The 56,050-nt window shown below is 65.2% G+C and carries 52 protein-coding genes, 2 tRNA genes and 1 riboswitch (2 of these 55 only partly in view); of the genes, 21 read left to right on the top strand and 33 right to left on the bottom strand.

The genetic code is table 11. From position 1 onward, the window contains the following. Nucleotides 1–254, bottom strand: partial view of a glycosyltransferase family 4 protein gene (locus AC1DQR_RS03555; protein ID WP_416049395.1) — the 5' portion only. 904 nt of this gene lie to the left of the window's left edge; 254 of the gene's 1,158 nt are visible here — the first part of the coding sequence; its start codon is at nt 252–254; its stop codon lies beyond the left edge, outside the window. 336 nt (nt 255–590) lie between these two features. Here AC1DQR_RS03555 and AC1DQR_RS03550 point away from each other — a divergent pair, with 336 nt between their 5' ends. From AC1DQR_RS03550 to AC1DQR_RS03535, 4 genes are all read left to right on the top strand, one after another. Further along, nucleotides 591–1,976, top strand: a complete 1,386-nt coding sequence (locus AC1DQR_RS03550) for a phosphomannomutase/phosphoglucomutase (protein WP_477132531.1) — start codon at nt 591–593, stop codon at nt 1,974–1,976. Between the two features lie 4 nt (nt 1,977–1,980). Further along, the gene (gene waaC, locus AC1DQR_RS03545; RefSeq protein ID WP_477132530.1) at nt 1,981–3,048 is read left to right on the top strand and encodes a lipopolysaccharide heptosyltransferase I; all 1,068 of its coding nucleotides are present in this window, start codon (nt 1,981–1,983) and stop codon (nt 3,046–3,048) included. Further along, the gene (waaA, locus tag AC1DQR_RS03540) at nt 3,048–4,361 is read left to right on the top strand and encodes a lipid IV(A) 3-deoxy-D-manno-octulosonic acid transferase (RefSeq protein ID WP_416049393.1); all 1,314 of its coding nucleotides are present in this window, start codon (nt 3,048–3,050) and stop codon (nt 4,359–4,361) included. Before waaC ends, waaA begins: the two co-directional genes overlap by 1 nt. A gap of 198 nt (nt 4,362–4,559) precedes the next feature. After that, nucleotides 4,560–5,396 (top strand): DUF4377 domain-containing protein, encoded by an 837-nt coding sequence (locus tag AC1DQR_RS03535; RefSeq protein WP_477132529.1) that lies wholly within the window; start codon nt 4,560–4,562, stop codon nt 5,394–5,396. A gap of 97 nt (nt 5,397–5,493) precedes the next feature. Here the strand turns inward: AC1DQR_RS03535 and AC1DQR_RS03530 are convergent, their stop codons facing one another. The 6 genes from AC1DQR_RS03530 to AC1DQR_RS03505 form a co-directional block, all read right to left on the bottom strand. Continuing rightward, complete coding sequence (locus AC1DQR_RS03530) at nt 5,494–6,981, bottom strand: TolC family outer membrane protein (protein WP_477132528.1); 1,488 nt, start codon at nt 6,979–6,981, stop codon at nt 5,494–5,496. Nucleotides 6,982–7,103: 122 nt separating this feature from the next. Then, entirely contained in the window at nt 7,104–7,427 is a 324-nt protein-coding gene (locus AC1DQR_RS03525; protein ID WP_043348625.1) for a rhodanese-like domain-containing protein, read from the bottom strand. Between the two features lie 14 nt (nt 7,428–7,441). Beyond that, nucleotides 7,442–8,095: a protein-L-isoaspartate O-methyltransferase family protein gene (locus AC1DQR_RS03520; protein WP_416049390.1), complete on the bottom strand. Its 654-nt coding sequence runs from the start codon at nt 8,093–8,095 to the stop codon at nt 7,442–7,444. 189 nt (nt 8,096–8,284) lie between these two features. Next, a complete protein-coding gene (locus AC1DQR_RS03515; RefSeq protein ID WP_416049389.1) occupies nt 8,285–11,491 on the bottom strand; it encodes an efflux RND transporter permease subunit in 3,207 nt (1,068 codons plus the stop codon). A 12-nt stretch (nt 11,492–11,503) separates the two neighbouring features. Continuing rightward, the gene (locus AC1DQR_RS03510) at nt 11,504–12,637 is read right to left on the bottom strand and encodes an efflux RND transporter periplasmic adaptor subunit (RefSeq protein WP_416049388.1); all 1,134 of its coding nucleotides are present in this window, start codon (nt 12,635–12,637) and stop codon (nt 11,504–11,506) included. Next, the gene (locus tag AC1DQR_RS03505; RefSeq protein ID WP_416049387.1) at nt 12,634–13,425 is read right to left on the bottom strand and encodes a TetR/AcrR family transcriptional regulator; all 792 of its coding nucleotides are present in this window, start codon (nt 13,423–13,425) and stop codon (nt 12,634–12,636) included. The genes AC1DQR_RS03510 and AC1DQR_RS03505 overlap by 4 nt, the downstream gene beginning before the upstream one ends. Before the next feature lie 167 nt (nt 13,426–13,592). Here AC1DQR_RS03505 and AC1DQR_RS03500 point away from each other — a divergent pair, with 167 nt between their 5' ends. The 3 genes from AC1DQR_RS03500 (at nt 13,593) to AC1DQR_RS03490 (ending at nt 15,530) form a co-directional block, all read left to right on the top strand. Next, a complete protein-coding gene (locus tag AC1DQR_RS03500) occupies nt 13,593–13,877 on the top strand; it encodes a YkgJ family cysteine cluster protein (protein ID WP_253928656.1) in 285 nt (94 codons plus the stop codon). A gap of 19 nt (nt 13,878–13,896) precedes the next feature. After that, nucleotides 13,897–14,457 (top strand): DUF1439 domain-containing protein, encoded by a 561-nt coding sequence (locus tag AC1DQR_RS03495; RefSeq protein ID WP_477132527.1) that lies wholly within the window; start codon nt 13,897–13,899, stop codon nt 14,455–14,457. Nucleotides 14,458–14,648: 191 nt separating this feature from the next. Then, a complete protein-coding gene (locus AC1DQR_RS03490) occupies nt 14,649–15,530 on the top strand; it encodes an undecaprenyl-diphosphate phosphatase (protein ID WP_416049385.1) in 882 nt (293 codons plus the stop codon). Between the two features lie 108 nt (nt 15,531–15,638). Here AC1DQR_RS03490 and trmB read toward each other — a convergent pair whose 3' ends face one another. The 3 genes from trmB to AC1DQR_RS03475 all read right to left on the bottom strand — a co-directional run bounded on the left by trmB (nt 15,639) and on the right by AC1DQR_RS03475 (nt 17,743). Next, a complete protein-coding gene (gene trmB, locus AC1DQR_RS03485) occupies nt 15,639–16,406 on the bottom strand; it encodes a tRNA (guanosine(46)-N7)-methyltransferase TrmB (RefSeq protein WP_416049384.1) in 768 nt (255 codons plus the stop codon). A 75-nt stretch (nt 16,407–16,481) separates the two neighbouring features. Next, nucleotides 16,482–16,556, bottom strand: a tRNA-Gly gene (locus AC1DQR_RS03480). Nucleotides 16,557–16,825: 269 nt separating this feature from the next. Further along, nucleotides 16,826–17,743: an aldose epimerase family protein gene (locus AC1DQR_RS03475; RefSeq protein ID WP_416050369.1), complete on the bottom strand. Its 918-nt coding sequence runs from the start codon at nt 17,741–17,743 to the stop codon at nt 16,826–16,828. Nucleotides 17,744–18,016: 273 nt separating this feature from the next. Between AC1DQR_RS03475 and AC1DQR_RS03470 the strand changes: the two genes are divergently transcribed. Beyond that, nucleotides 18,017–18,502: a cupin domain-containing protein gene (locus AC1DQR_RS03470; RefSeq protein ID WP_477132526.1), complete on the top strand. Its 486-nt coding sequence runs from the start codon at nt 18,017–18,019 to the stop codon at nt 18,500–18,502. Between the two features lie 46 nt (nt 18,503–18,548). Here AC1DQR_RS03470 and AC1DQR_RS03465 read toward each other — a convergent pair whose 3' ends face one another. After that, complete coding sequence (locus AC1DQR_RS03465) at nt 18,549–19,763, bottom strand: polyhydroxyalkanoate depolymerase (RefSeq protein ID WP_477132525.1); 1,215 nt, start codon at nt 19,761–19,763, stop codon at nt 18,549–18,551. Between the two features lie 501 nt (nt 19,764–20,264). Between AC1DQR_RS03465 and AC1DQR_RS03460 the strand changes: the two genes are divergently transcribed. After that, entirely contained in the window at nt 20,265–20,921 is a 657-nt protein-coding gene (locus tag AC1DQR_RS03460; protein WP_416049381.1) for a glutathione S-transferase family protein, read from the top strand. A 76-nt stretch (nt 20,922–20,997) separates the two neighbouring features. Here AC1DQR_RS03460 and AC1DQR_RS03455 read toward each other — a convergent pair whose 3' ends face one another. Together AC1DQR_RS03455 and ubiD are read right to left on the bottom strand one after the other, a co-directional pair. Continuing rightward, nucleotides 20,998–23,034 (bottom strand): acetoacetate--CoA ligase, encoded by a 2,037-nt coding sequence (locus AC1DQR_RS03455; protein WP_416049380.1) that lies wholly within the window; start codon nt 23,032–23,034, stop codon nt 20,998–21,000. Nucleotides 23,035–23,116: 82 nt separating this feature from the next. Beyond that, entirely contained in the window at nt 23,117–24,646 is a 1,530-nt protein-coding gene (gene ubiD / locus AC1DQR_RS03450; RefSeq protein WP_477132524.1) for a 4-hydroxy-3-polyprenylbenzoate decarboxylase, read from the bottom strand. A 632-nt stretch (nt 24,647–25,278) separates the two neighbouring features. Between ubiD and AC1DQR_RS03445 the strand changes: the two genes are divergently transcribed. After that, nucleotides 25,279–26,346 (top strand): lytic transglycosylase domain-containing protein, encoded by a 1,068-nt coding sequence (locus tag AC1DQR_RS03445; protein WP_416049378.1) that lies wholly within the window; start codon nt 25,279–25,281, stop codon nt 26,344–26,346. Between the two features lie 88 nt (nt 26,347–26,434). Here the strand turns inward: AC1DQR_RS03445 and AC1DQR_RS03440 are convergent, their stop codons facing one another. The 19 genes from AC1DQR_RS03440 to glyA all read right to left on the bottom strand — a co-directional run bounded on the left by AC1DQR_RS03440 (nt 26,435) and on the right by glyA (nt 46,860). Beyond that, complete coding sequence (locus tag AC1DQR_RS03440) at nt 26,435–27,616, bottom strand: pyridoxal phosphate-dependent aminotransferase (RefSeq protein WP_477132523.1); 1,182 nt, start codon at nt 27,614–27,616, stop codon at nt 26,435–26,437. Nucleotides 27,617–27,778: 162 nt separating this feature from the next. Then, nucleotides 27,779–28,300, bottom strand: coding sequence for a transcription antitermination factor NusB (gene nusB / locus AC1DQR_RS03435; protein WP_150984095.1), 522 nt, complete (start codon nt 28,298–28,300; stop codon nt 27,779–27,781). Continuing rightward, complete coding sequence (gene ribH, locus AC1DQR_RS03430) at nt 28,293–28,796, bottom strand: 6,7-dimethyl-8-ribityllumazine synthase (protein ID WP_150984096.1); 504 nt, start codon at nt 28,794–28,796, stop codon at nt 28,293–28,295. Before ribH ends, nusB begins: the two co-directional genes overlap by 8 nt. A 66-nt stretch (nt 28,797–28,862) precedes the next feature. Next, nucleotides 28,863–29,975, bottom strand: coding sequence for a bifunctional 3,4-dihydroxy-2-butanone-4-phosphate synthase/GTP cyclohydrolase II (gene ribBA / locus AC1DQR_RS03425; RefSeq protein WP_043348572.1), 1,113 nt, complete (start codon nt 29,973–29,975; stop codon nt 28,863–28,865). A 258-nt stretch (nt 29,976–30,233) separates the two neighbouring features. Further along, nucleotides 30,234–30,863: a riboflavin synthase gene (locus tag AC1DQR_RS03420; protein ID WP_150984097.1), complete on the bottom strand. Its 630-nt coding sequence runs from the start codon at nt 30,861–30,863 to the stop codon at nt 30,234–30,236. Between the two features lie 84 nt (nt 30,864–30,947). Further along, the gene (ribD, locus tag AC1DQR_RS03415) at nt 30,948–32,066 is read right to left on the bottom strand and encodes a bifunctional diaminohydroxyphosphoribosylaminopyrimidine deaminase/5-amino-6-(5-phosphoribosylamino)uracil reductase RibD (RefSeq protein ID WP_416049376.1); all 1,119 of its coding nucleotides are present in this window, start codon (nt 32,064–32,066) and stop codon (nt 30,948–30,950) included. 60 nt (nt 32,067–32,126) lie between these two features. Beyond that, nucleotides 32,127–32,624, bottom strand: coding sequence for a GspH/FimT family pseudopilin (locus tag AC1DQR_RS03410; RefSeq protein WP_477132522.1), 498 nt, complete (start codon nt 32,622–32,624; stop codon nt 32,127–32,129). Nucleotides 32,625–32,706: 82 nt separating this feature from the next. Further along, complete coding sequence (locus AC1DQR_RS03405; RefSeq protein ID WP_477132521.1) at nt 32,707–33,156, bottom strand: type IV pilin protein; 450 nt, start codon at nt 33,154–33,156, stop codon at nt 32,707–32,709. A 65-nt stretch (nt 33,157–33,221) separates the two neighbouring features. Then, nucleotides 33,222–34,754: a pilus assembly protein gene (locus tag AC1DQR_RS03400; RefSeq protein ID WP_477132520.1), complete on the bottom strand. Its 1,533-nt coding sequence runs from the start codon at nt 34,752–34,754 to the stop codon at nt 33,222–33,224. Then, a complete protein-coding gene (locus AC1DQR_RS03395) occupies nt 34,751–35,236 on the bottom strand; it encodes a pilus assembly protein (RefSeq protein ID WP_416049372.1) in 486 nt (161 codons plus the stop codon). The genes AC1DQR_RS03400 and AC1DQR_RS03395 overlap by 4 nt, the downstream gene beginning before the upstream one ends. Before the next feature lie 137 nt (nt 35,237–35,373). Further along, entirely contained in the window at nt 35,374–36,306 is a 933-nt protein-coding gene (locus tag AC1DQR_RS03390) for a PilW family protein (RefSeq protein WP_477132519.1), read from the bottom strand. A gap of 621 nt (nt 36,307–36,927) precedes the next feature. Further along, nucleotides 36,928–37,374, bottom strand: coding sequence for a type IV pilin protein (locus tag AC1DQR_RS03385; protein ID WP_416049370.1), 447 nt, complete (start codon nt 37,372–37,374; stop codon nt 36,928–36,930). 23 nt (nt 37,375–37,397) lie between these two features. Continuing rightward, nucleotides 37,398–42,209, bottom strand: a complete 4,812-nt coding sequence (locus AC1DQR_RS03380; RefSeq protein ID WP_477132518.1) for a pilus assembly protein — start codon at nt 42,207–42,209, stop codon at nt 37,398–37,400. A 41-nt stretch (nt 42,210–42,250) separates the two neighbouring features. Then, a complete protein-coding gene (locus AC1DQR_RS03375) occupies nt 42,251–42,757 on the bottom strand; it encodes a pilus assembly PilX family protein (RefSeq protein ID WP_416049368.1) in 507 nt (168 codons plus the stop codon). A 70-nt stretch (nt 42,758–42,827) separates the two neighbouring features. Next, a complete protein-coding gene (locus tag AC1DQR_RS03370) occupies nt 42,828–43,649 on the bottom strand; it encodes a PilW family protein (protein WP_477132517.1) in 822 nt (273 codons plus the stop codon). Then, a complete protein-coding gene (gene pilV, locus AC1DQR_RS03365; protein ID WP_477132516.1) occupies nt 43,646–44,182 on the bottom strand; it encodes a type IV pilus modification protein PilV in 537 nt (178 codons plus the stop codon). Before pilV ends, AC1DQR_RS03370 begins: the two co-directional genes overlap by 4 nt. Before the next feature lie 4 nt (nt 44,183–44,186). Beyond that, nucleotides 44,187–44,870 (bottom strand): GspH/FimT family pseudopilin, encoded by a 684-nt coding sequence (locus AC1DQR_RS03360; protein WP_416049365.1) that lies wholly within the window; start codon nt 44,868–44,870, stop codon nt 44,187–44,189. A 128-nt stretch (nt 44,871–44,998) separates the two neighbouring features. After that, on the bottom strand, nt 44,999–45,466 hold the full coding sequence (gene nrdR / locus AC1DQR_RS03355; protein ID WP_043348539.1) for a transcriptional regulator NrdR: 468 nt from the start codon (nt 45,464–45,466) through the stop codon (nt 44,999–45,001). Nucleotides 45,467–45,612: 146 nt separating this feature from the next. Then, the gene (gene glyA, locus AC1DQR_RS03350) at nt 45,613–46,860 is read right to left on the bottom strand and encodes a serine hydroxymethyltransferase (protein ID WP_150984111.1); all 1,248 of its coding nucleotides are present in this window, start codon (nt 46,858–46,860) and stop codon (nt 45,613–45,615) included. 122 nt (nt 46,861–46,982) lie between these two features. Further along, a riboswitch (ZMP/ZTP riboswitch) is annotated at nt 46,983–47,085 on the bottom strand. A gap of 161 nt (nt 47,086–47,246) precedes the next feature. On the opposite strand from glyA, the gene ybgC reads away from it, so the two are divergent. The 11 genes from ybgC (at nt 47,247) to AC1DQR_RS03295 (ending at nt 55,636) form a co-directional block, all read left to right on the top strand. Next, the gene (ybgC, locus tag AC1DQR_RS03345; protein ID WP_253928679.1) at nt 47,247–47,651 is read left to right on the top strand and encodes a tol-pal system-associated acyl-CoA thioesterase; all 405 of its coding nucleotides are present in this window, start codon (nt 47,247–47,249) and stop codon (nt 47,649–47,651) included. Beyond that, complete coding sequence (tolQ, locus tag AC1DQR_RS03340) at nt 47,648–48,331, top strand: protein TolQ (protein WP_043348531.1); 684 nt, start codon at nt 47,648–47,650, stop codon at nt 48,329–48,331. The genes ybgC and tolQ overlap by 4 nt, the downstream gene beginning before the upstream one ends. A 42-nt stretch (nt 48,332–48,373) precedes the next feature. Then, nucleotides 48,374–48,811, top strand: a complete 438-nt coding sequence (tolR, locus tag AC1DQR_RS03335; protein WP_043348529.1) for a protein TolR — start codon at nt 48,374–48,376, stop codon at nt 48,809–48,811. 15 nt (nt 48,812–48,826) lie between these two features. Next, the gene (tolA, locus tag AC1DQR_RS03330; RefSeq protein WP_477132515.1) at nt 48,827–49,981 is read left to right on the top strand and encodes a cell envelope integrity protein TolA; all 1,155 of its coding nucleotides are present in this window, start codon (nt 48,827–48,829) and stop codon (nt 49,979–49,981) included. A gap of 229 nt (nt 49,982–50,210) precedes the next feature. Then, nucleotides 50,211–51,539 (top strand): Tol-Pal system beta propeller repeat protein TolB, encoded by a 1,329-nt coding sequence (gene tolB, locus AC1DQR_RS03325; RefSeq protein WP_416049363.1) that lies wholly within the window; start codon nt 50,211–50,213, stop codon nt 51,537–51,539. Nucleotides 51,540–51,556: 17 nt separating this feature from the next. Next, on the top strand, nt 51,557–52,072 hold the full coding sequence (gene pal / locus AC1DQR_RS03320) for a peptidoglycan-associated lipoprotein Pal (RefSeq protein WP_477132514.1): 516 nt from the start codon (nt 51,557–51,559) through the stop codon (nt 52,070–52,072). Nucleotides 52,073–52,090: 18 nt separating this feature from the next. Next, on the top strand, nt 52,091–52,849 hold the full coding sequence (ybgF, locus tag AC1DQR_RS03315; RefSeq protein ID WP_183036209.1) for a tol-pal system protein YbgF: 759 nt from the start codon (nt 52,091–52,093) through the stop codon (nt 52,847–52,849). Nucleotides 52,850–53,000: 151 nt separating this feature from the next. Beyond that, nucleotides 53,001–53,684, top strand: coding sequence for a 7-cyano-7-deazaguanine synthase QueC (gene queC, locus AC1DQR_RS03310; RefSeq protein ID WP_416049362.1), 684 nt, complete (start codon nt 53,001–53,003; stop codon nt 53,682–53,684). A gap of 65 nt (nt 53,685–53,749) precedes the next feature. Continuing rightward, nucleotides 53,750–54,865: a YeeE/YedE family protein gene (locus AC1DQR_RS03305; RefSeq protein ID WP_416049361.1), complete on the top strand. Its 1,116-nt coding sequence runs from the start codon at nt 53,750–53,752 to the stop codon at nt 54,863–54,865. 71 nt (nt 54,866–54,936) lie between these two features. Further along, nucleotides 54,937–55,012 (top strand) — tRNA-Lys (locus AC1DQR_RS03300). A gap of 195 nt (nt 55,013–55,207) precedes the next feature. After that, entirely contained in the window at nt 55,208–55,636 is a 429-nt protein-coding gene (locus AC1DQR_RS03295; protein WP_477132513.1) for a hypothetical protein, read from the top strand. Between the two features lie 18 nt (nt 55,637–55,654). Here AC1DQR_RS03295 and AC1DQR_RS03290 read toward each other — a convergent pair whose 3' ends face one another. Further along, on the bottom strand, nt 55,655–56,050 hold the 3' portion of the coding sequence (locus tag AC1DQR_RS03290) for a hypothetical protein (RefSeq protein ID WP_477132512.1). 459 nt of this gene lie beyond the right edge of the window; 396 of the gene's 855 nt are visible here — the last part of the coding sequence; the start codon falls outside the window, past its right edge; it ends in the stop codon at nt 55,655–55,657.

Here is a 56,050-nt window from a genome sequence, read left to right as displayed (position 1 = left end):
AGCAGTTCCCTGAGCGCGGCCAGCGCGCGCAGCGGCGAGAGGGCATTGTCGAGCAGGGCCAGGCGTATGGTGCGGGCGCCGGCGGCCCTGGCGGCGTCCAGCAGGGGCCCGTCGCCCCCGGCCAGCAGCACGGGCTCGATCCTGTCGCGCAGGGCGTGCAGCAGATCGGCGACGTGCGTCTGCGCCCCGCCGATCTCGGAGTTCGTGATCAGGAAGGCGATACGCGGGCGGTGGGAGGGCAGGGGCGAAGGCACTGGGCAAAAAGCGCGAGGGCGGGCAACAGGAACAGGCTACCAGGGCATTTCAGTATGGCCGATGAGCCAGGGGCCGGGACGGCGGCAAGGCTGTCCGGCAGGCCCGTCCTCCGATACTGGGCGGGCAGCCGTGGCACCCCGCTCAGGTGGGGATCGATCCACTTCCAGGCTGGCTTGCAGCGCCATTTTCCAGCAAAGCCGTTCGATTATAACTGGCGCGCCACTCGCAATCCGGCAAAATACGGTCTTTGACGCATTTGCCCGCCGACTCGGCCCTGGCTGGAATTCGTGGCTGGCAACGTCGACTGGTTCTACCGCCTACACACAGGATGACCCATGCAAGCTGATCCCTCCATTTTCAAGGCCTACGATATCCGTGGCATCGTCGACAAGACCCTGACGCGTGATGTGGCGCGTGCGATTGGCTTGTCGTTCGGTACGGCCGCCGCAGAGCAAGGCGAGCGCGCCGTGGTGGTCGGGCGCGACGGGCGCCTGTCGGGCCCGGACCTGCTGGGCGGACTGGTCGAGGGCCTGCGCGCCGCGGGCATGGACGTGATCGACCTCGGCATGGTGGCCACGCCCATGGTGTACTTCGGCACCAATGTCGAGCTGGGGGGGCGCCGCGCCACTTCCGGCATCATGGTGACCGGCAGCCACAATCCGCCCGACTACAACGGTTTCAAGATGGTGCTGGCCGGCAAGGCGATCTACGGCGAGCAGATCCAGTCGCTGCGCCAGCGCATCGACGCCGGCAAGTTCGCCAGCGGCGCGGGTGGCTACCAGCAGGTCGATATCCGCCAGCAGTACCTGGACCGCATCGTTGGCGACATCAAGCTGGAGCGCCCGATGAAGATCGCGCTGGATGCCGGCAATGGCGTGGCGGGTGCCTTCGTGGGCGACCTGTTCCGCGCGCTGGGCTGCGAGGTGACGGAGCTGTTTTGCGAGGTGGATGGCAATTTCCCCAACCACCATCCCGATCCGGCTCATGTGGAGAACCTGCAGGACCTGATGCAGTGCCTGCGCGACACGGATTGCGAACTGGGCCTGGCCTTTGACGGCGACGGCGATCGCCTGGGCGTGGTGACCAAGGACGGCCAGGTGATCTTTCCCGATCGTCAGCTGATGCTGTTCGCCGAGGAGATCCTGTCGCGCAATCCCGGCCAGCAGATCATCTACGACGTGAAGTGCACCGGCAAGCTGGCCCCATGGATCCGCGAGCACGGCGGCGAGCCGCTGATGTGGAAGACGGGCCATTCGCTGGTCAAGGCCAAGCTCAAGGAGACTGGCGCGCCCCTGGCCGGCGAGATGAGCGGCCACGTGTTCTTCAAGGATCGCTGGTACGGCTTCGACGATGGCCTGTACACCGGCGCGCGCCTGCTGGAGATCCTGTCCAAGCATGCCGACCCGAGCGCGGTGCTCAATGCCTTGCCTAACTCCAACTGCACGCCCGAACTGCAGCTCAAATGCGCGGAAGGCGAAGCCTTCACGCTGCTCGACAAGATCCGCGCCAATGCAAAGTTCGACGGCGCGCGTGAAGTCATCACCATCGACGGCGTGCGCGTGGAGTACCCCGACGGCTTTGGCCTGGCGCGTCCGTCCAACACCACGCCCGTGGTGGTGATGCGTTTCGAGGCCGACAACGACGCCGCGCTGGCGCGTATCCAGGCCGAATTCAAACGTGTGATCCTGGCGGAAAAGCCGGACGCGCAACTCCCGTTCTGAGCGGATGCCGTTGACTGAGCCCCTGACGGGAACAACGGGCAAATCCTTGACCCCGCATGCGCTGCCCGCGCGGCCGCGCATCCTGGTGGTCAAGGTCTCGTCGCTAGGCGACGTGGTGCATAACATGCCGCTGGTGCACGACCTGCGCGCGCGCTGGCCGGATTGCGAGATCGACTGGGTGGTCGAGGAGGGCTACGTCGATCTCGTGCGCTTGCTGCCCGAAGTGCGGCGGGTGATTCCGTTCGCGCTGCGGCGCTGGCGCAAGCGTTTCTACCAGGCTGCAACCTGGCAGGAGATCGGTGCGTTCAAGCGCGCCTTGCGAGAGGACGCCTACGACGCCGTGATCGAGACGCAGGGCCTGCTCAAGACTGCCGTCGTGGCACGCGTGGCCAACAGGCGCGAGGGCGCGCCCGTGATCGGGCTGGCCAATGCCACGCAAGGCTCCGGTTACGAGCCGGCCGCACGGCTGTTCTACACCGAACCCGTGACCGTACCCCGCCAGACGCATTCGGTGCGGCGTTCGCGCCTGCTGGGCGCGGCGCTGACTGGTGGCACGCCGCCGGAACCGCCTCAATTCTTCGGCCCCGCCGCGCGCACGCTGCATGTCGACGATGCGCTATGGGCCGGCCTGCCAACGCGCTACGCAGTGTGCTTTCACGCTACCGCGGGCGCGAAGAAGAAATGGCCACTGGCGAGCTGGCACGACCTCGGCCGCCGGCTGGTGGACGAGGGCCTGACCATGTTGCTGCCCTGGGGCAACGACGCGGAACGGCGCGCGGCGCAAGAGATCGCTGCCGGCGTGCCGCAGGCGCAGGTGCTGCCGCGCTTTACGGTCATGCAGGGGTTTGGCCTGATCAATCGCGCCGAGGTGGTGATCGGCGTCGATACGGGGTTGGTCCATATCGCCGCGGCGCTGTGCCGGCCCACGGTCGAGATCTACACCGCGACGTGGCGCTGGAAGACGGAAGGCTACTGGTCGGATCGCATCGCCAATGTGGGCGACGATGGCATCGTGCCGTCCGTCGATGAAGTCTACGCGGCCGCCCGGCGCGTGCGTGGGCAGGGGAACTGATGCTGCGCGTTCTGTATAACCTGCTATGGCTGCTGGCGCTGCCGGTCGCGCTGCTGCGCCTGGTGTGGCGTGCCCGTAAGGAACCCGGCTACGTGCAGCACGTGGGTGAGCGCCTTGGCGCTTATGGCGGCCTGCCGTCGGCGGGCCCCTGGTTGTGGGTCCATGCGGTGTCGGTGGGCGAAACCCGGGCAGCCCAGCCGCTGATCGACGCGCTGCTGGCGCAATATCCAACCCATCGCCTCCTGCTCACACATATGACGCCCACCGGGCGGCAAACCGGCGCCCAGTTGTACGGTGCCGAGCCGCGCGTGCTGCAGTGCTATCTGCCGTACGACCTGTCGTGGCTGGTGCGACGCTTCCTGCGCTACTTCCGTCCGGATGCCGGCATGCTGATGGAAACCGAGGTATGGCCCAACCTTGTGCGCGGTGCCCGCGTGGCCGGCGTGCCGTTGCTGCTGGTCAATGCCCGGCTGTCGCCGCGCAGCTTCCGCCGCACCGCGCGCTTTGGCCGCGCAGCCACCGCGATGTATCGCGACTTCACCGCGGTGCTGGCGCAGACCCAGGGCGACGCTGAGCGCTTCCGCGCGCTCGGGCTGCCGTCGGTGCAGGTGACCGGCAACCTCAAATTCGATATGCAACTGCCCGAGGCAGGCCTGCGGCGCGGCCGCTTGCTGCGCCAGGGGTTTGGCTCGCGCGCCGTGTTCGCCGCCACCAGCACGCGTGACGGCGAGGAAGCGTTGCTGCTGGAAGCGTTCGCGCGTTGGCAGGCGCTTGGCGCCGATGTGCCGCGCCCGGCTTTGCTGCTGGTGCCGCGCCATCCGCAGCGCTTCGATGAAGTCGCGGCGCTGGTCACGCGTGCCGGCTTCACGCTGCAGCGCCGTGGCACGCTTGGCGACTCCGCTGCGTGGGAGCAGGCGGGGCTGCCAGAGCCGGTCACGGCGGACGTGCTGTTGGGGGACTCCATGGGCGAGATGGCGATGTACTTCGCCGCCTCGGATATCGCCTTTATCGGCGGCAGCCTGCTGCCGCTGGGCGGGCAGAACCTGATCGAGTCCTGCGCCGCTGGCACGCCCGTCCTGATCGGGCCGCATACCTTCAACTTCGCGCAGGCCACGGAAGATGCCATCGCTGCCGGCGCCTGCCAGCGCGTGGCGGATGCCGATGCGCTGATGCGCGCGGCGGCAACGATATTGGGCGATGCGCCGGGGCTCGAAGCCATGCGCGGTAATGCGCGCGAGTTCGCGGTACTTCACCGGGGTGCCACGGCGCGCACGATGGCTGCGCTGGGGCAGGTGCTCGGCCACGCGAACTAGGCGGTTCTGTATGGCAGTGCCGCCACTTTCCGCATGCCGCATGCGGAAATTGTAGGCCGCCGCCCGATGTCCCTCGTCTCCTGACGGTTGTTAAACTATCCCGCACGAGGGCCAGACTCGCGGCCCCACCCGGGCCTGCGAGCTGCCGCCGAGCGGTGTGGGCCGATCAAGCCGCGCGCCCCCACCAGGAGCTTCCAGATGCAGAGAATACTCCGTCTTTCACCCGCCGCGTTCACCGCGCGTGCCGCCGCTGTTGTGCTGCTGGCTGCTGCCCTGGGTGCCTGTGCCACGTCGCCCGCACCGGATTCGCCGGGTGCCGGCACCAGCCTGAACCAGGCGCAGACCGGCGGCCCTAGCCGCTGGGAGCTGGTGCGCTGGCAGCTGGCCGATGGCACGCTGAAGTCCATTCCGCATGGCGACAACGGCGAGCCGATCATCTTTGAATTCAATGGCGGAATCGATTCCGCGCAGGGCACGGTGAGTGGATACAGCGGCTGCAATCGCTTCACCGGGGGCTATGGCAAGACGGCAACGGGCATGCGCTTCGATCGGCTGGCGGGAACCCGCATGGCTTGCGTGCCGCCGCGCGGCGAGCTGGAGGGCGCGCTGCTCAAGGCAATGCAGTCACCGTTCACCACCGTGGGCACGCAGCCGTCGGCCGGGTCAACGGGGCGCCAGATCATCTGGAAGACCGTTGACGGGGACCTGCTGCAGTTCGTCGAGCGCGAGGGCGTGGGCCGGCGCGGCGCAAAGATGGATGCACAGGCGGCCACCGGCGGCGTGGAGAAGACGGTGTACGTGGATTCGCAGCGGGTGGAGTGCTCAGGCGTGGGCCGGCAGACCTGCTACCGCGTGCGCGAGAACCCGGGCGCGCCCTGGACGCTTTGGTATGGGCCGATCGAGGGGCTGGATTTCGAGCCGGGCGTGGCCTACACCTTGCGGGTGCGCGAGACGCGGGTTGAGAACCCGCCGATGGATGCGTCCGCGATTCGCTGGCAGTTGTTGAACGTGGAGTCTCGCACCCGGGCGAACTGAGCAACGCTGCGCCAGCAAGCAAAACGCCGCGGTGCACAGCCGCGGCGTTTTTGTTTTGAGCGGATGCCGATTGCTGCCAGGCTTGCGGCATTCACACTCAGCTGCGTGGCGCGGGCGCTCCGGCAATCGCCTCCTTGCGCGTGGCAGGGCGCTTTGCCGGTGGCGTGCCTGCCGGCAATGCCGTGCCAAGCTTGACCTTCTCCGGCAGCTTGTACATCGAGCCCGGGGTTGAGGTCAGCAGGGTGTTGATCTGCACCACGTCGTCCTCGGTCAGCGCTCCGGTGGCGGCCTTCAGGCGCAGCCCGTTCATGATGGTGTCGTAGCGCGCCTTGGCCAGGTCGCGGCGGGTGGAGAACAACTGCGCTTCGGCGTTCAGCACGTCGATGTTGATGCGCACGCCGACTTCGTAGCCGAGCTGGTTGGATTCCACGGCGCTCTGCGCGGAATGCTCGGCGGCTTCCAGGGCCTTGACCTGGGCGAGTCCGTTGGACACGCCCGAGTAGGTTTGGCGCGCGCTCTGGGCGGCGGTGCGGCGGGCAAACTCGAGGTCACTGGCGGCCTTGTCGGCCAGCGCTGCGGTTTCACGCACGCGCGACTGGATCTGGCCACCGGTGTAGATCGGCACACTCAGCTGCACGCCGATCTGGGCGCTGTTGTAGCGGCTGGAGATATTGACCTGCTGCGCGGCGTTGCCGGTGGAGTTGACAAAGCCGTACGACGCGACCAGGTCGACCGAGGGCAGGTGGCCGGAACGTGCCTTGTTGTACTCGCGCTGGGCTGAGTCGAGGTTGTAGCGTGCCAGGCCCACCTGCGGGTTGGTGTTCTCGGCCTGGCTGGCCCAGGTGTTCACATCGGGCGGCTGCGGACCGGGCAGCGTGGCGGCGGTGCGCAATCCGAGCAGTTCGTCGACCGGCTTGCTGGTGATCTGCTGCAGGTTGGCGCGTCGGATTTCGAGGTCGCTCTGCRCCGCGATCTCGGTCGAGGTGGCGAGGTCGTAGCGGGCCTGCGCGTCGTTGGCGTCGGTGATGGTGGCGGTGCCGACCTCGAAGTTGCGCTTGGCCTGCGCCAGTTGCTCGCCGATGGCTTTCTTCTGCGCGCCGGCCAGGTAGAGGTTGTCCTGCGCGGCCAGCACGTCGAAGTAGGCCTGCGAGGTGCGGGTGATCAGGTCGAGCTGCGCCTGGCTGAAGGTCACCTCGCCAGCCAGCGCGGCCAGTTCGCCCTGCTTGTAGGTTTCCCAGCGATCCCAGCGAAACAGCGGCTGGATCAGCTGCAGCGACCAGTTATTGTTGTTGATGAAGCGGTCCGACACCAAGGGCACGGTCTGATCCACATTGGTGCGCGTGGCGTTTAGCGTGCCGCTGACCTGCGGCAGCAAGCCGGAGCGTCCCTGGGGCAGCTTTTCCTGGCTGGCCACCAGCTGCGCGCGCGCGCTGGCGAACTGCGCATCGTTGGCCTGTGCATCGCGGTAGACCTGGAGCAAGTCGGCGCCATGCGCGGCTGGCAGATGCAGTAGCGCAAGCAGGGAACCCGTCAGTGCCAGGCGCGTCTTGGGCACGCCCCGCGCAGGGAAAAGCGCAAACCTCATGACATCTCCAGTCTGCCGGGCATCGGGCGCGCGGCTAACGTTTCTAACGATCAGCGTTCAAGGGAGTTGGCGCCGCGGGAGGCCGGCGCCCTGGGGTGATGCTTGCTGTGCTCTTGCGGTGCTCAGTACTTCGGCATGGCCGGGTCGACCTGCTCGGCCCAGGCGTGGACGCCGCCGGTCAGGTTGTAGACCTTGGCAAAGCCCTGCCGCTCAAGGAAGCTTGCCACCTGCATGCTGCGCGCGCCGTGATGGCAGATGCAGACGATGTCTGCGTCTTCGTCAAGCTCGCCGGCACGTGCCGGGATCTGGCCCATCGGGATGTGCGTGATGCCGGGCATGGCGCAGGTCTGCACCTCCCAGCCTTCGCGTACGTCGAGCAGCACCGGCTGCGGCCGGCTGGCATCCGCCAGCCATTGCACTAGTTCGGGTGCGTTGATTACCTGCATGTCTTGTTTCCCGCTCAGAAATGGAAGCGCGACGGCTGCTCGGCGCCCATCAGCGGCGTGACGGCGGTCTCGAACAGATTGACAGTCTTGTACTCGTTCTCGCTGACGCGCGTGATGATCTGCGCTTCCATGGCCGGCAGCGCGCCGACGACGGCCGCGATGCGCCCGCCGACCTTGACTTGCGACAGGATGGACGCGGGCACCGAGGGCAACGCGCCGGAAATGCAGATCACGTCGTAGGGGGCGCTCGCGGCCCAGCCGGTGGCGGCATTGCCTTGGGCCACGTCGACATTGGTCACGCCGGCATCGGCCAGGTTCTTGCGGGCCAGCTCGGCCAGTTCCGGCAAGATGTCCACGGTCAGGACGTGGCGCGCACGGTGGGCGAGCAGGGCAGCCATGTAGCCAGAGCCGGCGCCGATTTCCAGCACTTGTTCATGCTTGCGCACGGCCAGGTCCTGCAGGATGCGGGCTTCCACGCGCGGGGCCAGCATGTTCTGGCCACCCGGCAGCGGGATTTCCATGTCGACGAAGGCCAGCGCGGCGTAGGCCTGCGGCACGAACTGTTCCCGCTTGACTACCGCCAGCAGGTCCAGGATTTCCTGATCCAGCACATCCCAGGGGCGGATTTGCTGTTCGATCATATTGAATCGGGCTTTCTCGAGGTCCATCTTGCCATTCCTTCCAATGCCAACCGCTAATCAGTTCAGAGTTCCGGCCGCGCGGTGCGAGGGGCCGGGGAAATCCGTCAAACCTGATATTTTAACCCCGCGCCAAGACACTTGCCCAAGCGCGTCGCCCAAGTTGTGGCCTCCATGCCGCAGTCCGGCCTTGGCTGAGGCATTCCGGGCTGGCTTGCCTCATTCCGCGCTTGCTGGCTTATGCGCCGCCGTGTCGTCGGCTGCCGGCGCGGTGGCGGAAGCCGCCTGAGCTTGCTTGCCGCGCCACTTGCGGCCCAGCCACGCGCTGAAGTCGTCGAGGTACGTATAGATCACCGGGACCACCACCAGGGTCAGGATCGACGAGGTGATGATGCCGCCGATCACCGTCTGGCCCATTGGTGCGCGTTGCTCGGCGCCTTCGCCCAGGCTGAAGGCCAGCGGCACCATGCCGAAGATCATGGCCAGCGTGGTCATCAGGATTGGCCGCAGCCGCACCCGGGCAGCGGCAACCAGCGCGGCCTCGCGCGACATCGGCGGCTGGCCGTCGGCGCCGCGCCGGGCCTGGTTGGCAAAATCCACCAGCAGGATGGCGTTCTTGGTCACCAGCCCCATCAGCATGATGAAGCCGATGATGGAGAACATGTTGAGCGTGGAGCGGAACAGCAGCAGCGCCGCGAACACGCCCACCAGCGTGAGCGGCAGCGAAGTCATGATGGCGATCGGCTGGAAGAAGCTGGCGAACTGCGAGGCCAGGATCATGTAGATGAAGATCACCGCCAGCGCCAGCGCCGACACCGCGAAGCCGAACGACTCGTTCATCGACTTGGTGGAGCCGCCGAAGCGGTACTTGTAGCCCGCCGGCCAGTTCATGCCATCCAGCGCGGCCTTGACCTCGCGTGCCACTTCGCCTTGCGAGCGCCCGGCGGTATTCGCGGTCAGCTCCACTTCGCGTGAGAGGTCGCGCCGGCTGATCTGGTTGGCGCCGGTGGTGGGCACCAGCTCGGCGATCTGGCGCAGGGGCACCATGCGCGGCGAGCCGTCGGTGTTGGTCTGGTTGCTGGCGATCATCAGCGCGCTGAGATCCGCCATGCCGGTGCGGGCGTCCTTGGGCAGGCGCACGCGCACGTCGTAGTTCTGGTCGTCGGGGGCGCGCCATGAGCTGATGGCGTCGCCGGCCAGCAGCGGGCGCAGCGCATTGCCGATCTGCACGATGCCCACGCCCAGGTCGGATGCAAGCTCGCGGCGGATGCGCACTTCCACGGTGGGGCGGTCGTCCTTCATGCTGGAGTCGAGGTCGGCCAGGCCGCGTACCGCAGCCATGCGCCGGCTGGCTTCCAGCGACAGGCGCCGCAGCGTTTCCAGGTCGTCGCCCTGGATCGACACCTGCAGTGCTTTCTGACCGCCGGCGCCATCCGGCATGCCGACCATGGTGAGCGTGATGCCGGCGATGCTGGCCATGCGCTCCCGGATCATCGGGTTAATCTCTTTGGTGGTGAGTTTGCGCGCGCGGCGCTCGGTCAGGCGCACCGACACCAGTGCGTTGTTGCGCCCGGAGGTATTGCCCGAGTTGATGGTGGCGTAGGTGTAGGCCACCTCGGGGAAGGCCTTGAGCGCGGCTTCCACCTGCCTGACCTTGGCTTCGGTAACGGCCAGGGAGGTGCCCACCGGCGTGGTGAAGCCCACCTGGGTTTCGCCCAGGTCGGCGGCCGGTACGAATTCCGTGCCGATCAGCGGCACCAGCGCGAAGCTGCCCAAGAACGTCACCGCCGCGATGATGGCGGTGGCCAGCCGGTGCTTGAGCGCCCAGCCCAGCATCGAGCCATAGCCGTGGCCGAGCGCATCCATGCGCGCGGAGAACCAGTCCAGCATGCGGCCCACGGTGCGGCCGTACAGGCTCTTCTTGTTGCCGGTGCCGTGCAGGTCGGGGTCGTGCCAGACCGAGGACAGCATCGGGTCCAGCGTGAACGAGACGAACATGGAGATCAGCACCGCCGCCACCACGGTCACACCGAACTGGTGGAAGAAGCGGCCGATGATGCCGCCCATGAAGCCCACCGGCAGGAACACCGCCACGATGGAGAAGGTGGTGGCCAGCACCGCCAGCCCGATCTCGTTGGTGCCGTCGAGCGCCGCCGTGCGATGGTTCTTGCCCATCAGGTTGTGCCGCACGATGTTCTCGCGCACCACGATGGCATCGTCGATCAACAGGCCCACGCACAGCGACAGCGCCATCAGCGTGATCACGTTGAGCGTGAAGCCAAACATATACATCACGCCGAACGTGCCGATCAGCGCGATCGGCAGGGTCAGCCCGGTGATGACCGTGCTGCGCCACGAGCCGAGGAACAGGAAGACGATGGCCACCGTCAGGAAGGCGCCTTCGAGCAGCGTCGAGCGGACTTCCTTGACGCTGCTGCGGATGCCGCGCGCGGCGTCGTTGACCACGGTGAGCTGCACGCCCGCAGGCACCAGCTTGCGCACCTCATCGGTCATCTTGATCAGGCCATCGACGGTGTCGACCGTGTTCTGGCCCTGTGCCTTCACCACTGCCAGGAACAGCGCGCGCTTGCCGTCCAGCATGGCCAGGCTCTCCTGCTCCTCCTCGCCGTCGCGCACGTCGGCGACCTGCTCCAGCGTAACCGGCTGGCCAGCCCGGCGCGCCACGATGATGTGGCGGAAGGCATCCGGCGTGATGACGCGGCCCTTGATCTGCACCACCGTCTCGGTCGAGGTGGAGCGCAGCTCGCCCGCGGGGAGTTCCTGGTTCTCGTTGCGGATGGCGTCCATCACCTGGTTCACGCCAATGCCGAGCGCCTCCAGCTGAGCGGGGCGGATACGGATCTCCACCTCGCGCTTGGTGCCGCCAACGAGGCTGATGGCGCCCACGCCGCGCACGGTCTCCAGCCGCTTGCGCACGATCTGGTCGGCGACGGTGGTCAGCTCGCGCTGCGTGCGCTCGGCCCCAGGCGCGTTCGACACGGACAGGTAGAAGACCGGTGCGTCCGACGGGTCGTAGCGCAGCACGCGCGGGTCTTTCACCTCGTCGCGGAACTGCGGGCGGATCAGCGCGATCTTGTCGCGCACGTCCTGCGCGGCCTGGCCGACATCGACGGACAGGTCGAACTTGATCACCACCACCGAGGTGCCTTGGTAGGAGTGCGAGAAGATCTCGTCGATGCCCGAGATGGTGTTGACGATCTCCTCGATCTTGCGGGTGACATCGGACTCCACCGATTCCGGCGCGGCACCGGGGTATTCGGTCTGCACCACGACGATGGGGAAGGTGATGTCCGGGAACTGGTCAACCGGCAGGCGCTGGTACGAGAACAGGCCGATCACGATGAAGGCCATCATCATCATGGTGGCCAGCACCGGGTTGTGGATGGACAGGCGGGTGAACCACATGGGCGGGGGCTCCTACGCCTTGACCAGCTTGACGCGGCTGCCCGCGCGCAGGGTGCCGAGGTTGTTGCGCACCACTTTGGCACCGGTGGCCAGGCCGCTGGTGATTTCCACCAGCCCGCTCGCATCGTCGCGGATGCCAAGCTTGACCTGGCGTTCCGCCAGCACGTCATTCTCCACGCTGTAGACGAACGCGCGCTCGCCATCGTTGCGCACCGCTGTGGCTGGCACCGCCACCACGCCGGCGTGGTGGCCGAGCACCAGCGAGCCCTGGGCGAACATGCCCGCGCGCAGGCGCGCCTCGGGGTTGTCCACCCGCACATAGACCATGATGCTGCGCGTGCCCTGGCTTACCGCCGGGTTGATGCGCACCAGCTTGCCCTCGAAGCGGCCACTGCCTTCCACGTCGAGCTGCACGGCCTGGCCGATGGCAACGCGAGCCACATCCGCCATGGGGATCGGCGCCTCGAGTTCCAGCGCGCGCAGGTCGACCACGTCGATCAGGCGCGTGTCGGGCGAGACCTTCTCGCCCGGCTGCACCGCGCGCGCGGCCACCAGGCCATCCAGCGGCGATTTGACGATGGTGTCGGCGAGCGCTTTCTGCGCGACTTCAAGACCGCCCTGGGCGGCATCGAGATTGGCGTGCGCCACGTCCAGGTTGCTCTGGAAGTTGTCGAAGGCGGTTTTTGAGATGAAGCCCTTGGCCACCAGCTCGCGGTTGCGCTCGAAGGTCTGCTTCGAATTCTCATACTGTCCGCGCGCCGCCAGCATCTGCCCGCGCGCCTGCGCCACCTTGGCCTGGTACTCGGTTGCATCGATGCGCACGATGACCTGGCCGGCGCGCACGGCTTCGCCCTCGCGCACCAGCACTTGCTGTACTTCGCCGGCGACTTTGGCCTTGACCGAGGCCTGGTTGAGCGCCCGCAGCCCGCCCGACAGCGGCAGCGACACGCGCAAGTCTTGCGTGGTGGCCTCGACCAGGTCGGATGGCAGGAACTCCACCAGGTCTTGCACCGCGGCAGCCGCGGCCGCCGGGGCCGCGCCGGGCTTGCCATTGCTTGCCTTGCGCACGGCGGCGGCGGCGCTGAGCACGGCAACCACCGCGATGGTGGCGATCGCGGCGATCAGGATCTTCTTGCGTCGGGTCATGCGGTCTCCGGCGGCGGCGCTGGGATCTCCCGCGCGGCCTGCTGCCCCTGCGCTTGTGCCAGGGCTTCTTGTTGTATCTGTTCCCAGACGTAGGGGCCGACCTTGGGCGGCAGCGGCGTATCGCGCGCGGCGCCGGTGGTCAGGCCGAACAGCAACATCTGGAGCAGGTTGTCGAGGAACGCCTCGGGGTCGATCTCGATGCGCGACGACGCGCTGAACGCACGCTGCCACAGCATCAGGAACATCAGCGGCGCGCAGATCAGTGTTGTGGTCGGGTTGGCCGGCATGTCGCGCAACTCGCCACGCGCCACGCCGCGCTTGAGCACGCGCGCGAACAACTCATCGCCCGGCAGCACCACTTCCTCGTGGTAGAACTGGGCGATGTCAGGAAAATGGCTGGATTCAGCCATGATCAGCTTGGTCAGGCCGGCCACCGGCGTCGCCCCGACCAGGCCCCACCAGCCGCGCAGCAATTCCCTTAGCAGCTCCGGCGTCGAGCCCTGGTAGTTCTCCACCAGGTCGATGCCCCTGGCCAGCGTCGGCACCAGGTTTTCGCGCACCACCGTCTTGAACAGCTCTTCCTTATTAGCAAAGTACAGATAGACGGTGCCCTTGGACACGCCCGCGGCGGCGGCGACATCTTCCAGCCGGGTGGCCGCGTAGCCGCGTTCGACGAAGAGATCGAGCGCGGCGGCCACTAGTTCCTGTGGGCGCGCCGCCTTGCGGCGAGCCCAGCGTTTGGTGTTGGCGGATTCCTGATTCTGGCTCTGGCCTGGCGGGTTTTTCACTGGGGCGCTGTGCACCTCTGCGGGGAGCACTCCGCGTGAGCTGCAAATAAATAACTCTTGGGTCAGTAATGTAGTGGAGGGCAATCCGGCGGTCAAGCGCGGGGAGGGCCGTACGGCTTGGGGCACAATATGGTCTGCCGGGCGTTGTCCGCGCCTGAACCATTGCTATGTCCCCTCAGTCTGAACTCTCTTGCCGGCCCGATTGTGGCGCTTGTTGCACCGCGCCCTCCATCACCTCGCCGATTCCCGGCATGCCCGATGGCAAGCCGGCCGGCATACCCTGCGTGCAGTTGCTGCCCGATCGGCGCTGCGCGATTTTTGGCGAGCCCACGCGGCCGGCATTTTGCGCCGGGCTCAAGCCCTCTGCCGACATGTGCGGCGAAACCCGCGGGCATGCGCTGGCCTGGCTGACGCAGCTCGAGGTTGCCACCGCGCCTGGCCGCGCCGCCTGAACCCGCAAGGAACAAACAGATGGTCATGATCAACCGCCGGCGCTGGCTGGCAGCAAGCGCTGGCGCCGCGCTGGCCGCGGCACTCGTCGGCTGCGGCATGATGGGCAACGACTACACCTTCTCGCAGAGCCAGCTGCAATCGGCCCTGGAGCGCAAGTTCCCGTTCAACAAGCGCTATATGGAGCTGTTCGACATCCAGCTCGCCAACCCGCAGCTCACGCTCGATCCCAGCCGCAACCGGGTGAACGTGCAGTTCGACGCGACGGTGAACAACCGCCTGTTTTCTGGCGAGCCGATGACCGGCCGCTTCGCGCTGGACAGCGGGCTGCGCTACGACCCGGCCAGCCGCGCGGTGGTGCTGCAGGACCCGCAGGTCCAGCAGTTCGACGTCAAAGGCCTGCCGCCTCAACTCACGCGGCAGTTCAACGCGCTCGGCGGCATCCTTGCGGAGCAGTTGTTGCAAGGCTATCCGCTCTATACCTTCCGTCCCGACGAGCTGCGCCTCGCCGGCGCCAGTGTCGAACCCGGTACAATCACCGTTTTGCCCAACGGGATCAACGTCAAGATCAATCGGCCTTGATGACGCGCCGCGCCCAGGCATGCACCTTGCGCAGCCACTGCGGTGTCATGGTCGTGGCGGATAGTTGTGATTCCTGGCGCCTGGCGCGTGGCTGATGGCATAGGGCTGACGGTTGCCCGTTTCCCTTTTGCTCGCCTGTCCTTGGCTTTTCCTTCGCTCTTCCATTCAGCATTCCACACATTCCAATCAGCATGGATATTGCCCTCGCCCTGAAAGCCGTGATCCTCGGCATCGTCGAAGGACTGACCGAGTTTCTGCCCATCTCCAGCACAGGTCACCTGATCCTCGCCGGCCAACTGCTCGACTTCAATGATGAAAAGGGCAAGATCTTCGAGATCGTGATCCAGTTCGGTGCCATCCTGGCGGTTTGCTGGGAGTTCCGCCACCGCATCGTCACCGTGGTGGGCGGACTGGCCACCGATGAAAAGGCCCGGCGTTTTGCCATCAACGTGATCGTGGCCACCGTGCCGGCGATCGTGCTGGCGCTGGTATTCGGCAAGTGGATCAAGGCTCACCTGTTTAACCCGATCACCGTGGCCACCGCATTCATCATCGGCGGTGTGGTGATCCTGTGGGCCGAATGGCGGGAAAGCCATCGCGGCCAGGTATCGCACCCGCAGGGCAATGCGCTGCTGGAGGCCGCCAAGGCCGGCGCGCCGCGGATCGAGTCGGTAGACGACCTGAACTGGCGCGATGCGATCAAGGTCGGGCTGGCGCAGTGTTTCGCGCTGATCCCGGGCACCTCGCGCTCCGGCGCCACCATCATCGGCGGCATGCTGTTCGGGCTGTCGCGCCAGGTAGCCACCGAGTTCTCCTTCTTCCTGGCGATCCCGGTGATCTTCGGCGCCACCGTCTACGAGCTGTATAAGTCGCGCGCGCTGCTGTCCGCCGACGACCTGGGCATCTTCGGCATCGGCTTCGTCTTCGCCTTCCTGTCCGCCTTCTTGTGTGTGCGCTGGTTGCTGCGTTTTGTCGCCACCCATGACTTCAAGCCGTTTGCCTGGTACCGGATCATTTTCGGCATCGTTGTGCTGGCGACGGCATACTCCGGGCTGATCGCCTGGCATGCCTGAAGGCGGTAGCGGTAGATAATACCGGCGACAACTGTCGCCCCATAAAAAAAGCGTGGCTCAAGGCCACGCTTTTTTTATGTGCGCCGGCGTGCGGCGCGGCCTTCGCCTTCAGGCCCGCTTGCGGAACACCACGTCCCACACGCCATGACCCAGCCGCACGCCGCGGCGCTCGAACTTGGTCACCGGGCGGTAGTCCGGCCGCGGCGCAAAGCCGCCGGCGGCGTCCGAGGTGTTGGCCAGAGTGGGTTCGCCCGACAGCACTTCCACCATCTGGTGGGCATACTCTTCCCAGTCGGTCGCGCAGTGCAGGTAGCCGCCCGGCTTCAGGCGGTTGGCCAGCAGCTTGACCAGCGGCGGCTGCACCAGGCGCCGCTTGTTGTGGCGCTTCTTGTGCCACGGGTCGGGGAAGAAGATATGCACGCCGTCCAGGCAGGATTCCGTCAGCATGTGCGCGATGACCTCCACGGCGTCATGCGGCATGATCCGCACATTGCCGATCTCGCGCTCGCCCAGCAGCTTGAGCAGGGCGCCAACGCCGGGTTCATGCACCTCACAGCCCAGGAAATTGTCCTGAGGGCGTAGTTGCGCGATATGCGCGGTGGTCTCGCCCATGCCGAACCCGATCTCGAGGATCGCTGGCGCGGCGCGGCCGAACGTGGCCTCCCAGTCAAGCGGCTGCGGTGCGTAGGGCAGGATGAAGCGCGGGCCCAGGTCATCGATGGCACGCTGCTGGCCGGCGGAGGTTCGCCCCGCGCGGCGCACGAAGGAACGGATGCGGCGCGGGTGTGCCACGTCGCTGCTGTCGGCAGCCTTGGCGGGCGCGTTGTCAGCGTCGTTGGCTGGCGTCGGGTCGGAACTGGGGTCTTGGGGGCGCATGGCAACAAAAAAGCCGCCGGGCGATCCTGATCGGGCATGCGACCAGTGGCGAAGGCGGCTCGTCTCTATCTGATGTGGAGCGGGCGATGGGAATCGAACCCACGTCTTTAGCTTGGGAAGCTAAGGTAATGGCCATTATACGACGCCCGCAAGAAGCGCGATTCTACGCGGGATGCCCCGGCTAGCGCAAGGTGCGCGGGTGCCGGATCCTATGAAAAGTGCATTATCTCTCGCTCTGGCCCACCGGCGGAGCCGGTGCGCCGGGGCCTGCGTGGCCCCTTAGACGGCAAACGCCGTCATCTGGGCGACGGCGAGGTTGACCTGGTCGATGCCGCTGCTCTGCTCGGCCGAGCGAGCCGCTGCTACCGCCGCGTTCAGCGCCAGGATGTTGGGGGGAAACTTGAAGGCGCGATGGCGCCCTATGGAGCCAACCGCAGTCGGCAGACCGCGTCCTCCTCCTGGCCCGGCGCGAGCCAGCGCAACCCCGTGCCGTGGTGGATGGCGTTGGGCAGGCCGAGCCAGGGTTCCACGCAGTAGAAGTCGGAGTCGGCGCGCTCCGACCAAGTGGTGACCGCGAACCACGGCGTGCTGCCCGGCGTGTCCAGCTCGATCACCAGCTTGCGGCCATGCGAGGCGGTGGCATCGGGCGGCGCGGCCAGCGTGCAGTGGCGCGGCGCTGCACGCTGGGCATGCAGGACGTGGAAGGTGTCTTGCAGGCGCGGGTCGTCGAGCTGATAGGTCTCGGCGCCTGGGCCGTTCGATGCCAGCGAGCCGTCGGGGCGCTGGCGCATCAGTTCCGCGGCCGGCATGGCCAGCGTCGAAGCGGCGCGCGCCTGGTGGGCAAGCGGGAAGTAGAAGTGGTGGCCAGCGTAGTAAGGCAGGGCCTGCTCGCCGGTATTGCGCGTGTGCAATGTGGCTTCGAGGTTGTCGTCAAGCAGCCGGTAGGTGACCTCGAACAGGAACTCGAAGGGGTAGGCCGCGCGCGTTGCGTCCGACGCTTGCAGCGTCATGGTCAGGCTGCGTCCCGCCTCAAACCGCGTGACCGCGAAGGGCAGGTCGCGCGCGAAGCCGTGGATCGGTAGCGTCCGCACGGTGCCACTGGCGTCTTTCCATGCGCCGGGCACGCTGTCGACGAAGTGCCTGGCAATGAAGGGGAACAGTATCGGGTTGCCGCCACGCACGCGGGCCAGTTGGGACCAGTCGGCGTTCTCCGGCCAGTAAAGGATGTCCTCGCCGCGATGCACCCAGCGCACCAGGCGGGCGCCGAACTGCGGGGCAAGCAGCATGAAACTGGAATCGTCTCCGACCCGGATCAGTTCCTGGCCTTGGAAATGCATAGAATTGAGAGGCAGCATGCAAGTTGCGGCGGGTGTGGGCATCGCTGCATGATAGCCGTCAACGCGCCTTGCCGCGGCACCTGCCCGGTGCTCAGCTGCGCCCCCGACGGGTGCAGAGGCGTCGGGCGTTCATCAGGCATGTGCCTTTCGCAGCGATCGGTGCGCCACATCCGGACTGGTTCTTGCCGCTTTCGGCGCTGCGTGGGCACGCGGCCGCTGGCGTGAATGTTGCGTCGCAGCGCAGAGCGTTTCCCTCAGCGAAAGGAGCTTGTCATGGCCGAGTCCCTCAGCAAGTCCACCGCTTCCGCCGGCGATGCCGCCACGGATGCCTCTCCCACGAAGTTCTCCCACGTGCGCCCGCAAGACACTGCCTTCGTCGACCAGGGTTTGCGCGATTTCTTCCTGTATCGCGACCTGGGCATTGCCGAGGCCACCGGCGGCAAGCTGCTGGTGCAACTGGTCAAGGCCAACCAGCCGCCCGAGCAAGGCACCGGCTGGCACCGGCACGAGGCGCAGTTCCATGTGGTGCTGATGCTCAAGGGCTGGGCGCGCTTCATGTACGAGGACAAGGAGACGCTGGTGGCGGCTGGCGATTGCGTGCACCAGCGCCCCGGCATCACGCATTTTCTGTTCGACTACTCGCCGGACATGGAGTACCTGGAGATCGTGGGGCCGGCGGATTTTGGCACCGTCGATGTCGAAGGCCCATGGGCGGTGCCGGCGGTGACGCCGTGGCCGGCAGACCAAAGCGCCGCCTAGGCGCCTGGCTACCTGGCCGCGCCGCGCGGCCTTGTGCGTTCAACCCTCACGCGTTCATATGGACGGCGTTGCGCACTAGCGGATAGACCTGCGAATCCCAGCGCTTGCCATTGAAGACGCCGTAGTGCCCCACGCCGGTTTGCACGTGGTGCATGCGCATATAGGGCCGCAGGCTGCCGCACAGTTCCTGCGCGGCCATGGTCTGCCCGATGGCGCAGATATCATCGCGCTCGCCCTCCACCGTGAGCAGCGCCGTGCGGTGGATCGCGTGCGGGTTCACGCGGCGCCCGCCCACGTCCAGCAGGCCCTGCGCCAGCAGGAATTCCTGGAACACCATGCTCACGGTTTCGAGATAGAACTCCGCGCTCAGGTCCATGGTGGCGAAGTATTCCTCGTAGAACACCTGGATCGCATCCGCGCGATCATGCTGGCCGCTGGCACGCAGATCGTAGAGGTCGCGGAAAGCCTGCTGGTGGCGCTCGCTGTTCATGCTCATGAAGGCGATCAGCTGCATGAAGCCGGGGTAGACGCGGCGCATTGCGCCGGCAAAGCGAAACGGCACGTAACTGGTGAGCGAGCGCTCGAACCATTCGATGGGCTGGCTGGTGGCAAGCTCATTGACCTTGGTCGGGTTGATGCGCGCGTCGATGGGGCCGGCCATCAGGATCAGGCTCGGCGGCTGCGCCGGATCGCTATCTTCCGCCATCAACGCCACGGCGGCGAGCGCCGCCACGGTGGGCTGGCACACCGCCATCAGGTGCGTGCCGCCGCCCAGCACGCGCAGGAAATCGATCAAGTGGTAGACGTACTCGTCAAAGCCAAAGCGGCCGTGCGCCAGCGAGATGTCGCGTGGGTTGTGCCAGTCGGTGATGTAGACATCGTGATCGCGCAGCATGGTCTGCACGGTGCCGCGCAGCARCGTGGCAAAGTGGCCCGACATCGGCGCCACCAGCAGCACGCGCGGSTGGCCRGAGACGCCGTGCTTGCGAAAGCGCAGCAGCGAGCAGAAAGGCGTGCTCGCGGTCACTTCCTCTGTAACCTGCACCGGCGTGCCGTTCACCATGACGCTGTCGATGGCGAACGGCGGGCGATGGTGCGTCAGGCGGCTCAGTGCGAAGACCTCGCAGGCCGCGCGCGTGGCAAGCATCGGCTCGCATCCTGCCAGGCGCGGATTTTCTGCAAGCGTGTTCGACACCATGTCGGCCAGGCTGCAGGCGGGCTGCATGAGATCCGCATAAGTCTGGTACACCTGATACAGCATGGCTCGCCCCTTTTATGCGTTGACCTCATCAGCCGCAATATGCGTGCCACGGCGAATCGCGTTGGCATGCGGCTTGCGGGCCTGCCCGTATGGCGGAACGGGGTGACCTGTTCTGGTTCGTATGCGGCGCAAGCGCCGCGCGCGAACGACGCGCGCGGATCTTTGCCAGTACATCTGCCTCATGCTGGTGCTGCGCGGCGCACCGTGCCGGTGCCGCCGTGGCCGCAGGATTTTTAGCCGCGAAACGGCGCGCCTGATGCAGGCTTTTTTCGGCTGTGGCGCAGGCCTCTGCGCCACATCAAGGCAAGAGCAAGGTAAGCGCAATCAGAAACTATGTCCCCGCCATGATGCAGTACAAATTCATAGTAGAAGCAGCGAGCACAAAGCACACAACGCATAGCGCGACACTGCAGCGAGAGACACGGGCGCACCGTCTGCTGGCACACAGACGACGGGGTTCGCCCGCCGTGCAACGGCTTTTCCAGGTGGCAAGGAGGCGGGATGGCAAGGACGACACTCACCATCAGCAGTAAAACGTATTCATCGTGGTCTCTGCGCGGCTGGCTGCTGGTGCGCTTCGCGGGACTGGAATTCGAGGAGGTGCTGGTGCCCCCCGATGACGCCGCGGCGCGCGCGGAAATCCTGCTGCTGTCGCCCTCGATTCTCGTTCCCCGCCTGCTGCACCAGGGCGTGACCGTGTGGGACACGCTGGCTATCGCCGAGTATCTCAACGAGGTCCGCCCGAAGGCCGGTCTGCTGCCCGATGACCGTGCCGCACGCGCGCATTGCCGCGCCATCTGCGGCGAGATGCATTCGGGTTTTGCTGCCATGCGTGCGGCGTTGCCCATGAACTTGAAGGGGCACTTTCCTGGTTTCAAGGTGTGGTCGCGCGCGCAGGCCGATATCGACCGCATCGCACAGATCTGGACCGAGTGCCTGACGCAATACGGCGGCCCCTATCTATTCGGCGAAACGCGCACCATGGCCGATGCGATGTACGCGCCGGTGGTGACGCGCTTCGTGACCTACGGCGTGATGCTGGATCCGGCGCCGGTTGAATACTGCAAGCAGATCCTGGCCATGCCGGAGCTGCAGGAATGGATCGCCGCGGCGAAGAAGGAACCCGACGAAATCAGCGAACTCGAAGTGGAGTTCTGACCGTCCTGCCAGGAAAAAGAAGAGAAATAAGAGGGCGCATCGCGGCGTTCAAGGCTGCGGTGCGCCCTTTCTCCTTTCACGCCGCTGCGGACTCGCTGGCGCGCGCCGCGATAAATCGCTCGGCGTAGGCGAAATACCAGTCCAGCGTTTCCGGGTTGGCCATGGCGTCGCGGTTGGCGATCTTGTCGGGCGCATGGCCCAGCAGCAGTTTCTTGATGGGCACCTCCATCTTCTTGCCCGACAGCGTGCGCGGCACGCCGGGCACCTGCAGGATCTCGTTGGGCACATGGCGTGAGGACAGCGCGCTGCGGATGCGTGCGCGCATGGTGTCGCGCAATGCATCGTCTAGGACCATGCCCTCGCGCAGCACCACGAACAGCGGCATATACGAGTCGCGCCCCAGGTATTCGAGGTCCACCACCATGCTGTCGAGCACTTCCGGCAGGTCCTCCACCACGCGGTACAGCTCGCTGGTGCCCATGCGGATGCCGTGCCGGTTGATGGTCGCGTCCGAGCGGCCGTAGATGATGGCGCCGCCGTGCGCGGTGATCTTGATCCAGTCGCCGTGGCGCCACACGCCGGGATAGGTATCGAAGTAGCTGTCGCGGTAACGCTGCCCGTTCGTGTCGCCCCATAGGAACAGCGGCATCGACGGCATCGGCGCCGTGCAGACCAGTTCGCCCACCTCACCCACCAGCGCATTGCCTGCTTCGTCGAAGGCTTCGACTTTGGCGCCCAGGCAGCGGCATTGCATCTCGCCCGAGTAGACCGGCAGGATCGGGCAGCCTGCCACGAACGAGCCGGCGAAGTCGGTGCCGCCGCTCATCGGCGCAAGCCAGATGTCCGCGCCCACGTGGCGGTAGATCCAGTCATAGGCCTCGGCTGGCAGCGGCGAGCCGGTCGAGCCGAGCGCGCGCAGCCGGGAAAGGTCGGCCACGCGCGCGGGCTCGATCCCGGCCTTCATGCCGGCCGTGAAGAACGCCGCGCCCGCGCCAAAGGCGGTGACGCGCGCGGCATCCACGAAGCGCCACAGCACGCCGGCGTCGGGCCAGGCTGGATTGCCGTCGTAGAGCGCGATGGTGCTGCCTAGCAGCAGCCCCGCGATCTGCGCGTTCCACATGATCCAGCCGCTGCTGCTGTACCAGTGGAAGACGTCGTCCGGCCCAAGGTTGTTGTGAAACGCCATCAGCTTGAGCTGCTCGATGACGATGCCGCCGTGGCCGTGCACGATGGGCTTGGGCATGCCGGTGGTGCCCGAGGAGTAGACGATCCACAGCGGGTGGTCGAATGGCACGGATTCAATCGCCAGCGGTACGCGATGCGCCAGCACCGCCTGCCAGGCGTGGTGGCGCACGTTGGCGGGAAGCGGGATGGCGTTGGGGGCGGCATGCGCATCGGTGTGCTCGCCCGGCACCAGTACCAGGTCGGTGAGCGAGGGCAGGGCGGCGGCCAGGTCGGCCAGCACCGGCGCCCGATCGTAGGCCTTGCCGCCATAACGGTAGCCATCGACGGCGATCAGCACCTTGGGCTCGATCTGGCGGAAACGGTCGCTTACCGCCACCTGGCCCATGTCCGGCGCGCAGCCCGACCAGATTGCGCCAAGGCTGGCGGTGGCCAGGAAGGCGACGACCGTGGCGGGGATGTTCGGCAGGTAGCCCGCCACGCGATCGCCGCGCGCCACGCCCATGCCGCGCAAGGCATGGGCCAGCGAGGCAACCTGCTGCTCCAGCACATCCCAGCTCAGGTCGGTGACCGCGATGGATTCACCGGCGTAGCGGATGGCCGTGCGCTGGCGCGCGGCGCCGCTGCCGGCATGGCGGAACACTTGTTGCACGTAGTTCAGGCTGGCGCCTTCGAACCAGCGCGCGCCGGGCATCTGCGCGCTGCCGAGCACGCGCTCGGCAGGGGTATCGAAGCGCAGGTCGAAATAGGCGCGGATGGCGTCCCAGAAGGCTTCCAGGTCGGTTACCGACCATTGCCACAGTGCGCCGTAGTCGGCAAAGGCGAGGCCGCGCTCGCTCTCCAGCCAGCGCATGAAGTGCGCAATGCGGCTGCCGTCGCGGAACGCCTGCGACGGCGTCCATCTCAGTTGCCCTTCTTCAAGGGTAGTCATGTCTCCTCCTCGGGTCCGTCTCGCGCGGACGTGCGGATGGGTTGCGATGCGGTTTTGGTGTGATCTTACATGCTGGCCGCCATCACGCTTTGGCGCGGGCCTCGAACAAGGCGTCCCACATGCCGTCTACCCGGGCTTTGACCGCGGCATCCATCTGGATCGGACGGCCCCATTCGCGGGTGGTCTCGCCGGGCCATTTGTCGGTGGCATCGATGCCCATCTTCGAGCCCAGCCCCGACACCGGCGAGGCAAAGTCGAGGTAGTCGATCGGCGTGTTTTCCACCAGCACGGTGTCGCGCGCGGGATCGACGCGGGTGGTGATGGCCCAGATCACTTCCTTCCAGTCGCGCACGTCGACATCGTCGTCCACTACCACGATGAACTTCGTATACATGAACTGGCGCAGGAAGCTCCAGACGCCGAACATCACGCGCTTGGCGTGGCCGGCGTACTGCTTCTTCATGCGCACCACGGCCATGCGGTAGCTGCAGCCCTCCGGCGGCAGGTAGAAGTCGGTGATCTCCGGGAACTGCTTTTGCAGCAGCGGCACGAACACTTCATTGAGCGCCACGCCAAGCACCGCAGGTTCATCGGGCGGCTTGCCGGTATAGGTGGAGTGGTAGATCGGATCGCGCCGCATGGTGATGCGGTCGATGGTGAAGACGGGGAACCAGTCCTGCTCGTTGTAATAGCCGGTGTGGTCGCCGTACGGGCCTTCCAGCGCATGCTGGTAGCCGGACGGGTGATCCGGGTCGGGCTGGATGTGGCCTTCCAGCACGATCTCGGCCGAGGCCGGCACGCTCAGCTCGGACAGCGTCGGCGTGATGCAGCCGGCTAGCGCGGTGCGGCTGCCGCGTAGCAGGCCCGCGAACTGGTACTCCGACAAGGTGTCGGGCACCGGGGTAACGGCGCCGAGGATGGTGGCGGGGTCCGCGCCCAGCGCCACCGCGATCGGGAACGGCTTGCCGGGGTTGGCCAGCGCATGCTCGCGGAAATCCAGCGCGCCGCCGCGATGCGCCAGCCAGCGCATGATGACCTGGTTGCGGCTGATCACCTGCTGGCGGTAGATGCCAAGGTTCTGGCGCTTCTTGTGCGGACCCTTGGTGATCACCAGGCCCCAGGTGATCAGCGGCGCCGCGTCTTCCGGCCAGCACGTCTGGATCGGCAGGCGCGCCAGGTCCACGTCGTTGCCTTCCCACACCACCTCTTGGCAGGCTGGGCTGTTGACGCGCTTGGGCGCCATGTCCCACACCGATTTAACGAGGGTGAACAGCTTGCCGGCTTCGCGCAAGCCGCGGGGTGGCTCGGGCTCCTTGAGCGCCGACAGAACGCGGCCGATGTCGCGCAGGTCGGCCAGGCTTTCGGCACCCATGCCGAGGGCTACCCTGCGTGTCGTGCCGAACAGATTGGCCAGTACGGGCACGCTATAAGTCTGACCATGGCGATGGGGATCGCTCGGGTTTTCGAACATGACTGCCGGTCCGCCCGCTCTCAACAGCCGGTCGCAAATCTCGGTCATTTCGAGGTTGGGCGACACCGGCGCACCGATCCGTTTCAGTTCGCCAAGGCCTTCCAGTTGGCCCAGGAAATCGCGCAAGTCGTTGTATTTCATGATTTATTCGATTGAGGCACAGGCACGTTAGCGCACCTGCCCACGCAAGTTGTGTGATGCAATAATCACATGGATGTGATGGGGCACAAAAAAATCGTCCCAATTTGCATGTCCAAATTGTAAATTTTTTGACTCTGCCGCGGTCGGCAAGGATGGCCTCCATGCTTTGCCAGTACTGAGTTTCAACCAATGGCGGGGGCACGGAAGTGCATCAAAGACCCTTGTTACATATAACCAAAAGCTTTGTTTATTTAAAACGTTATTCTTGACGATGTATAAAAGGGTTCCTACAATCCGGTTCTGCTCGTTGGAGTGTTGCGGTGCAGCACATTTTCTTCCGCCCTGTCAAGGGGATTAGTGGGGAATTATCCATATCTGATCATGTGAGCGGATGCGTCTGAGCAGGACGGATTCGATCGATCGCCCCGGCCATGGCCGGGTGCTTTGAGTAGTTCGCGGCAGGGCAGGCTCCCCCAAGAGCCTACCCTGTTTCTCGTTGGGCGCATGGGGAGCGCCCACCAACAGGTGCTGGACGTCTTTGCTGGGCGGCGCGGCATCCTTACTTGAATACGCGGTCAACGGGCGTGCGGCGCAGCAGCGTGGCACGAAGCGGACAGCGGATGGAGGTAAGTATGAGTGGTTGGAAAACCCTTCATCTTCCCGGAGTCGGACGGGCATTGCAGGTCCGTTTCAGACACCCGGTACCCGGAGTGAGTCGGGCATTGCAGGTCCGCCTTGCGCATCCGGTCGCTGGCCGTGCTTTACGCAGCGGCCGCGCATCATTGAAATATGCCCTGAACAGTCTCGGGGTTGTATCTGTAGTCGCCGCGGTATCGCTATCTGTCAGCCAGGAATGGCGTACGGCCCTGGCCGGTGCGCTGGCTGGCGAGGAAGCGCCTGCGGTATTGATGGAAGCGGCGGTGCCAGCCTCCACGGCCGATGTGGCCGCGGCCAAGCTGGGCCTGACGCTGGCGCAGTCCAAGCCGGCAGGATTGCCGACCGTGTCCGGTACGGACGACTGGGGCCAGCAGCCCGCCGGCAAGGTGCCCTCCGTGGCTCACCTGGCCGCGCAGATCCCGGCACAGCGCGTGGCGCTGGATGCACGTAACCCGGCCACGCTGGGCAGCGCGCGTGAGCAGGCCGTGGTGGCTGAGTACATCGCGCGCAAGTATCGCGTGGCGGCGCAGGCCACCGCGCAACTGGTGAAGGCCGCATACCTGACGGGGCGCGAGGTCGGCATCGATCCGCTGCTGATCTTGGGCGTGATCGCGATCGAGTCCAGCTTCAATCCGTACGCGGAGAGCGGCGTGGGCGCGCAGGGCCTGATGCAGGTGATGACCAAGGTCCATCAGGACAAGTACGAGGCCGTGGGCGGCGTGGCAGCCGCGCTGAACCCGTACGCCAACATCAAGATCGGTGCGCTGGTGCTCAAGGACTGCATCGCCCGCGCCGGTTCGCTGGAAGGCGGCCTGAAGTATTACGTGGGTGCGGCGACCACCAACACCGATGGTGGATATGGCGCCAAGGTGCTGGCAGAGCGTGCCCGCCTGCGCCAACTGCCTGGCGTGCGCAGCGTCGCGGCTGAGCCGGTGTCGGCCAAGCCGGAAGTGACGGCGGATGCCAAGGCACAGGCCGAGCATCGTCACGGCACGGCCGGCGACAAGCTGGAAGCGGCAGGCAACGTCCCGAAAAGCGCCTGATCGCGGGATCCTCGTATCTCGGGCAGCGCAGAAAAAAAGCACCCTCCGGGGTGCTTTTTTTTCGTTGCCTGACGGCTCTGGCTGGCGTTCAGGCGAAGAACTTGCCCAGGCGCGCCATGGCTTCCTCGATGTTTTCCATCGAGGTTGCGTAGGAGATCCGGATGTAGTCGCTCGCCGTGTATGGACCGAAGTCCTGGCCCGGCACCAGCACCACGCCGGCATCGTGCAGCATGGCCTGGGTCAAGGCATCGGCATCGCCGGCGGACGGGTGGTTGACGCCACGGCAGTCCGCATACACATAGAAGGCGCCATCCGGCTTGACCGGCACCCGCAGGCCCAGCGACTCCAGCGCCGGCACGATGGCATCGCGGCGACGGTGGAATTCCGCCTTGCGCGCGTCGTAGATCGCCAGCGCCTCGGGGGAGAAGCAGGCCAGCGCGGCGTGCTGGGCGACGGCTGACGCGCAGATGAACAGGTTCTGCGCCACTTTCTCGAAGGCGCCTACCAGTTCGTCCGGGACCACGAGCCAGCCCAGGCGCCAGCCGGTCATATTGAAGTACTTGGAGAAGCTGTTGACGGTGATCACGTCGTCGTCGAGGCTCAGCGCCGATACCGGCGGTGCATCGTACGACAGCCCCTGGTAGATCTCGTCGACGATGGCAAAGCCCTGGCGGGCCCGCACGGCCTTCAGGATGCGCGCCAGTTCGTCCGGCAGGATCGAGGTGCCGGTGGGGTTGGAGGGCGACGCCAGCAGCACGCCGCGGGTCTGCTCGCCCCAATGTGTCTCCACCTGCTCCGCCGTGAGCTGGAAGCGCTGGGCCGGGCCGCTCGGGATCAGCTTCGCGCGGCCGTCGAAGGCGGCAACAAAATGCCGGTTGCAGGGGTAGCTGGGGTCAGGCATCAGCACCTCCGCGCCAATCTCCACCAGCACGGCGCAGGCCAGCAGCAACGCGGCCGAGGCGCCGGCGGTCACCACCACGCGGCGCGCAGGGATGTCGATCCCGTACATGGTCTTGTAATAGCCGGCGATGGCCTCGCGCAGCGGCGCGATGCCCAGCGCGCTGGTGTACTGGGTAACGCCGCGGCGCATGGCGGCCTCGGCGGCCCGCACCACGGGTTCGGCGGCGGTGAAATCGGGCTCGCCGATCCCCATGTGGATGATGTGGCGCCCGGCACGCTCGAGTTCGGCGGCCTGCTTGGCCAGCTCCATCACGTGGAAGGCATCGATATTGGCAAGACGGGAGGCAGTGGCGAGGCGCTGCAGATCCATGGCGGGATAGGCTTGGTGGGCCTGATAGGCGGGTTGATCGGGGTTACGCTGCAGTTAAGCTGCAGTTAGGTGGATGTTGGCTGCGGTAGAAGTAAAAACACCCGCCGGAGCGGGTGTCGGTACGGCAAGCATGGCACCGTGAACGGCGCCGGCTGCCGTTGTTCAGCGTCGGGCGGCCAGTTCCGGCGCGCGCACCTTGGCGGCCAGCTTGTCCAGCACGCCATTGACGTACTTGTAGCCTTCGACGCCGCCGAAGGTCTTGGTCAGTTCCACGGCTTCGTTGATGACAACCTTGTACGGGATGTCCACGCAGTGGATCAGCTCGTAGCTGCCGATCAGCAGGGCCGCGCGCTCGACCGGCGACAACTCGCTCACCGGGCGGTCCAGGAACGGCTCGAAGGCACCCGTCAGCCGGGTTTCTTCGCGGATCGCGCCATTGAGCAGTGCATCGAAGTGCTCGCGGTCAGCCTTGTTGAAGCCTTGGGCGTCATGCAGGTGGGCCTGGATCGCATCGGTATCGTTGCGGTTCAGCAGCCACTGGTACAGGCCCTGCAGCGCGAGTTCGCGCGAGCGGCGGCGCGCACTTTTGGGCGCTGCCTTGGGCTCGGCCTTGGCGACGGGCTTCGCGCCGGCGTCGTCCGCCGGCTTGCCGGCTGGGTTGCTGCTCTCGGGCGCGTCACTCATCGTCGTCCTCGTCTTCATCCGCTTCCTGGCTGCGCAGCGAATCCAGCGCGGAGACCAGGTTGGCCATTTCCACCGCGGCGCGGGCGCAATCGCGGCCCTTCTCGCGGGTACGGGCATGGGCCTGGGCGTCGGTGTCGACGGTCAGGATGCCGTTGGCGATGGGCACATTGAAGTCCAGCCCGACGCGGCTGATGCCGGCGCCCGATTCATTCGACACCAGCTCGAAGTGATAGGTCTCGCCGCGCACGACCGCGCCCAGCGCGACCAGCGCATCGAACTGGCCGCTTTCGGCCATTTTTTGCAATGCCAGCGGGATTTCGAGCGCGCCCGGCACGGTCACCACCAGGGTGTCCTCGCCTTCGATGCCCAGCTTTTCCAGTTCGGCGACGCAGGCTTCGAGCAGTTCGGCACAAACCGGTTCGTTGAAGCGCGCTTGCACGATGCCGATGCGCAGGCCTTCACCTTCGAGGTTGCTGGGGTAGAAACCGTGATCCATCTTATCTTCTCCTGGGTTCGGGGTGGCGGCCCGCGATAGGCTCGCGGCCGCCGTGTATCCGGTAGTTCAGTTAGCCTGGCCGCCGCTCATGGGCTGGTAGCCAGTCACTTCAAGGTCATAGCCGGTCATGCTCGGCATTTTCAGTGGGGATGCCAGCACGCGCATCTTGCCCACGCCGAGATCCTTGAGGATCTGGGCGCCGGTACCGTAGGTGCGCAGGTCCGGCTTTACGCGCGGGCGGTTTTGCGGCGCGTCGAGCGCCGAGAACTGCGTGAACAGCTGTTCAGCCGTGTCGCCGCAGTTCAGCAGCACCATCACGCCATGCTCGGACTGCGCAATGGCCTCGAGCGCGGCGGGCACGCTCCAGGAGTGCGTGGTACGCGACACTTCCAGCAGGTCCAGCGTGGAAAGCGGCTCGTGCACGCGCACCAGCGTTTCGCGATCAGCCTGGGGATTGCCCTTGACCAGCGCCAGGTGGGCGCGGCCGCTCGGCTTGTCGCGATAGATGATGCTGTGGAACGTGCCATATGGCGTTTGCATGGTGCGCTCGCCGGCGCGCTCGATGATGCTCTCGGTGCGGCTGCGGTAGTGGATCAGGTCGGCAATGGTGCCGATCTTGATGTCATGCTCTTGCGCGAACTCGATCAGGTCCGGCAGGCGCGCCATGGTGCCGTCGTCCTTCATGATCTCGCAGATCACCGCAGCCGGCGTCAGGCCGGCCAGGGCGCCCAGGTCGCACCCGGCCTCGGTATGGCCGGCGCGGATCAGCACACCACCGGGCTGGGCCGTCAACGGGAAGATATGGCCGGGCTGGACCAGATCGGCGGCACGGGCATCCTTGGCTACCGCGGCTTGCACGGTACGGGCCCGGTCGGCCGCCGAGATGCCCGTCGTGACGCCTTCGGCTGCCTCGATCGACACCGTGAAGTTGGTGCCGTGCACCGTGCCGTTGCGGCTCACCATGGGTTGCAGCTCGAGCTGGCGGCAGCGTTCGGCGGTCAACGTCAGGCAGATGAGGCCCCGGCCGTACTTGGCCATGAAGTTGATCGCCTCCGGTGTGACGAAATCGGCAGCCAGGACCAAATCCCCCTCGTTCTCGCGGTCTTCCTCGTCAACCAGGATGACCATGCGGCCGGCACGGATTTCGGCAATGATTTCTTCTGTACGGGCGATTGTCATAGCTTGCAGGCTGGGAAGCTGGCTGAAGTTTGGGCTGGAATTCTGGCTGAATTTCGGGCGGGATGGCTTGCTGGCCGGCTGCCGCTTCGGGGTATACAGGCTGGCCGCGGCAGCGGTCTGGCCCAATATTGTACGTCAACCAGGCGCCGCAGGGCGCGCGGCGCCAGCGGGGCCAATGCAGATGGCCCTCCGTAGGGCGGCGGACGGCGGAAAGTCAGGTGGCCTTGGCAGGCCGCCTGGGTGCCGAAAAGACGCGTGTCAGGCGGGTTTTGGCGCGCTCAACATGCGTTCCACGTATCGCGCGATCAGGTCGATCTCCAGGTTCACGCGCGTGCCGGGCTTCAGGTCCTGCAGCGTGGTGACCTCGATCGTGTGGGGGATCAGGTTGATCGAGAACGTGCAGCCGTCTTCATCGTCGATGACCTTGTTGACCGTCAGCGACACGCCGTTGACCACCACCGACCCCTTGTAGGCCAGATAGCGTCCCAGCTCGCGCGGGGCGCGCACGCGCAGTTCATGCGACTCGCCCACCGGCGCGAAGTGGGTGACTTCGCCAAGCCCGTCGACATGGCCCGAGACCAGGTGGCCGCCGAGGCGGTCGGCCAGGGTCAGCGCCTTCTCCAGGTTGACCCGGCCGGGCTTGTCCAGGCCAGCGGTCTTGTCGAGCGATTCGCGGGAGACGTCGACGTCGAAGGCGTCGCCGTCCAGCGCGATGACCGTCATGCAGGCACCCTGGATGGCGATGCTGTCGCCAAGGATGACATCGGACAGGTCCAGCCCGTTGGCACGGATGCGCAGGCGCACACCGGCATCGGCTGCGGCTTCGCTGGCGCCCAGCGGGGATACGGTTTCGATGCGGCCGACGGCCGCGACAATGCCAGTGAACATGATCGATGCTTGATGCAATGGGAAAACACGCATGCTAGCAGGTGCGCAGCGGATTCGTTTTGCGCGCGGCCTGCCGTCAGGCGATCAGACGTGATCGGCGCGGCGCGCAATCAGGCGCAGGTCTTCGCCGATCATGCGCACGTCGTGCCAGCGGAAGGCCGCGGCGTCCTGCAGCCGCGCCAGGGGCGGCAACTGGAACATGCCTTGCGCGTCGCCCAGCAGCTTGGGCGCGAGGTAGATCAGCAACTCGTCTGCGCAATGCTCGCGGATCAGCGATCCGTTGAGCTTGAAGCCGGCTTCCACGTGCAGCTCGTTGATGCCGCGCCGGCCGAGTTCTTCCAGCATGTGGCGCAATTCCACCTTGCCGTGGGGATTGGGCAGCACCACCACTTCCGCGCCGCGGGCTTCCAGGGCGCGACGGCGCGCGGTATCGTCAAAGGCGCAGAACACCAGCACGGGCTTGGCAAAGTCGCCGGTGTCCGGCGTCAGCAGGCGCGCGTCCAGGGGAAGTTCCAGCCGGGAATCCACCACCACGCGCTGAGGCTGGCGCGGCGTGTCCACGGCACGCACATTGAGCTGCGGGTTGTCGTCGCGCACGGTGCCGATACCAGTCAGGATAGCGCTGGCGCGCGCACGCCAGGCGTGGCCGTCGTCGCGCGCCGCCTGGCCGGTAATCCACTGGCTGCTGCCGTCGTGCAGCGCGGTGCCGCCGTCGAGCGAGGCGGCCACCTTGACACGCACCCAGGGCAGGCCACGCGTCATTCGGTTGACAAAGCCGATGTTGAGTTCGCGTGCTTCTTTTTCGAGCAGGCCGCAGCGTACGTCCACGCCGGCTTCGCGCAGCCGCTGCAAGCCACGGCCCGAAACCGTCGGGTTCGGGTCCTCCATGGCGGCCACCACGCGCGCAATGCCGGCGCGCACCAGCGCGTCCGCGCAAGGCGGTGTCCGGCCAAAATGGCTGCAGGGCTCGAGCGTGACAAAGGCCGTGGCGCCCTTGGGATCGTTCCCGCGCGCCGCGGCATCCTTGAGTGCCTGGATCTCGGCGTGATCCTGCCCGGCGGGTTGGGTGAAGCCCTGGCCGATGATCTTGCCGTCCTTGGACAATACGCAGCCAACGCGCGGATTGGGCGTGGTGGTGTACATGCCACGCTCGGCGAGCGCGAGAGCCTGTGCCATGGCTGCGTGGTCGGTATCGGAGAACATGAGGCCTGGTGCTTCCTGCCGCGCGGGCGGTGAGTTGGATATGGTTACAGTCATCAGGTGTCAGGGCGGCTCGGACTGTGCGAGGCCGTCGCAATCGGCATCCTGCCCCGGCGTGCACAAGCGGACGCGGCCGTGGGCGCCGAGCCTTAGCTGCCGCTGTTCGCCCCGGCAGGTCACGGTGAAGGTGGCGGCGAGAAACCCGCCTTGCTCTGAGCGAGAGTATCCCACAGCTGTCATGCGCAGCGTATTGCTGCCTTGCGCGGTCGAGCGCAGGGCGATGCGCAGGCAGGCGTCGCGCAGTTCGACGACAGCAAGCAAGCCAGCATTGTCCTGGCCCGGCTCGTCCCCCGGCTCCAGTGCCAGCCTCCAGCCGTGGTCCAGCGACGAAGCGCCCGGCAAGGGCGTCAGTACCACGTCGGAGCGCCGCGCTACGGCGGCCGAGCGCGCCACTGCCAGCGAGCCGGCCAGGCGGTCTGCCGCCAGCATCACCTGCTGGCGCGCCTGCAAGCGCTGCCAGGACGGGAAAGCCAGCGCCGCCAGGATGGCCAGCACAGCCACGCAGGTGAGGAGTTCGGCAAGCGTTGCGCCGCGACGCGAATTCCGGTGCCAATTCCGGTGCCAGAGCCGACGCACGACCGCCTCAGCACGCCTGGGGCAGCGGCACCGGCTCCGCGGCAAAGGCGGGCTGGGCAAGCCACTCGCCGGTGCTGCGCAGAATCAGCGTGCCGCATGACGCATCCGGCGTCTGCGGCACGGCGCGCAGCTCCACGCAATGCGCGAGCCCGCTGCCCGGGCAGGCACTGGCATTGATCCAATGACGCGGGCGCGCTGCCTGGGCGGGCACCGACTGCGGCCACTTGCCGGCTGCCGTCGCGSCGCCCGGCTGGGCGGCGAAGGTCATGGTGGCGAGCGCGTGGCGCTCCAGGTCCAGCATCAATCCGATCAGTGCGCTGCGCGCCTCGGCACGCCTGCCGCGTTCCATATGCTGGTGCCAGGCAGGCATCACCATTGCCATAAGGATTGTGGAGACAGTCAGCGTGATCAGCAACTCGAGCAGGGTGAAGCCGGTTGGGCGGTGACAAGGTGTCATGCAGGGAGCTCCGGGAAGCGGTGGCGCGGTTGGCGGTGGATTGGTCTGGAAGGCGTATCCAAGTCTCACGGCGACCCGGAGCGGATCAGCTCGCGCCAGCTGAGGCGGCCGGTGCGGCGGCTGGCGACGGTGCGGTTGAGTGGCACGGCGCTTCCTTCCTCCAGCGACCAGAGCGTGAGGGTCACGTCCTCATGCGACGTGACGCCCGGTTGCGGCGCAAGTTTTGACGGTAGTGCCGCGCGGTCGAGAACGACGGTCGCCTTGGCGCTGGTCCCGAACCCGGTTGCTACGTGAGTGAGAGGCCCGCCAGCCTGCGCGCTGGCAGTGGATTCGCCGCTCAGCGCGTGGATCAGGTACGCGCGCTGGCGCGCGTCGGGCGTTCGGGTGACAAAGCCGAGGTAGCCCGGGTCGGCGGGGAGAAGCCGTTCCAGGCGCTCGCCGGGATTGGGAAGAGGCAAGTACCAGCCAGCGGTGGATACTGGTCGGCCTTGAATATCTGGCGTGTGAGCCTGCCGGCGCAGCACCACGCCGCCTCCTTGAGGCTGGGCCACAATGCGTGCGCCGCTGTGACTAGGGCTACCTGCGTCTGCGAGGGCCGTGCTGTCGAATACCGCGCTGACATGGGTACCGTTTCCGTAGACCACCAGGTGGCCGCCGGCGGCGCTGATCAGGGCGGGGGGCACGATTGCGCGCGACGATGGCGTTGGGTTGTCCATCCGGTAAATGCACTCGACGCGCCGGCCGCTATCGCGCCATGGCATTGCGCCGCGCAAATCGAAACGCCAGAGCCCGCCGGCGGCATCCACCGCATACGCCGCCAGGGCCACGCCGGAAGTATCTGGCAGGATGCTCGCGGCAAGCAGCGCGGGGTTGGGTCCGGCGCTCCCGCAACCGCCGGCCGGCAGGAGCAGCCGCCGTATCGCGTGACGCCCTTGCCACGGTGCGTGCGAGGGTTTGTCCAGGGGCAGCATGGCGATGCCGGCTTGCTGCCTGGGCGGATCGCGATGCGGCCCACCTTGCTGGGCTTGGCGACCGTGCGAGGCGCCCAGCGTCACCATGGCGTACCAGCGCGGGCCTTCATGCGAGGAGAGCGCCAATGTGCGGACGGGGCCCGATGGGGCCAGCGGCAGCGTGTCGGAAGCCTTGACCTCCCAGAGCGGCCCTACTGGTGGCTGCGCCGTTGCATTCGTGATGTCGAGGGCGAAAAGACCTGCCTGTGGATCGGCTGCGTTTGCCGGAAGGCCACACAGCAGCACGGTGCGCCAGCGGCCGGGTTCGAGCGAGACGTCGGCTGCCTCGGGGTGGGGGCAGGGCGTGGGGCCCTGTTTTCGCATTGGGCGCGGCTGGTAAGCGAGTACTTCGTCGCCGGACGTCGCATTGAACGCGCGCAGCCTGCCATCACGCATGCCCAGCCAGACCAGCGCAGCGCGCGCGCCGTGCTCAACGACGAACGCCGCGTGGCCCGGCCAGCCAGGTATCCACTTGGGCGGCGGTACCAGGAAAGGTGGCGTGCTTCCCACGCCCTGTGCCGTGCAAGAAAACAGCAATCCGGCGGCGAGCGCAATCAGCGAGTTGTGGTACCGGGAGGAGTGCGTCATGGCTGGAACTCGCTCTGTAGCAAGCTGCGTACCGTCGCGTCGCGCCCCAACCCTAGCGCAGTAATGCGAAAACGCAGCCGTTGTCCCGTGCCCGGCGTGTAGTCGGATCCCAGCCATTCGCCAGGAGGGCGCTCGTGCATCAACTCGGCAACGTACCGCGGCATGGCGCTCGCCCCAACCGCACCGGGTGGCAAGGCCGGCAGGGTAACGCCGCTGAAGGTGCCCATCGCGATGCCGGTGGTCTCATCCGGCCGGCGCGCATCGAGCCAATTCAGCCATGGCGGCGGCATGCCCGGGGCGGGCCGGCAGAGTCCCCGCTGCGCGCCGGCGCCGCATTGGCCCGGCGGCGGCCACGCAGCAAGGCGGCTATCCACGCCGGACGCGCCGTTGCTGAGCGCCGCCATCAACTCCGCTTCCGCGTCGAGCAGCGCCGTCTCCGCCGCGCGAAAGGCGATCTCCTGTTCGAGCTGGTAAGTGGCCACTTGCCTGCTGGCGAGCAGAAATTGAAGGCCAGCCAGGGTTGTGGCGGCCACAAGCAGAAGCATCGTGGCCGTCAGCAGGAGCGTGGTGCTCCCTGCGGCCCGGTTACCGCGCCGCAGGCAAGGCGCAACCGTGGCGCTCAGCATAGTGTCTGCCTGCAGGGCCAGGTATTGCGCAGGCGCACGGATGCCGAGAACACTCGTCGTATCAAGGCAGGCCGATCATGCGGCGAGAAGAAGAGGTCGTCGGCATGGAGGCCTGCGCCGGCATGCGCGCCCGGTGGGAACAAGGTGAGCACGGCCGGCGCTGCCGCCAGCGCCAGTGGGCGCTCACCGCGCAGCACCAGTGCCACCTGCACCACCAGTACCTCGCGCCAGGCCGCGTCGCCCCTGGCGCGCAGTTCCTCGGCGCGCAGGAACGCGTCGGCCTTGCCATCGCCATCGGTATCGATGCCGTATCGCAACTGCATGGCCTCCACGCCACGCACCAGGGCGCCCGAAGTCCAGCTTCCCTCCAGCACCCGCCCCTCGCGCCGGCTGGCATAGCGGCACAACAGTTGCGGTTCGCCATCCGAGCCGGTGGCGATATAGATCAGGCTCTCCCCCGCATAAGCGCGGGCTGCGCCACCAGCCGATCCGCCGACGCTCACCGCCGGCAACGCATACCCGCTGCAATCGATCATGGTCTGGTCCGGCAGCGTCGGATCCTGCACGCGCCCGCTGCCGCTGAATCGCACCAGCAGCACATCGCTGCCATTGAAGCCACGGCGAGTGCAGGTAGGCAGCGCGGCAATGCCCGGCTGGCCGCAATCGTCCCGCCCTGACAGCGCCGGTGGCGCGTTGGCTGGCAACGCCGCGCCGACCGGCTGCCAACCGCTATGCCGGACCAGGTGGGAGAGGATCGCGAGCGCCCGCTGGCCGCGCTCTTCCAGCAGCACGAGATCGACGGCGGTGCGGTAAGCGACCTGGACGGCATGGAACGCCGACACAGCCAGCGCGCCGACCAGCAGGCCGAGCGCCAGGCCAACCATCAGTTCGATCAAGGAGAACCCTTGTGCCCGACGAGCCCTCATGGCCGGATCCAGAGAGCAACGGCACGCAGCGCGGCCGCATCCTGCACGCCGCCGATAGATCTCGACGAGGCCAAGGACAGCGGCCCGACGACCGCCAGCCTTGATCCCGGCAAGCACCCGCTGTCCTCCGCCGAAGCAAGCGACTGGCACAGTTGGAGCTCATTCGGGCTAATGCCGCGTGCCTGAAGGGGCGACAGCGCGAGGCCCGGATCCTCCAACTCCGCTAGTTCGGCGGCGGCACGTGTAGCATGGCCGAGGGCCTCATAGCCGCGCAGTGTGCCTAGTGCGAACGGCGCCAGCGCAGCAAGCGGCAGCAGGCCGACGCCGAGGACAGCGAGGGCGGTGAGGGATTCGATGAGGATGAAGCCGCGAGGCGGGGAGGGGAGACCCCGCCTTGCGGATGATGGGTGAGGTGGTCGTCCGGTTCCCAGCGGCATGGCAATCTCGCATCAAAGACGGGATGCCAGAAGATAACCAGGATGGCGCGCTGCAAGTGTTCCGAATTGTAGAGTTTGACTGAGGAGAATTCTCAAAAGGGCCAGGGGGCAACTTCTTGACCTTCACTTCGACCTCGACCTCGACCTCGAAACCGCTAACCCTTTTTCTGCGTGATCTGGTGATTCACCAGCACTGCGACTGTGTACCCGTGCCGCTGGCCGTCTTGGTATTTTGGTAGTCGACGGACAGGACCCCGCACAGCGCGTCCTGTCCGACCGGCGTCGCGTTGATGGTATAGCTCACCGCGATGCCATTGACGCCAGGGACAACCGCAATGGTGTAGGCGCTACTCGCGGCGTTATCTCCGGAGAAAGCACTCGCACCCAGGGCAGTGAGATCCTGCGTGTAGGTATTGTTCACCGTGTAGTAGCGCTCGAGCGCGCCCTGCGTCTTCAGCAGAGCGGCCTTGCCTTCGGTTCGCTTCGCACGCAGTACGTACTGCGTGTAGTTCGGGATGGCGATCGCTGTCAGGATTCCGACGATGGCCACAACGGCCATCATCTCCATCAGCGTAAAGCCCCGAGCGGGTGTTCGCGCCACACATACTGTTTTCATGGCGATATTCCTCATGATCTTGATGCTACATGGCGAAGTCAATGCAGGATCTCCCGCCAGGACAGTCGCCCCGTCTGGCTCGATGCGCTCTCTCCTACGGTCTCCTGGTTGCCAGTGGTGCCGGTCATGAACTTGCATTCCTTGCTCGTGCCGCACTTTGTGACCGTGGGCGCTGGCGTAATGCCGACGGTGGATTTCCGTCCGCCGACCGGGACGTTGCCATTGGCGCCGTCATTGAGGAAATCGGCTGAAGAGAAGGTGCGATCATTGTTCACGTCGAATGGCGTGACCGTCAGGCGTCCGCCGGATAGCGACGCGAGTTCCATCAACCAGCTGGTCCCCCCGCTATCACAGGAGTTTGCTGAAGGGATCAGTGTCGTGAAGATGATGCGGTCTCCGCGCGCCAGCGGGCTGTAGACCACCCGCTCGCCCTGGATGCCGGAAGCTGGCGACACCAGGTCGAGATACCAGCCTTGCTTGCCGTTGGCGGCATAGAGGACCTGGTTCTGGCTCACCATACGATAGGTGTAGCCGTTGGCATCGACTTCCCGGTTGATGGTCTGCGCTACCAGTGAACTGCGGGCAACCGTGCTCAAAGTGGGTAAGTTCTGATCCCAGATGCCGTAGAAAGTTTGCGTCGACATATTCGCGGGGTCAGTCGTGTCTACATAGCGGCCCGTGCCGAACAGCACGACATAGCCGCCCGCGGGGTTGCGCGTGACATCCACGGACGATGTGATCGGCTGCCGGGCACCGCTGGCATCGGTAGCGATGAACAGCGGCGTGTTCGCGGTTTGCAGGCCCCAGGCAGAAGCCGCGGTGCTCTTCATGTTGAACTTCCATAAGTTGCCAAGCAGATCACCGGCGTAGATGAAGTCGGTAGTGCCATCGCCGTCGACGTCAGCGGGGAACGGTTGCGAAAGCCCGTTCGGCGTGGAGACCGAACCGGCGCCCGTGGCCAGCTTCAGATAGTCGGTGCCCAGCACCCAGCTTTTCGAGCCTGCGGGCCTGTCAAGAAACACGACGTACAAGTACGCTTTGCCTGCGGCACTGTTGTAGCCATTGCCGAAGATCGCTGCCCACTTGCCGTTCGCCATCTTGATGATCGAAGGCTGCCCGAAGGTATAGCCCAGGTCCGCATCGACGTTGTTGGTGAACTCCCACAGGACGGTCGAGGCGGCCGTGCCCTCGCTGATGCTCTCCGGGTTGGTCACATCCAATGCGTAGATGCCTGCGCCGCCACCGCCAAGCCCGCCCAACAGCACGGTCTTCCAGCTGCCATTGACCTTGGCATCCGTCACTGCAGGCGTGCCGTCGACATAGTAAGCGTGCGTGTAGGCAAGGTCGCTGAGCCCGGGCAGATTGGCGTATAGCGCGGAAGGCACGTAGGCAAACAACTCCGTACCGGCGTCGCTGCCGCTCGTGATCGGATTCGCGGAGAACGCATGCAGCATGCCGTCGTTGGCGCCGACATATAGCATGGGCTTGCGGCTTTTCTTGCCCAGGACGAAGGTGGCATAGTCGGCGTCCGCATAGCCCGCATTGGGGCGGCCAACATACTGTGGGCTGGAATTGACGATGTCGCCAAGGACCGAGTTGGGCCGGACCCGGAATTTGCCGGTTGCAGTCCCTTCATTGCTCTGGTCGCCGCGAATCCAGTTCAGGCGTGCACTTCCTAGTGTGTCGCTGCGATTAAGCGTGCTCTGATAGCTTGCCGGCAGGTTGCCCCAGCGGAACGGAATTCCGGCATTTGCCGATGACGTGCCATCGTACGTGAGGATGTTGCGGGCGGTTGCGTTGACCGTCTTCATTTTTGCGCCCGCATCCCACAGGGCAGGATTGTTGACGACGCCGTTGGTGTCGACAGCGTATGCGAGCAATTGACCGGACCAGTCAGTGCCATTGAAGCGAGCCTGGTAGATCGTCGATCCGGTCGTGAGCGACGAGGAACTGGTTGCCACCGATGCCGCCGAGGAAGTCTGCAGGATCGACAGGAACGCGCGCTCCAGCGCGCTGCTGAGCGCTCCTGGGTTGGTGGCGTAGAAATAGTTGTCCGGCAAGCCGTCGGAACCGCCGCTGCCATCGGACAAGCGTACATCCCATTCGGAGACCTGGTCGGGTGTGCCCGAACCGTTCAGGTCTTTGAAGCCGCCCCATTTTGCTGCGTAGTAGAGCGGATCCATGAACTGCGAAGCCACCGACCCGCTGGCCGTGTAGCTGACGGTGGTCTGGGGATCGCCGAAGTTACACAGATTGCAGCCGCCTGATGTGTTGATGGGCGCGCTCGAAGGCGTGACGGTGACAGGAGCCGGGTCGGTGTACTTGAAGTTGTAGATGCCCGAATGGAAGTGTGGGCCGTCCTTGGTTGTGCCGGAGATGACATAGCCGAAGCCCTGGCCGTTCGCTGACGAGCCGGAGACCACCTGGGTCGATACCTGGACTGTATTGCCCGTCACCGTATAGCTGAGGATGCCCCAGACATCCTGGTCATAATCTCCGCCGGCGACGGAATCTTCCCAGTTTACGTAGAACTTGCCGCTCGTGGCCGTCTGCGAAATGACCTTGAAGTCCACCAGTGTTCCGGTGCTGGCGTCCGCAGTTACCGAGTTGGGCGACTGCGGGTGCAACTGGTACGCTGGCATGATGGTGACGGTTTTGCTGCCTACGTTCACGTTGATCTTGGGCGTATTGGTGGCCAGCTGGACGGCGTAGGTCGTGACCTTGAGGGAGGTGGTGTCGGCGGTTGGCACGCCCAGCGTTGCCGCCTGGCTGGTGGAGCGAATCCGGTTCATGTGCGCGTAGAGCGCAGCACCTGCGATCTGGAACGTCCCCTTCTGTGAAGGACCTTCGGGGCAAATGCCAAGTACGTCGCTCAGCTTGGAGATTGTCTTGCCGGAACACAGGTTGTCGATCAGGCCACCGTTGACCCCACCCATGAACCAGCTACCGCCATTGATGCTCTCTCCGGCGCCGACTTTATCGGTCCAAGTGCTGTTGGCATCGGCTGTGTTCAGATCCGTGAAGCCAGCAAGCTGATCGTTGTCGTACGAAGAGACGCTTGAGTTGAACACCAGCGTGTTCAACGGCGTGCAGTAGGGTGCCTTGTTCGCGTTGGTGGAGGGCAAGTCCATTGGATTCGCCCATGTGGGCGTGGTCAGACTCAGCGCCGCATCCTTGCTGTTGCTGCCTTTCGGCGCAAAGCTGGAATTCGCGGTCTTTCCGGCGAAATAGCGCAAGGACTCCAGGTAGATCTCGGAGATCGGATTGCCCCAGGTGGAGCAGTTGCCTTCGTTAGCTGGCTGGTTTTGCGACGAGGAACCGTTGTTGGGTACGATGGAGGTCTGCTGATAGTTGCAACTGTCAGCATTGACGTAGCTCCCGTCGCTGTAGCTGTAGCCGTAAGGCCGCAGCTTATTGACATTCCAGACGATACCTTTCACAGGAGAGTTCGCCGCGTAGGTGAAGGTGCCGTTCGTCGGATCGACCTCCTGGGAGAAATTCACTACGTTCTGGCGCAGCACGCCACCCGAGATGTTCTTGTCATAGGTGCCGGTCATGAGCCCGAACAGCATCTGGCCGCTTTCACCGTATTTCTGGAGCAAGCCGAAGGGCTTGTAGGAAGACGAGCCGTACTGCTTGCAGTTCTCGGTGCCGAGCAGGCCCGGCACGCAGACCTGCACGCGTGCATTGAAGGTGCCGCTGCTTTCGCCGGTGCCGAGGGCGCGGGCCGCTTTCACTGGATTCTCTGCCGAGGCATTGATGCCGGAAAGGGCTGCCCGGTTGCCGTTGGATGAGCCGGTTACGCTCGTGCCGTTGATTTTGGTCAGGAAGGAGCTTTGCGTATTATTTTGCTCCTCCGACCAATTGCATTGCCATTTCTCGCTGGCGCCCCAAGTGGCGTAATTGCCGGAGACAGCCCGCAGTTGCGGCGCCTGGGTATTGCTCTGGGAGTTGACGTTGCTTGAATCCTTAGGGGTCACGTTGCAGATGGTGAGCCCGCCTCGGGTCAGATTGGTCACCGCCCAACTGTTGTAGCTGTTTGCGGCGCCGCCGGGCTTGGAAACCCCATCTGGATAAACCGCAAGGCTGATGGTCTTGTTGCTGCTGGTATCCACACTCATGACCCAGCCCGTCAGGGTCGTGTTGGCCGGTGCCGGTGAGTTGGCGGCCATGACAATCTGGTCGCCGATGCTGATGTTCGCGACCGAGCTGAGTTTGATGCCCGTGATGACATTGGCCGCGACGGTGACCGTGGTGCTCGACGTCAGCGTGGGCCCGGCCGCTTCCACCGTCAGCGGAACCAGTTTGCTGACATCGGAGCCGTTGTAGAACTTGGCCCATGCGTGCGCGTCCATCGGCAGGAAGGCACGTTCCAGCACGGTGGTGGTCGCGGTATCTGTGGAGCGGAAGCCGCCGTACAAGATCTTGCGCACTTCGTCAATGCGGCTCATGCTCGCCCAGTTCAGGAAGTTGCCGCTCCAGGCGGAGCCGTTGCAGTACTTGTCGGTAGTGACGGCTGACGGCACGAAGGCATGCTGGGTGCTGCCATCGTAGGTGTAGCACTTGTACGAATCGAAGTAGCCGGCGTAGTCGATGCTGTTGTTATAGGTCGTGTCGAGCACGCCGTCACCATTCAGGTCCGTGTAGTCGTTGTAGGCCTTCTGATGCAGTGTATGGTCCTTGGACAGGTCAATCATCACCATGGGCGGCACATTGCCGCCTGCATAGAGGGGGCGCGTCGCCAAGCTCAGCTGCGTGGCGCATGCCGACGCGACGGCCAGGATGGCGGACACGATGGCCAGCAACAACTGGAGGCCGGTGACGGGGCGGAAGCGGGCTTGCTGGGTCATGGTGCGCTCGACGAATGTTTAGGATGGTTGCGCAGAACGGCTCAGAACCGGACGACTTCCTGCACCATGACCTTGGTGTTCGGATTGGCTCCGTAACCAATGGCGGTCACGCGGAAGACATAGCGGGTGGCGCCGGCGCGCAGGCTGCCGTCGGCGATGTCCGGAAGGGATTCGATGATGTAGCGCGGTTGCTTCGACACATTCCCGGCGGTCAACGCTGCCTGCTGGGTCATTTCGCCGAGCGTGACGGAGTGCGCGTTATCTTCAATGTAGCGTTCCCATACCGGTTGTCCCGAGGTGGCAGGTATGCAAAAGCCCTTGAAGCTGGTGACATCACAGGTGTCCGACGCGCCGGTGCGGCCGCTCAGGGCGCGCGTCACGCTGATATCGGTGCGCGCATCTCGCAAGGCCGCTTCCGCCGCCTGCAGGGCGATATTCTGATCGCGGGAGTTTCGCGCCATGCGTTCGCCGGAAAGGCTGGTCAGGCTGGCTGACAATCCAAGCATCGTCAGGATTACGAGAAACAGGAGCACCACGATCAGTGACATGCCGCGTTGCGTGCGCGCTGGGGCGCCACGGCAGGTCATGGGACGGTCGGGTCGGTTGTTCATCTCTGGCCTAGTTCAAGCGGTTGCGGACTGCGATATAGAACGTGAAATGCTTGCGCAGGCGCCCGTCTGCAGGCAGTTGCACGACGCTGCCTGCATCGCTGGCGGGTGCCACATTGGCGGGCGCATAGGCGGTACCAAAGTGATTCAGTATGGTCGAGACCGGTGTGGGGTTGGTCAGGGTGTCACCGATCAGCACCACCGAAACCACCATCGCCCGGACGTTGGCCATGACGGCGACGCCCGGAGGCACGTAGCGGTTGATCGCCTGGTCGCCATCGGTATCCTCGCCCAGCAGCACCTGAAAGCGCTCCACGCCCGGGAATAGGGGGGTGGTGGTGCCATTCGCGGTGCACTGCAGCCACGGCGTGCCAGATGCATCGTTGGCGATCGAGAACGTCTCCGCCTGCAGCACGATATTGCTGACACCCTTGCCGGTGCAGTCGACGATGGTGCCGTCAGGGTTTGGCGTCGGCACGGACGAGGCGGCGGCCAGTACGTCCGAACCGAAATAACGGAACGTCAACGTGTCGCTTGTGTTGGTGCCAGTGTCGTTGGTCGCATCGATGGTGTTGGCATTGGCAAAGGTGGTGTCTGCCGGGAAGTCGTTGTAGCCGGCCTGGCGCACGTCGCGCTGGAGCAATTGAGCAATCGCGCGCGCGTTCTCCTGGATGCCGGCCAGGTCCGTCTGCGTGCCGTAGGACGCTCGCTGCGACAGGTAGAAGGACGAGATCACGATCAGCAGCAGCATGCTGATGACCAAGCCGACCATCAACTCGACGAGCGTAAAGCCGCGCGTGCGGCGCGCCAGTTTGCGGCTTGCCTTTCTCATGGTACGAACGCCGTGACAAAACGTTGATAGACCGGAGTCTGATAAGGCGGCGCCTTATCTTCCTGCCACCAGATCTTGATCGCGTAGGGGGCCCCGCTTGCGTTGTCGCATTGCGGATTGGCCGGCGTGCCGTCGTCTGGCGTGCTGTCGATGCAGACGGTGCCGAGGCCGCCGGGCAACGCGGCCGCCGCGTCGTCGAGCCAGGCTTTGTAGCTGCTTGCGGCCATCTGCGCTGGCGTGCACCCTGCAGTAGTGAAGCAGGCGACCGTGGTCAGGCCGACAGGCTGATTGTAGGCACCCGCGGTCATCGCGGCTTCATTGCTGCGCAACTGGTCAGCAAGGTTGTAGGCCAGCACGGTCGCGACGTTGCGCATGGAAGCCGTTCGGCCATCGACCAGTGTGCGCAATTGCAGGGAGGCCAGCGCCAGCACGCCAAATGACAGCACCACGATCGTCACCAGGGCTTCGATGAGCGTGAAGCCGGGAGCGGGGCGACGCCGGCTGTGGATGCGTTCTGGATGCGTTATCTTCATGGCATCAAGGGCAGGCGACTTGCTGCGAGGTGGGCTTGCCGCTGCCCGTGAGCGAGATGCGTTGGCCGGCGCTGGTCGATGACTTCTCGCATAACTGCCAGGAGCCAAGCGAATCCGGCGCGCCCCAGGAGCGCAAACGGATGCTGGTGGCGCCGGTGCTCAAGTTACTGGCCACGATGACCATGGAACTGGCAGGCGGATCGCTTTTGCGGATTACCTCTTCGCCGTTGCTAATGATGTTGTCGCCATTGCTGTCGACAAAGACCACGCGGCGTTGGGCCCAGTCACTGGTGCAGTTGGTGCCGTCGGCGGTGGGGCAGACGGTGATTGTTGTATTGCGACGCGCTGCTTCGCTACGGGCGATCTCCACATCGCTGACCAGATTGGATGATTCCGTCGTCATCCTGCTGCGATGGATGAAGGAGCTGAAGTTCGGAACTGCTGCTGCCGCCAGGATGGCGAGAACCGAAAGCGCCACCATCAGCTCGATGAGAGTGAATCCGGCTTGCCGAGTGGTGCGTAGCGCAGAGGGGAGGAAGGAGCGGTTGGCAGTGTGCCGGAGGGCGTTGGGGCGTGAATCGGCTAGCGCTGCCCATGCACTGCGCAGCGCTTTCCCCGGTGCCCATGATAGCCTGGTGCGCACAAGTGCAACCAAGCCCGCTGCCGCAAGGCAGGAAGGCTGACCCATGTTCGACTCCCGTCCGAAAACTATTTTTTTTCTTGTTGGCGTATTTCGCCTCTCCGGGCGAGTCCACCGTACCTTCTGTTTTTATATAAGAAGGTAGTGCAGATTAAACAACTTTCCTTGGAAGTCTGCTACCCCTTCCGTGGGGTAGACGTCGAAAACTCGTCCAGCATGTCGCGGAATTCCGACACGTCCTCAAAACTCCGATACACCGAAGCAAACCGGATATAAGCAATCTTGTCCAACCGGCGCAGTTCGCGCATGACCAGTTCCCCGACCTGGCTGCTGGGGATTTCCTTCTCGCCGAGGGCGAGCAGTTTCTCTTCGATGCGGGTGATGGAGGCGTCGATGGCTTCAGCCGAGACCGGGCGCTTGCGCAGGGCGAGGCGCATCGAGTCTTTCAGCTTGTCGCGGGTATAGTCCGCGCGAGAGCCGTTTTTCTTGACGATGGCGGGGAAGAACAGCTCGATCCGCTCATAGGTGGTGAAGCGGCGGTCGCAGGATTCACAGCGGCGGCGGCGGCGCACCGTATCGCCTTCTTCCGACATGCGCGTGTCCAGGACCTGGGTGTTGGAGTGAGCGCAAAAAGGGCATTTCATGCCTGACCACCTCGAAGTATGAGCCGGGGCGCGTGCCGCGCAGGCAGCGTTTTGTCATTCTGTGTCGCGCCGGGCTGGGTTGGCAAGGCCCGCCGCAGGCGCGGCAGGGCTGCCGGCCACCCGCGCGTGGCGGGTGGCGCTGGGCTTTAGCCGTAGACCGGGAAACGCTTGGTCAGGGCTGCCACTTGCTCGCGCACGCGCGCGATGTTGGCCAGGTCGTGCGGGTTTTCCAGCACGTCGGCGACGAGGTTGGCCACCAAGCGGGCTTCTTCTTCCTTGAAGCCGCGGGTGGTCATTGCCGGCGAGCCCAGGCGGATGCCCGAGGTGACGAACGGCTTTTCCGGGTCGTTGGGGATGGCGTTCTTGTTGACGGTGATGTGTGCTTCTCCCAGTACCTTTTCGGCTTCCTTGCCGGTGATCTGCATCGCGCGCAGGTCGACCAGCATGACGTGGCTTTCGGTGCGGCCGGAGACGATGCGCAGGCCGCGCTCGATCAGGGTTTCGGCCAGCACGCGGGCGTTCTTGACCACTTGCTGCTGGTAGGTCTTGAACTCGGGCGACAGGGCTTCCTTGAACGCGACTGCCTTGCCGGCGATCACGTGCATCAGGGGGCCGCCCTGGATGCCGGGGAAGATGGCCGAGTTGATGGCCTTCTCATGCTCGGCCTTCATCAGGATCACGCCACCGCGCGGGCCGCGCAGGCTCTTGTGGGTGGTGGTGGTGACGAAGTCGGCGTGCGGCACCGGGTTGGGGTACTCGCCGGCGGCGATCAGGCCGGCGTAGTGGGCCATGTCGACCATGAACAGGGCGCCGATGGACTTGGCCACCTTGGAGATGCGTTCGAAGTCGATGCGCAGGGCGAAGGCCGAGGCGCCGGCGATGATCAGCTTGGGCTTCTTTTCCTGCGCCAGCTTTTCCAGTGCGTCGTAGTCGATGTCTTCGTTGGCGTCCAGGCCGTAGCTGACCACGTTGAACCATTTGCCGCTCATGTTGAGCGCCATGCCGTGGGTCAGGTGGCCGCCTTCGGCCAGGCTCATGCCCATGATGGTGTCACCCGGCTTCAGGGCGGCGAAGAACACGCCCTGGTTGGCCTGCGAGCCGGAATTGGGCTGCACGTTGGCGGCTTCGGCGCCGAACAGTTGCTTGACGCGGTCGATGGCCAGCTGCTCCACGACGTCGACGTACTCGCAGCCACCGTAGTAGCGCTTGCCGGGATAGCCTTCGGCGTACTTGTTGGTCAGTTGCGAGCCTTGCGCGGCCATCACGGCCGGCGAGGTGTAGTTTTCCGAGGCGATCAGCTCGATGTGCTCTTCCTGGCGCTGGTCTTCCTTCTGGATGGCGGCAAAAAGCTCGGGGTCGATCTGGTCGATCGTATAGCGGCTGCGTTCGAACATGGCGAAAACTCGTCTGAAAAAAGGGGAATTCCGAATGGCTTCGGGGTAGGGCGCGCGGGGAAGGCACAGGCGACCGGCGCTGGACGCGTTAGCTATCCGGCGCAGGGCGCACCCTGCTTCCCATTCGCTGCCCAGGCGAGCGGCAGGCGCTTGAAACATCGCGCCAGAGAACTTTGCGCTTCCTCGTGGTAGTGCCCACTGACTTCGCCAGTCGCGCAAGATGGAATGGTTGGCGGCAGTTTAACGCGAGGCGCTGGCTCGCTGCAAGACGGTGCTGCGGAGCCAAAGACCGAAAGTCAATGCCTTGTCCGTCAGGTAATGTAATTGTTGTAATGTCGGGCAAGGGTTTACACCGGGTCGGGCCGGCTGCCGTTACAATCGCGGCCATGAGCAACAATGTGTGGGCCTTGCGGGTGTACTGGGAAGACACCGACGCGGGCGGCGTAGTGTTCTACGCCAATTACCTCAAGTTCTTCGAGCGCGCCCGTACTGAGTGGCTGCGCTCGCTAGGCATCGAGCAGCAAGCGCTGGCCGATGAGACCGGCGTCGTCTTCATCGTCAGAAGCACGGCGGTGGACTACAATGCCCCCGCCCGTCTGGACGACTTGCTTGAGATCCGGACACAGATTGAACGGGTTGGCCCGGCATCGGTCCAATTCGCCCAAGAAGCCTGGCGTGGTGAGCAATTGCTGGCTACTGGCGCCATCCGGGTTGGGTGTGTTGATCGTAGCACATTTCGCCCGACTCCCATTCCCGCCCCCGTCCTTGCAACCATCAAGACCGCTCGATGAATCCCGTGACCGTCACGCAAGACCTGTCGATCATTTCACTGGTGCTGCACGCCAGTGTGCTGGCACAGGCCGTCATGGCCCTGCTGCTGGTGATGTCCCTGTTCTCGTGGACATATATCTTCCGCAAGCATTTCTCCCTGCGCGCCGCGCGGACCCAGACCGAGGGGTTCGAGCGCGATTTCTGGGCCGGCGGCGACCTGCAGGCCCTGTATCAGAGCGCAGCCAACAATCGTCACAACACAGGCGCGCTGGAACGGATCTTTGAATCCGGCATGGGCGAGTACCTGAAGGCGCGCGAGCGCAACAATGACGCCGGCGCACTGCTCGATGCCGCGCGGCGTGCGATGCGCGCGGCCTATCAGCGTGAGATGGATGTGATGGAATCGCATCTTCCGTTCCTGGCATCGGTGGGTTCGGTCAGCCCGTACATTGGCTTGTTCGGCACCGTATGGGGGATCATGAACGCCTTCCGTGGCTTGTCAAATGTGCAGCAGGCAACGCTTGCGGCCGTGGCGCCCGGCATTGCGGAGGCGCTGGTCGCCACCGCTATCGGCCTGTTCGCGGCGATTCCGGCGGTCATTGCCTACAACCGTTACGCCACCGAAGTGGATCGCCTGGCCATCCGCTTCGAGAGCTTCATGGAAGAGTTCCTGAACATCCTGCAACGGCAGACCCGCTAAAGCGCCGAAGCCACCAACGTCTTCGGTCAAGGAGAACCAGCAATGGCAGCGATACAGCGCCGTGGCGGCTCGCGCCGCCGGGCCAGCGCCGACATCAACGTCGTGCCTTACATTGACGTGATGCTGGTGCTGCTCGTCATTTTCATGGTGGCGGCACCGATCGTGAATCCCGCCGTGGTTGACCTGCCCAGCGTGGCCAACGCCACCCAGCAGCAAAAGGCCCCCCCCATCGTCGTGACCGTGCATGAGGACGGCGCACTGACCGCGCGCGGCAAGGATAACGCCGGCAACAGCTTTGAGCGCAAGCTCGACAAGCAGGGCCTGATCGACTTCGTGCATCAGCGCCAGAACGAGAATCCCGATCAGCCGGTGGTGATCGCCGCCGACCGCTCGGTCAAGTACGAGGCCGTGCTGGACGTCATGTCAGTGCTCAAGGCCGACGGCGTGAAGCGCGTCGGCCTGATGGTCAAGCCCAAGTAAGCACCGCCCCACGCGATGAAAACCGCCGCCTATCCTTATCAGCCGGCCCCGGAGCGGGGAACCCTGCGTTCCTTCCTGCTCGCGGTTTTCATGCACCTGCTGCTGGGCATCGTGCTGTATTTCGGCGTGCACTGGCAGAGCAGCACTCCGGTGGGCGCCGAAGCCGAGCTCTGGGATGAGATCCCGGCCACTACCGCACCGCCGCCGCCCCCGCCGCCTCCCGAACCGCTGCCCATCGTACAAGCCCGTCCCGCGCCTCCCGCGCCAGCGGTGAGGTCTCGTGCCGAAGAAGACGCAGAGATCGCCCTCCAGCAGCAAAAGCGCCGCCAGGCCGAGGCCGCCGCCCGCGAGGAGGCGCGCCAGCAGGCCGACCTGCGCGCACGCCAGGAAGCCGATCGGCAGGAAGCGGCCCGCAAAGAAGCCGCCCGCAAGGATGCCCAGCACAAGGACGACCTGCGCCGCGAAGAGCAACGCCGCGAAGATCAGAAGAAGGACGAGCTGAAGAAGGAAGCCCAGCGCAAGGAAGACGCACGCAGGCAGGCCGCGCTGCAGGAGCAGCGCAAGGAGCAGGTAGAGCGCGAGCGTAAGGAAGCTGACGCCAAGGCCCGCGCCGAGGCCAAGAGCCGTGCCGAAGCGGATGCCAAGGCGCGCGCCGAAGCTGACGCCAAGGCAAAGGCAGCCGCCGACGCCAAAGCCAAGGCTAACGCCGAGGCCAAGGCCGCCGCCAACGCGAAGGCCAAGGCCGATGCGGATGCCAAGGCCAAGCGCGACGCCGCCGCCAATGCCCAGCGCCACAGTGAACTGGCGCGGCTGCAGGCCATGGCCGGCGGCGGGGCGGCAGGCGGTGGCGCCGGCGGTGTCGGCAGCAGCGCCGGCAGCGGTGCTGGTTCGGGCGGCAAGGCCTCGCCTGGCTACCCGGATCGCGTGCGTCGCCGCGTCAAGCCGAATATCGTGTTTACCGAAGACGTGCCTGGCAATCCGGCAGCGGTGGTGTCGGTTCAGCTGGCGCCGGACGGCTCCTTGATGTCCGCGCGGCTGTCCAAGTCCAGCGGCAATTCGGGCTGGGACAACGCCGTGCTGCGTGCTGTGGAGCGCTCGGATCCGCTGCCCCGCGACGAAAACGGCAAGGCGCCAGCCAGCTTCACGATCACCTTCAAGCCTAAGGATTAAGAGGTACGGCGATCGTGACGACATGGGAACATTCGAATTGCAACATATTGCAACCTACGTCGATGCACCACAGTCCCAACGCTACGATGACAGGTTGCCTGACGCAGCCGGCAAATGTGCCCGGGGCACGCGATACGGGCATGCGACAAGCCTTCAGCATGCTTGCCCGTTCCACGGCTCCCGTTTGCCGGCCGCGCTCGATGAATATTGATCTCGATTGAGGAGCAGCATGCGAAAGCTTTGGGCCCCCCTTTGGCTGGCCGCGCAGCGGCACGGCACCCGCGCGCACGCCCTGTTTGCCGGGCTTGCCGTGGTGCTGGCTTGTTCGGCCGGCAGCGCACAGGCGCAATTGAACGTTGAAATCACCGGCGTTGGCGCCAGCCAGCTCCCCATCGCCACGGCCAACTTCCAGGGCGAAGCTCAGGCCCCGCAAAATCTCACCGCCATCATCCGCAGCGACCTGCAGCGCAGCGGCCGCTTCCGCAATGTCGACCCGGGCGGCGCCACGGTGGCGGAGTCCGCCAATGCCGACCTTGGCAGCTGGAAGGCACGCGGCGCCGATGCCTTCGTGGCCGGCAGCGTCACACCCACCGGCAACGGCCAGTACGACGTGCGCTTTCGCCTCTACGACACCGTCAAGGGTACCAGCCTGGGTGGCCTGGCCTTCACTGTCAGCGGCAACCAGCTGCGCGTGACCGGCCACAAGATCGCCGACTACATCTACGAGAAGCTGCTGGGCGAGCGCGGCGTGTTTGCCACGCGGCTGTCCTATGTCTCGCGGGTGGGCGGGCGTTTCCAGCTGCTGATCTCGGACTCCGACGGCCAGAACTCTCAGGTGGCGCTGACCAGCAACGAGCCGATCATCTCGCCTTCGTGGTCGCCGGATGGCGGCAAGGTCGCTTACGTGTCCTTTGAAGCCAAGAAGCCCGTGGTCTACGTGCACGACCTGGCGACCGGCAAGCGCACGCTGGTGTCGAACCAAAAGGGCAACAACAGCGCACCTTCGTGGTCGCCTGACGGCCAACGCCTGGCGGTGGCGCTGTCGCGCGACGGTAATACCCAGATCTACCAGGTTGGCGCCGATGGCTCCGGGCTCAAGCGCCTTACTCGCAGCAGCGCCATCGATACCGAGCCGCAATACGCGCCGGATGGCCGCAGCATCTACTTCACCAGCGATCGCGGCGGTGCGCCGCAGATCTACCGCATGCCGGCCGGCGGCGAAGAAGGCGGCGCAGCCCAGCGCGTGACCTTCAAGGGCAGCTACAACGTGAGCCCGCGTATTTCCCCGGATGGCAAGCAGCTGGCCTACATCACCCGCAGCGGCGGCTTCAAGCTGCAGCTGATGGATCTCGGCAACGGCGATGTGACCTCGCTGACCGACACCGCCAACGACGAGGCCCCGAGCTTCGCCGCCAACGGCAAGTACATTCTTTATGCCACCCGGGTGGGAGGTCGCTCGGTGCTGGCGGCAGTGTCCACTGACGGGCGTACCCGGCAGGTTTTGTCGCTCCAGTCCGGCGAGGTTCGCGAGCCGTCCTGGGGACCATTCATGCAATAAACGAGGAGTTCCTAGCCATGACCAATATGATGACCAAAACCCTTGCCGTCGCCGCTCTGCTGGCACTCGGCGCTTGCAGCTCCGGTGTCAAGCTGGACGACACCGCCAATGCCGCTGCCGGCAACAAGGGTACGCCTTCGACCGACGCTCGCGCCGTGGCGCCGGTGGACGTGTCGCGTGATCCGCTGAACGATCCGAACAGCCCGCTGGCCAAGCGCAGCGTGTACTTCGACTTCGACAGCTACAGCGTCAAGTCCGACTATCAGGGCATGCTGTCGGAGCACGCCAAGTACCTGGCCGCCAACAAGGGCCGCCGCATCCTGATTCAGGGCAACACCGACGATCGCGGCACCAGCGAATACAACCTGGCACTGGGCCAGAAGCGCGCCGAAGCCGTGCGCCGCTCGCTGTCCTCGCTGGGCGTGCCGGAAACCCAGATGGAAGCCGTCAGCCTGGGCAAGGAAAAGCCCAAGGCAACCGGTCACGACGAAGCCGCCTGGGCAGAAAACCGCCGCGCGGACATCACGTACTAATCTGCGGACAGCCATCTCATGAAAGCACGCGTCTCCAAGTTGGTATTGCTTACTGCGATGTCCTGCGCCAGCCTGTTGCCGTTGGCACAGGCGCGGGCCGGCGTGTTCGACGATGACGAGGCGCGCAAAGCCATCGTCAACATGCGGGACCAGTTCAACGGTTTCCAGGCGACGGCATCGCAGCGCATCGACCAGAACAGCCGCGCCCAGCTCGACATGCAGAACCAGCTCGAAGGCCTGCGCCAGGAAGTGGCGCGGCTGCGCGGCCAGAACGAGATGCTGCAGAACGAGGTGACGACGCTGCAAAAGCAGCAGAAGGACTACTACGCGGACCTGGATGCGCGCTTGAAGAAATTCGAGCCGCAACAGGTCACCGTGGATGGCCGCGAAGGGCTGTCGCAACCTGGCGAGAAGACCGAATACGATGCCGCGCTCAAGCAGTTCCAGACCGGGGACTTCAAGGGTGCCGGCAACGTGTTCGCGGGCTTCATCAAGAAGTACCCGCAGAGCCCGTACGTGCCGCTGGCGCAATTCTGGCTCGGCAACTCGCTGTACGCGCAGCGCGACTACCGCGGCTCGACCTCGGTGCTGCAGAACATGGTGCAGGCCTATCCGGATCATCCCAAGGTGCCGGATGCGCTGATCGCCATCGCCAACAACCAGATCGAATCGGGCCAGAAGCCCGCGGCCCGCAAGACCCTGGAGCAGGTGGTAGCCAAATACCCCGGCACCGAGGGCGCGCAGGCGGCGAGCAATCGCCTCAAGACGCTGAAGTAAGCGCCTGAGAGGGCGGGGCGCTGCTAAGCGGCCCAGGTAGCAGTCAGTACACTAAAGGCCCGCATCCGCGGGCCTTTAGTCTTTGGCGCGCTAAAATACCCGATTCGCCTCGAATTTTGCGTGGCGCCTCCAGGCGCCGCGCCTTGCCATCATGATAAAACGCGCTATCGTCCTGCTTTCCGGCGGCCTGGACTCCGCCACCGTCCTTGCCATGGCCAATGCGCAGGGCTTCGAGACCTATGCGTTGTCGATGCGCTACGGTCAGCGCCACTCCTCGGAACTGGAGGCCGCAAAGCGCGTGGCCTCCGCCCTGGGCGCGGTGCGCCACGAGATCATCGACCTGGACCTGCGCCGCTTCGGCGGCTCCGCGCTGACCGACGATAGCCTTGAGGTGCCTACGGACGGCGCCGTCGGCGGCATTCCGGTGACCTACGTGCCGGCCCGCAATACCATCATGCTGTCGCTGGCCCTGGGCTGGGCCGAGGCTGTTGGCGGCCGCGACCTGTTCTTCGGTGCCAACGCGGTCGACTACTCTGGCTATCCGGATTGCCGGCCCGAGTATGTGTCCGCCTACGAGGCGCTTGCCAACCTGGCCACCAAGGCCGGCGTCGAAGGCGAGCGCATCCGCGTGCATGCGCCCATCATCGACATGACCAAGGGCGAGATCATCCGCGCCGGCGTCAAGCTCGGGGTGGACTACGGCATGACGGTGTCGTGCTATAAGGCCGACGACGATGGCCGGGCCTGTGGCGTGTGCGACTCTTGCCGCATCCGCCGCGCGGGCTTCGAGGCCGCCGGCGTGCCTGATCCCACCCGCTACCAGGGCGCAGCCTGACGGTTGTCGTTGCCACCAGCGCGCTTGCGCGCACCCACCCGTTCCGCTTCCCCCGCCGGACACCCATGCCCGAAATCGATATCGCCGCGCTCAGCCGTACCATACTGGCGAGCACCTTCATCCTGACCTTCCTGTTTGGGGCGGTGCTCCAGCGCACGCACTTCTGCACCATGGGTGCGGTCTCCGACATCGTCAATATGGGTGACTGGACCCGCATGCGCATGTGGGGGCTGGCCATCGGCGTGGCCATGATCGGCACCGCCGCGCTGGCTGCGGGCGGCTACATCGATCCCACCAAGACCATTTATGCCGCCAGCAAGCTCAGCTGGCTCTCCGCCCTGGTGGGCGGGCTGATGTTCGGTTTCGGCATGGTGCTGGCCTCGGGTTGCGGCAGCAAGACGCTGGTGCGTATCGGCGCCGGGAACCTGAAGTCGCTGGTGGTGTTCGTCTTCCTGGGGCTGTCGGCCTATATGACGCTGCGCGGCTTGTTTGGCGTGATTCGCGTGAACACCGTCGATGCCGTGGCGCTCACGTTGCCCACCACGCAAGACCTGCCCTCCGTGCTGGCGCACGCCAGCGGCCTGGCGCGCGCCAGCCTGCAAGTCGGCATCGCGCTGGTGGTGGGCGGGGCGCTGGTGATCTGGGCGATGGCGGGACGCGGCTTCCGCACCTTCGATAATCTGCTTGGTGGCCTGGCGGTGGGCCTGATCATCGTGGCCATGTGGTACGTGTCCGGGCACCTCGGCTATGTCGCTGAGGATCCCAATACGCTCGAGGAACTGTTCGTTGCCAGCAACAGCGGCCGCATGGAGAGCCTGAGCTTTGTCGCTCCCTATGCTTACACGCTCGACTGGTTGATGATGTTCAGCGACAAGAGCAAGGTGCTGACCATCGGCATCGTCAGCGTGTTCGGCGTGGTGGCCGGCGCCGCTGCGTACGCACTAGTGACCCGCACCTTTCGCTGGGAAGGCTTTGGCAATGCCGAGGACGTCGGCAATCATCTGGTGGGTGGCGTCCTGATGGGCGTGGGTGGCGTGACCGCGCTGGGCTGCACCATCGGCCAGGGGCTGTCAGGCGTATCCACGCTGGCGATTGGCTCGTTTATCGCGCTGGCCGGCATCCTGCTTGGCTCGGTGCTGGGCTTCCGCTACCAGATATGGCGCCTTGAGCGCATGATCTAGCACGAGTAGTTCGTGTTCAAAGGTTGACTTTAGGGCCAAGATATTCCTATAATCGCGGCTTCAGTTTTTCCGGGTCGTTAGCTCAGTCGGTAGAGCAGCGGACTTTTAATCCGTTGGTCGCGTGTTCGAGTCACGCACGACCCACCAGCATCTAGAAGGGTTTGCAGGTTAGCGCCTGCAAACCCTTTTTTCTTTGCCACTTCCATGTAAGCGCCTTGTAACCGGACTCGATCAATTGGGCCCCGGTGGCGCTGGTCGAATCCGCCCCGGGGGGCTTCTGGCTCTTCTGCGTTGCGCGCGCAGCCTTTACACTGCTAGCGCTCGCAATAGGAGGATGTCGCTTTGGGAAACGCCGTCATCACCGCCTTGGCCGCCGGCCTTTTTGCAATCTTGGTTGCCGTCGTAACCTATGTCTTAACAAAGAAGCGGGAGCACGAAGCGGATTGGCGGAAGGCGAGGCTTGAGCACTACCGGGAGTTCGTGGCCGCACTTTCCGGCGTCGTACGGGGGCGTTCTACTCCCGTCGCGCAAGCGCGCTATGCCGATGCCGTGAACGCCTTGACACTCGTTGCGCCACCCGCAGTCTTGAAGGCTTTGTATGCATTTCAGGACGAAATTTCGTATCGGAACACCAAGCGGAGCGACGAGAAGCACGACCAGTTGCTTGCCGCACTACTGCGTGAGATGCGGCTAGACATTCAGCCAAGCGGGTCGGCCTCGGGCGGCGACATCAGATATCGTCTGATCTCCGTCCCGCCTGCAGACGCTTGATAGCATTGGCCTAAGGGGCTACTTGACGCGCTTTTGCGTTGAGCTTGCCATCTCGCCCGCGCCAACGTGGACGAGTTGCGTGGCCCCGACCTCTTCATCCTTCTTTAGGCCTAAGACAGCCTCAACGATGTAGCTAGCGCCGGCGGGTACCACGAAAGGCTCAACCTCCTCAAACTCGACGCCGGGGTCGAGTTGGTAGCCGGCATAACGCTGAATTATATTTTTTGCTTCAAACAGAGGGGGCAGCTTATCTCGGTCGATGTAGCCAGACCCTTCGCCTTCGGGAATGCGCTTAATCGTGATTGACATCGGGTAGCCGACATCAATGGAAACCTTGCCAACGTTATGGGGTAAGGCGTGCACGACAAGGAGGCGCTTGTCGGCGTCGTATGGCAACACCTCCACCGATACTTT

It is taken from the genome of Cupriavidus sp. 05L411 (genome assembly GCF_056398045.1).
Note: the sequence above shows the minus strand (reverse complement) of the source record. Positions and strands in the feature narration are given on the sequence as shown.

What these genes read in the sequence shown, in the direction of transcription:
- AC1DQR_RS03445 (WP_416049378.1), top strand. Translation starts at nt 25,279, where the DNA reads ATGAGTGGTTGGAAAACCCTTCATCTTCCCGGAGTCGGACGGGCATTG.
- waaC (WP_477132530.1), top strand. Translation starts at nt 1,981, where the DNA reads ATGCCGTTGACTGAGCCCCTGACGGGAACAACGGGCAAATCCTTGACC.
- AC1DQR_RS03390 (WP_477132519.1), bottom strand. Translation starts at nt 36,306, where the DNA reads ATGAGGGCTCGTCGGGCACAAGGGTTCTCCTTGATCGAACTGATGGTT.
- ubiD (WP_477132524.1), bottom strand. Translation starts at nt 24,646, where the DNA reads ATGAAATACAACGACTTGCGCGATTTCCTGGGCCAACTGGAAGGCCTT.
- AC1DQR_RS03500 (WP_253928656.1), top strand. Translation starts at nt 13,593, where the DNA reads ATGTCCCCTCAGTCTGAACTCTCTTGCCGGCCCGATTGTGGCGCTTGT.
- AC1DQR_RS03490 (WP_416049385.1), top strand. Translation starts at nt 14,649, where the DNA reads ATGGATATTGCCCTCGCCCTGAAAGCCGTGATCCTCGGCATCGTCGAA.
- AC1DQR_RS03380 (WP_477132518.1), bottom strand. Translation starts at nt 42,209, where the DNA reads ATGACCCAGCAAGCCCGCTTCCGCCCCGTCACCGGCCTCCAGTTGTTG.
- AC1DQR_RS03460 (WP_416049381.1), top strand. Translation starts at nt 20,265, where the DNA reads ATGGCAAGGACGACACTCACCATCAGCAGTAAAACGTATTCATCGTGG.
- AC1DQR_RS03520 (WP_416049390.1), bottom strand. Translation starts at nt 8,095, where the DNA reads ATGGACCTCGAGAAAGCCCGATTCAATATGATCGAACAGCAAATCCGC.
- AC1DQR_RS03515 (WP_416049389.1), bottom strand. Translation starts at nt 11,491, where the DNA reads ATGTGGTTCACCCGCCTGTCCATCCACAACCCGGTGCTGGCCACCATG.
- AC1DQR_RS03455 (WP_416049380.1), bottom strand. Translation starts at nt 23,034, where the DNA reads ATGACTACCCTTGAAGAAGGGCAACTGAGATGGACGCCGTCGCAGGCG.
- ribBA (WP_043348572.1), bottom strand. Translation starts at nt 29,975, where the DNA reads ATGACAATCGCCCGTACAGAAGAAATCATTGCCGAAATCCGTGCCGGC.
- tolB (WP_416049363.1), top strand. Translation starts at nt 50,211, where the DNA reads ATGCGAAAGCTTTGGGCCCCCCTTTGGCTGGCCGCGCAGCGGCACGGC.
- AC1DQR_RS03535 (WP_477132529.1), top strand. Translation starts at nt 4,560, where the DNA reads ATGCAGAGAATACTCCGTCTTTCACCCGCCGCGTTCACCGCGCGTGCC.
- queC (WP_416049362.1), top strand. Translation starts at nt 53,001, where the DNA reads ATGATAAAACGCGCTATCGTCCTGCTTTCCGGCGGCCTGGACTCCGCC.
- waaA (WP_416049393.1), top strand. Translation starts at nt 3,048, where the DNA reads ATGCTGCGCGTTCTGTATAACCTGCTATGGCTGCTGGCGCTGCCGGTC.
- AC1DQR_RS03385 (WP_416049370.1), bottom strand. Translation starts at nt 37,374, where the DNA reads ATGAGGAATATCGCCATGAAAACAGTATGTGTGGCGCGAACACCCGCT.
- ribD (WP_416049376.1), bottom strand. Translation starts at nt 32,066, where the DNA reads ATGTTCTCCGATACCGACCACGCAGCCATGGCACAGGCTCTCGCGCTC.
- AC1DQR_RS03305 (WP_416049361.1), top strand. Translation starts at nt 53,750, where the DNA reads ATGCCCGAAATCGATATCGCCGCGCTCAGCCGTACCATACTGGCGAGC.
- glyA (WP_150984111.1), bottom strand. Translation starts at nt 46,860, where the DNA reads ATGTTCGAACGCAGCCGCTATACGATCGACCAGATCGACCCCGAGCTT.
- AC1DQR_RS03475 (WP_416050369.1), bottom strand. Translation starts at nt 17,743, where the DNA reads ATGCATTTCCAAGGCCAGGAACTGATCCGGGTCGGAGACGATTCCAGT.
- AC1DQR_RS03420 (WP_150984097.1), bottom strand. Translation starts at nt 30,863, where the DNA reads ATGTTCACTGGCATTGTCGCGGCCGTCGGCCGCATCGAAACCGTATCC.
- tolA (WP_477132515.1), top strand. Translation starts at nt 48,827, where the DNA reads ATGAAAACCGCCGCCTATCCTTATCAGCCGGCCCCGGAGCGGGGAACC.
- AC1DQR_RS03470 (WP_477132526.1), top strand. Translation starts at nt 18,017, where the DNA reads ATGGCCGAGTCCCTCAGCAAGTCCACCGCTTCCGCCGGCGATGCCGCC.
- AC1DQR_RS03510 (WP_416049388.1), bottom strand. Translation starts at nt 12,637, where the DNA reads ATGACCCGACGCAAGAAGATCCTGATCGCCGCGATCGCCACCATCGCG.
- trmB (WP_416049384.1), bottom strand. Translation starts at nt 16,406, where the DNA reads ATGCGCCCCCAAGACCCCAGTTCCGACCCGACGCCAGCCAACGACGCT.
- AC1DQR_RS03550 (WP_477132531.1), top strand. Translation starts at nt 591, where the DNA reads ATGCAAGCTGATCCCTCCATTTTCAAGGCCTACGATATCCGTGGCATC.
- AC1DQR_RS03375 (WP_416049368.1), bottom strand. Translation starts at nt 42,757, where the DNA reads ATGTCACTGATCGTGGTGCTCCTGTTTCTCGTAATCCTGACGATGCTT.
- pal (WP_477132514.1), top strand. Translation starts at nt 51,557, where the DNA reads ATGACCAATATGATGACCAAAACCCTTGCCGTCGCCGCTCTGCTGGCA.
- AC1DQR_RS03360 (WP_416049365.1), bottom strand. Translation starts at nt 44,870, where the DNA reads ATGGGTCAGCCTTCCTGCCTTGCGGCAGCGGGCTTGGTTGCACTTGTG.
- AC1DQR_RS03400 (WP_477132520.1), bottom strand. Translation starts at nt 34,754, where the DNA reads ATGACGCACTCCTCCCGGTACCACAACTCGCTGATTGCGCTCGCCGCC.
- ribH (WP_150984096.1), bottom strand. Translation starts at nt 28,796, where the DNA reads ATGGATCACGGTTTCTACCCCAGCAACCTCGAAGGTGAAGGCCTGCGC.
- AC1DQR_RS03370 (WP_477132517.1), bottom strand. Translation starts at nt 43,649, where the DNA reads ATGAGAAAGGCAAGCCGCAAACTGGCGCGCCGCACGCGCGGCTTTACG.
- tolQ (WP_043348531.1), top strand. Translation starts at nt 47,648, where the DNA reads ATGAATCCCGTGACCGTCACGCAAGACCTGTCGATCATTTCACTGGTG.
- nusB (WP_150984095.1), bottom strand. Translation starts at nt 28,300, where the DNA reads ATGAGTGACGCGCCCGAGAGCAGCAACCCAGCCGGCAAGCCGGCGGAC.
- ybgC (WP_253928679.1), top strand. Translation starts at nt 47,247, where the DNA reads ATGAGCAACAATGTGTGGGCCTTGCGGGTGTACTGGGAAGACACCGAC.
- nrdR (WP_043348539.1), bottom strand. Translation starts at nt 45,466, where the DNA reads ATGAAATGCCCTTTTTGCGCTCACTCCAACACCCAGGTCCTGGACACG.
- pilV (WP_477132516.1), bottom strand. Translation starts at nt 44,182, where the DNA reads ATGAAGATAACGCATCCAGAACGCATCCACAGCCGGCGTCGCCCCGCT.
- AC1DQR_RS03440 (WP_477132523.1), bottom strand. Translation starts at nt 27,616, where the DNA reads ATGGATCTGCAGCGCCTCGCCACTGCCTCCCGTCTTGCCAATATCGAT.
- AC1DQR_RS03495 (WP_477132527.1), top strand. Translation starts at nt 13,897, where the DNA reads ATGGTCATGATCAACCGCCGGCGCTGGCTGGCAGCAAGCGCTGGCGCC.
- tolR (WP_043348529.1), top strand. Translation starts at nt 48,374, where the DNA reads ATGGCAGCGATACAGCGCCGTGGCGGCTCGCGCCGCCGGGCCAGCGCC.
- ybgF (WP_183036209.1), top strand. Translation starts at nt 52,091, where the DNA reads ATGAAAGCACGCGTCTCCAAGTTGGTATTGCTTACTGCGATGTCCTGC.
- AC1DQR_RS03525 (WP_043348625.1), bottom strand. Translation starts at nt 7,427, where the DNA reads ATGCAGGTAATCAACGCACCCGAACTAGTGCAATGGCTGGCGGATGCC.